Genomic DNA, 54629 nt, shown 5'->3' on the forward strand with positions numbered 1-54629 from the left:
TGTGGGGCTTCCCCATGTGAGAGTAGGTCATCGTCAAGCGCCTAACACCCAGCACCCCCGCTCAGTTCACTCTGGCGGGGGTGTTGTCTTTGGGGCGGAAGAAAGTCGAACGGAGTTCGGGATGCCGTTGCTGAAACTGCTGAGTGATGGAAAATTTCATTCCGGCGTCGAGCTTGGTGAAGCCTTGGGCGTCTCCAGGAGTGCCATCTGGAAGCGGCTGAAGACGCTGGAAGATGACCTGGGCGTCGAGGTGTTCAAGGTTCCGGGACGGGGTTACCGCCTGGAGGAGCCCCTGTCGCTGCTCGATGCCGAGCGGATCGCGCAGGAGGGCGGTTGGCCGGTAACGGTCCTGGCCTCCATAGACTCCACCAATGCCGAGGCGCAACGCCGTCTGCCGCAGCAGCAACCGCCATTCGCCTTGCTGGCCGAGCATCAGCAGGCCGGTCGTGGTCGTCGTGGCCGCGCCTGGGTCAGCCCCTATGGCAAGAATCTCTATCTCACCGCCGTGGTCTCCAGCCCGGGCGGGATCCAGAAACTGCAGGCCCTGAGCCTGACCATGGGCCTGGCGGTGATCCGTACCCTGCAACAGCTGGGCGTCGAGGACGCCTGCCTGAAGTGGCCCAACGACGTCCTGGTCCGCGGGCGCAAGCTGGCCGGCATCCTCATCGAGTTGTCGGGTGATCCCCAGGACGTCTGCCAGGCCATCATCGGCATCGGTATCAACGTCAACATGCGCCTCGCCGACAACATCGATCAGCCGTGGATCTCCATGGCCGAGGCCTTGGGCGGTCTGCAGGACCGCAACCGGGTCGCCAGCCTGCTGCTCCGGGAAATCGACAGTCTGTGGCAGATTCATCGCCGGTCCGGATTCGCCGCCCTGCGCAGCGAGTGGGAGCGTTATCATGGCTGGCAAGGTCGAGCGGTAACCCTGTCTTCGGGGGTTCGCTGTATCCAGGGCACAGTGGCAGGAGTTGCCGAAGATGGGGCTATTCTCATGCATGTAGACGGTCAGACGCAGGCATTCAGCGGTGGCGAATTGAGCCTGAGCCTAGATCATGATTCTTGAACTCGATTGCGGTAACAGCCTCATCAAGTGGCGCCTGCTCGCGGCCGGTGCCGAGGTGGTCGATACCGGCATCGTCGACAGCGACGACGCCCTGATCGCGGCACTTTCCCAGCCGGACAGTCCTGCACTGGCGGCCTGCCGGCTGGTCAGCGTGCGCAGCGACGAAGAGACCCAGCAGCTCAAGGAGCGGCTCACCGCCACCTTTGGCATCGCCTGTCACCAGGCCCTGCCGGTCGAGGTGTGGAATGGCGTGCGCAATGGCTATCGTGACCATCAGCGTCTGGGCATGGATCGCTGGCTGGTGATCCTGGCCGCGGTGCAGTTGGCCGAGGGCAAGGCCTGCGTGGTCCTGGACCTGGGGACGGCGGTCACCGCGGATCTGGTCGATGCCCAGGGCGAGCATCAGGGAGGGTTCATCTGTCCGGGGATTCCGTTGATGCGTCGGGAACTGCAGACCCATACCCGTCGGATCCGCTACGATCCACATTGGGCCAGTGGTGAACGCTACGAGGCGCCGGGACGCACGACCATCGAGGCCGTGGAGCGTGGGTGTCTGTACATGCTCAAGGGTTTCGTCCGTACCCAGTACGAACTGGCTCAGGAAATGTTCGCCGAAGGCTGCGAGATCTTTCTGACCGGGGGTGACGCGGAACTGGTCAAACATGTCGTTCCGGGCGCGCGGATCGTGCCTGATATGGTGTTTGCTGGATTGGCTTTGGCGTGTCCGCTCGAGAACGAATGATGCGTTGGTTGTTTCTGCTATTGGTGGTACTGAACGTTTTCTACTACATATGGCACCAACAGCAGGTGCCGTTGCTGGGTAAGGAAATCGCCCCTCTGGCGCTGTACAAAGGCGAGCGTGAGAACATTCGCCTGTTGAACGAGACGGCATCTGGTGACGCTGCGCGGCGTCAGTGACGGCGGTACCCTTCGATGAGGAGCGAAGATGCTGACGCTAGGTAATCTCTGCCTGTTGCTGGGCGCGGTCGGCATTGGTCTGTGGTTCTGGCATGCCCATGGCATTCGCGAGCGTGCGCTGCTGCTGGCCGAGCAGGAGTGTCGCCGCCGCAAGGTGCTGCTGCTCGATGGCGCCGTGGCTTTCTCGCGCTTTCGCTGGCTGGCCGATGCCCAAGGACGCAAGCGCCTGGCGCGACTGTTTTCCTTCGAATTCACCGTGACGGGAGAGGAGCGGCTCGACGCCTCTCTGGCGCTGTTCGGCAAGACCCTGGCCAAGGTCGAATTCGCCCCCTTCGTGGTACCCGAGGTCGAACGCCCGACGGCCGATTCGGTGGTGGCTTCGGCGCCTGCCTATCAGGCCAAGCCCGAGCATGGCCAGGTGGTCTATCTGGACCAGTGGCGGCAGCGCCAGCGTACCGAGACCAATCGGCGGCAAGAGCCGGAGTAGTCCGGCATACCTGCTTTCGACAGCTTTCCCTTCCCCCATCCCGACGCTTAGCACCGCTGCTCCGCTCCGGCTTTTTCGTTTCTCTTCATGTGATCCCTGATGTTCAGCCCTCTCGTTACCTTTCCTGCGCTCTATTTCGCTACCCTCCTGATGCTGGCCGGTTCCGGTCTCTTCACCACCTATATCGGTCTGCGACTGACCGAGCAGGGGGCAGGGGACCTGTGGACCGGCGCCCTGATGGCGGCCTATTACTTCGGGCTGGTGTGCGGCGGCAAGTTCGGCCATCGACTGATCGCCAGTGTCGGCCATATCCGTTCCTATGTGGCCTGCGCCGGTGCGGCGACGGTCACCGTGCTCATCCATGCCCTGATCGATGACCTGAACGTCTGGATCGCGCTGAGATTCGTCATGGGCGTGGTGATGATGAATCAGTACATGGTGATCGAGAGCTGGCTCAACGAGCAGGCGGAGAATCACCAGCGTGGCAAGGTGTTCGCCGGCTACATGGTGGCGGTGGACCTGGGGCTGGTGATCGGCCAGGCGCTGCTGGCCTGGCATCCGCAACTCGACTACAAGCCGCTGCTGCTGGTGGCCATCTGCTTCGCCTCCTGCCTGATTCCCCTGGCCATGACCCGGCGGGTGCACCCGGCCAAACTGGTGGCGGCACCGCTGGAGATCCGTTTCTTCTGGCAGCGGGTGCCCCAGTCGCTGGTGACCATCTTTACCGCGGGGCTGCTGGTGGGGGGCTTCTATGGCCTGGCACCGGTGTTCGCCAGTCGCAGTGGCCTGGATACGGCGCAATCGAGCTTCTATGTGGGGCTGTGCATCGTCGCGGGGTTCTGCGCCCAGTGGCCGCTGGGCTGGCTGTCGGATCGCCTCGATCGCTGCAAGCTGATCCGCGCCAATGCGGTGTTGCTGTGCCTGGCGGCGGTACCGCTGTGGGGACTGATCACCTTGCCCTATCCCTGGCTGCTGGCCGCGGGCTTCGTCTCGGGCATGCTGCTGTTCACCCTTTATCCCCTGGCGACGGCCTTTGCCAACGACCATGTCGAGCCCGAGCGGCGCGTGGAGTTGTCGGCGATGCTGCTGACCACCTATGGCGTGGGTGCCTGTATCGGGCCGCTGCTGGCCGGTGCGGCCATGGAGCATTTCGGCCCGGGCACCTTCTATGTGCTGACCTCGGCCTATGCGGTGATCCTGATCGTCTTCGTGCAGCCCCGCTTCGTCAGTGGCGAACACCGGCTGGACGAGGCGCCGCTGCATCACGTGGCCATGCCGGATACGGTGAGTCCGATGGCAGCGGCACTGGATCCGCGCATCGACGAGGTGCCGCAGGAGCTGGTGGTGGAGGCGCCGGCCAGTATCGGGCCGGGTAGCGAGAAGAGCCACTGAGCGAGCCCGGCGCAAGGCCGGGCAGGAAGGGACGGCTAGGACTCAGGCCTGGCGGGTCTGGCCGGCCTTGATCAGGCGGTCGAGGGTCTGGGCCGAACCGTTTTCGGCCAGGGCGTCATCCTGCAGGCGACGCTGCTGACGGTCGATCAGCCGACCCATGGGACGCTGGCTGGATTCTTCGGCCACCGTATCGTCACCGAGGCGCTGTTGCTGGTCTTCGATCACCTGGCCCAGGGGGCGCAGGCTGGATTCCTCGGCGATCCGGCGTTCCTGCACCTGGCGTTGCTGCTGCTTGATGACTTCACCCAGGGGACGCAGGCTGGACTCTTCGGCCAGGGTGCGCTGCTGCAGGCGCTGCTGCTGTTGCTTGATCAGCTGGCCCAGCGGGCGCTGGCTGGATTCCTCGGCGACCTGGGTGGCGGCGCTGGGGGTGAAGGCGAAGTCCTGGGCGAAGGTGTTCAGGGCCAGGGCGGTCAGGGCGAAACCGAAGGCGATACGCAGGTTCATGATGGTGTCCTCTGGGGAAACTGTGCTGGAGTGAGTTCAGTATCCCGAGCAGGACCGCTCGAAAAAAATAGACTGGCGAGATAGTGACTATCAGCGCCGTCGATGCCTTTCAGAAAGTCTCTAGCCTCCCGTCGATGATTGCTCCTTTTCCGCTTCGCTCAGGTGGGCGCCGCCGAACAGCTCGCGCAAGGCGGCGGCATAGTCGCGCGTGCCTATCACCATGCTGTTGGAGTGGGTCCCGCCGGGGATCAGCAGCAGGCGCTTGGGCGGCCGGGCCGCGGCGTAGAGGGCTTCGCTGAAGCGGGGAGGGACATAGCGATCGTCGCTGCCGTGGACGATGAGCACCGGGATATGGATGTCCGGAATCTTGTCCAGGGAATCGAATTTCTCCGACATCAGCCAGCGCAGGGGAAAGCGGGTGTCGACCACCGCCGAGGCGGCATCGGCCAGGGTGGTGAAGGTGGATTCGATGATCAGACCGGCCGCGGCGGGGTAGTCGCCGGTAGGATCCCCGTCGCGGGCGATGCGCCAGGCCAGGTCCACCGCCACGGCGCCGCCCAGGGAGTGGCCATAGATGTATCTTTTGCGGGGATCCGGCTGCAGGCTCTGCAGGTGCTTCCAGGCGACCCGGGCATCCTGGTAGACACTGCGTTCGGAGGGCACGTCGCCAGGACTTTCGCCAAAGCCGCGATAGTCGATGGCCAGCACCGAATAGCCGAGTTGCCGCAGGGTGGCGATGCGCCGGACCTGGGCGGTGAGATTCCAGCGAGTGCCGTGCAGATAGAGCAGGGTGGGGGCGTCCGGACGGCGGGCGGGCCACCACCAGGCGTGCAGGTAGTCGGTGCCGGTCAGGCCGTCCGGCACCGGCAGGTTGAACTGGCGGACGCCTTCCGGCACGCCGGTGAACCAGCTGGCATTGCCCGGCTCGATGCTGAACACCCACTGGCGTTCGCGATAGGCCAGTTCCGAGCAGCCATAGGGGACCCCGACCCCGACCAGCAGGGTGACGAAGAGCAGCGGGATCAGGCGACGGCGGAGCAGGGTGGCGAGGGACATGGCTTTCTCTGGATACCGGAAGACGCAGGGTAGGGGCATTCGTCGCCTGGCGCGAACCCCCGTTTCGGTTGGACAGTCATCCTAGAGACAGCGACTGCAGTGATCCCCAACCTGAGGTGAGCCATGAGTGCGACGGCCAAGAAGAGCGATCCCGAACTCTGGGAAAAGGTGAAGAAAGAGATTACCGAGGGCGACAAGGGCGGCAAGCCCGGTCAGTGGTCGGCGCGCAAGGCGCAGCTGGCCTCCCAGGAGTACCAGAAGCGCGGTGGTGAATACCAGGGCGGCAAGGGCAAGGACAATCATCTGCAGCAGTGGACCGACGAGAAGTGGGACACCCGCTCCGGCAAGAAGTCCGAGGAGACCGGCGAGCGCTATCTGCCGGAAAAGGCCCGGGACTCCCTGAGCAAGGAAGAGTACCAGCGCACCACCGCCAAGAAGCGCCGTGACACGCGCCGCGGCAAGCAGCATTCCAAGCAGCCGGCCGATGTGGCGCGCAAGACGGCGGCGGCGCGTGAGTCGGGCCTGGCCGGTCTGACCAAGGACGAGCTGATGAAGCGTGCGGCGCGCCGCGAGGTACGGGGCCGGTCGCGCATGAAGAAAGACGAACTGGTGAAGGCGTTGCAAAAGGCAGGTGAAAAATGAGCACCAAGAAGGCTTCCAACGACGACAAGAAAGACGACAAGAAAGAGGTCCGCAGCGAGTTCAAGCAGGTGGTCAACATGACCCCGAGTCAGCTGCGCAAATGGCTCAGCGGTGACACCAGCAAGGGCGTGGGCATGACCAAGGGTGGCAAGAAGGTCAAGGCCGCCAACGACGGCAAGGCGGTCGGTCATGCCATGGGTGAGCGCATCCTCGAGCTCAAGGGCAAGCGCCAGGCCGAGCTGGAAGACGATGACTACAAGGCCATGCGCAAGGTCATCGGCTATGTGCATCGCCATCTCAAGCAGCGACCGGACGGCGACATCGAAGACTCGCGCTGGCGCAAGTCGCTGATGAACTGGGGCCATGACCCTCTGCGTGACAAGCGCAGCGCCTGATCCCGACGAACCGCAGCCCAGGCTGCGGTTTTCTTTTCATGCAGAGTGACTGGCCGAATTTGTGTGCAACTGTGACGCCGCAGCGCGGACGCAAAGGAGTAGGGTAGCCGCCTAACTATCTGAAAGCGTTCAAGGAGTTGTCGATGGCACCCCGGGATCTGTTGCTGGCACTGGTCGTCATCCTGGCCTGGGGGGTGAACTTCGTCGTCATCAAGCTCGGCCTGCATGGCGTGCCGCCCATGCTGCTGGGCACCCTGAGATTCTGTCTGGCGGCCTTTCCGGCCATCCTCTTCGTGCGGCGTCCCCAGGTGTCCTGGCGACTGCTGCTGGCCTACGGCCTGACCATTTCCCTGGGTCAATTCGCCTTCCTGTTCTCGGCCATGTACGTGGGCATGCCGGCGGGGCTGGCCTCGCTGGTCTTGCAGGCCCAGGCCTTCTTCACCCTGGCATTCGCGGCGACCTTTCTCGGTGAGAAGGTGCGCCGGGCGAGTCTGGCCGGGCTGCTGGTGGCGGCGCTGGGCCTGCTGCTGATCGGTACCGAGCATGGCGTCACCATGACCCTGGCCGGCTTCCTGCTGACCCTGGCGGCGGCGGCCATGTGGGGGTTGGGCAATATCGTCACCAAAAAGATCGGCAAGGTGGACATGCTCGGCCTGGTGGTCTGGGGCAGCCTGATTCCGCCCATTCCCTTTTTCCTGCTGTCGCTGCTACTGGAAGGACCCGAGCAGATCGCCACGGCGCTGACCTCGCTGTCGGCCGGTTCGATCTTTGCCATCGTCTACCTGGCCTTTATCGCCACCCTGGTCGGCTACGGCATCTGGAGTCGGCTGCTGTCACGCTATCCGGCCGGCCAGGTGGCGCCCTTTTCCCTGCTGGTGCCGGTGGTGGGGCTGACCTCGGCCGCCGTGTTGCTCGGTGAGCAGATGACCCTCCAGCAGGAAGTGGGTGGCGTGGCGGTCATGCTCGGCCTGCTGATCAACGTCTTTGGCGGCCGCTGGCTGGATGCCCGAAGCAAGATGTCATCCAGTGCATGATGTTGCACGTTCGTAAATGATTGTGCATGATCTGCTGATCCTCTTGGAGTATCAGCCATGACTGCCATTCACCTTCCCGAAGAACGCCAGGCCGCGATCCTGGCCCTGCTGCGCGAACAGGGCCGGGTCCTGTCGGCCGAGTTGGCCGCGACCTGGGGCATTTCCGAAGACAGCGTGCGTCGCGACCTGCGTGAGCTGGCCCGCCAGGGGCTGTGCCGCCGGGTGTATGGCGGGGCGCTCTCGCTGCTGACGCCACCGGAGGCGCTGCTGGCGCGTATCGGCCAGGACGAGGCGGCCAAGCAGACGCTGGGCCTGGCCGCGGCCAGGCTGGTGCAGCGCGGGCAATTGCTGTTGCTGGATGCCGGCTCGACCAATCTGGCCATCGCCCAGGCGCTGCCCACGGATCTCGACCTGACCGTGGCCACCAATGCCCCGGTGATCGCCGCGGCGCTGCTGCAGCGCCCGGGCATCCGGGTACTGATGATCGGCGGCCTGGCCGCGCCGGAATCGGGTGCCTGCCTGGGTGCCCGGGCGCTGCGCGATCTGCGCGGCGTGCGCGCCGATCTGGCCTTTCTCGGGACCTGCGCCCTGGCGGTGGAAACCGGGGTGACCGGCTTCGACCTGGAAGAAGCCGAATTCAAGGCGGCCGTGGCCGAGCAGAGCGGTCAGGTCGCCGTCGCGGTGACCGCCGAGAAACTCGACAGCGTGGCCTTCTATCACGTGCTCCGGCTCGATCAGCTGAACCACCTGGTGCTGGAACCGGGGCTGAGCGAGGAGCGTCTGCAACCCTATCGTGACGCCGGCCTGCAACTGCATTCGCTGGCCAGCGACCGCTAGCCCGCTCACCCAAGGATCGCCATGACTTCCGCCGTCTTGCGTCGCCAGCGTCGCGCCACCTTTACCGTCTTTCTCGCCAACGGCTGCGGGATCGGCGGCTGGGCGGCGGCCATTCCCGAACTCAAGCGCGATCTGCTGCTGGGCGACGGCCAGCTGAGTCTGGTGCTGCTAGCGGTCGCCCTCGGCGCCCTGCTGACCATGCCCTTCGCCGGGGTGCTGGTGCCGCGCCTGGGAGGGACCGGCCGCCTGACCCGCCTGAGCATCCTGAGCTTCGTGCTGGTGCTGAGCGGGCCCGGGGTGGCGCCTTCGCTGGGCTGGCTGCTGCCCTGCGCGCTGCTGCTCGGTGCCTGCAACGGACTGATCGACGTGGCCATGAACGCCCATGCCAGCGATGTCGAAAGCCGCTGGAACGGTCCGCTGATGTCGTCCTTCCACGCCGCCTTCAGCCTGGGCGGCTTTCTCGGCGCCGGCCTGGGGGCCCTGGTGCTGCACCTGGGCGCTTCGGCGCTGGCGGTACTGCTGGCCGCCGCCCTGGTGGCGCTGGTGCTGGCCCTGCCCGCCGCCCTGGCGCTGGACGAAGGCGATCGCAGTCCGGTCAGTCACGCCCTGCGCCTGCCGGATCGGCGGGTGCTGGCGCTGGGGCTGATCGCGCTGGGCTGCCTGATGCTGGAAGGCGCCATGACCGACTGGAGCGCCGTCTACCTGGGCCAGGTGGGCGGGGCGAGTCCGGTGGTGGCCACCCTGGGCTATGCGGCCTTTTCACTGACCATGCTGGCGGGCCGGCTGTTCGGCGACGGCATCCGCGGCCGCTTCGGCGGTCCTCAGGTGATCGTTGGCGGCGCCCTGCTGGCGACCCTGGGACTGGCCCTGGCGGTCCTCCTGCCGGCGCCCGGGACCGCGATCCTCGGCTTCGCCCTGGTCGGCCTGGGCCTGTCCAATGTGGTACCGGCTGCCTTCAGCGCCGCCGGCCAGGTGGCCGAGACACCGGCTGCCGGCATCGCCATGACCGCCACGGCCGGCTATCTCGGCTTTCTGCTCGGTCCGCCGCTGATCGGCGCCGTGGCGGGGCAGGTGGGCCTGCGCGGCAGCCTGCTGCTGCTGACCCTGATCGGGGTGGCGGTGGCGCTGCTGGCGCTGCGTCAGCGCAAGACATGATGTCTATCCAGGGAACCCCGCTGCGCTGAGCAGACCCAAGAGGGAACGGAAATCCAAGGAGGCGGCCATGACGCGCCCACGCAAGATCCTCGCCTGGCTGCTGGGAATCATCCTGCTGCTGCTCGTAGTGCTGGTGGTGGTACTGGCCACTTTCGACTGGAATCGGCTCAAGCCGACCATTAACGAGCAGGTGTCGAGCGCCTTGCATCGACCCTTCGCCATCGAGGGCAACCTGGGCGTGGTCTGGCACCGCGAGCCGGATCAGGGCGGCTGGCGCGCCTGGATTCCCTGGCCGCACATCGCCGCCGAAGACCTGACCCTGGGCAATCCGGACTGGGCCAAGGAAAAGACCTTCGTTCACCTCGACCGGGTGCAGCTGCGGATCTCGCCGCTGGCGCTCTTGGCCAAGCAGATCTATATCCCGCGCATCGACCTCACGGGGCCGGTGGTCAATGCCCAGCGGCTGGCCGATGGCCGCAACAGCTGGACCTTCGAGACCGCGGAGAAGGACCCCAAGGCCGAACCCTCGGCCTGGACCGTGGACATCGGCACCATCGGCTTCGACGCCGGCCAGGTCGGCTTCGACGATGCCCAGACCGCCACCCGGCTGCGCGCGCGGATCACTTCCCTGGACGCCCCCATCGCCTATGCCGACCTGGTGGGCAAGCAGGGCACCTCGCGCCAGCGCTCCCACGTCAAGCAGACCCAGCCCTTCCAGTTCGCCCTGGCGGTGGAGGGCAGCTACAAGCAGGTGCCGGTCAGTGGCCGTGGCCAGATCGGTGGACTGCTGGCGCTGCAGGACGCCGATGTGCCTTTTCCCATCCAGCTCGATGCCCGCGCCGGCGAGACCCGTGCCCAGGTCTTTGGCACCCTGACCGATCCGCGGCGCCTGGGCGCCCTGGATCTGCACCTGGTGCTGGAAGGCAAGAGCCTGGCGCAGCTCTATCCGCTGACCGGGGTCACCCTGCCGGAGACGGCGCCCTATGCCACCGATGGCCATCTCACGGTCAAGCTCAATGATCCGGCGGGCGCGCGTTTCAGCTACGAAGACTTCAATGGCCGGGTCGGCAAGAGCGACCTGCACGGCGAGGTGCTGTTCACCGGCGGCAAGCCACGGCCCAAGCTCAGTGGCACCCTGCGCTCCGATCAGCTGCTGTTCGAGGACCTGGCGCCGCTGATCGGCGCCGATACCAAGGAACAGCAGGCGGCCAAGGGCGAAACCAGCAAGCAGCCGGCGGACAAGGCCCTGCCGGTCTCCGAATTCCGCACCGAGCGCTGGCGCGCCATGGATGCGGACGTGCGTTTCACCGGCAAGCGCATCGTGCAGAACGCGCAGCTGCCGATCACCGATCTCAACACCCACGTGCGCCTGACCGATGGCGTGTTGCTGCTCGACCCCCTGCGTTTCGGCGTGGCCGGGGGTGATCTCAACACCACGGTGCGCCTGGAAGGCGACAAGACGCCCCTGCAGGGGCGGGTCGATCTGCATGTGCGCCGGGTCAAGCTGAACCAGCTGTTCCCCACCGTGGAGACCATGAAGCGCAGCATGGGCGAACTCAATGGCGATGCCACCCTGAGTGGCACCGGCAACTCGGTGGCGGCGTTGCTCGGCACCAGCAACGGCGAACTCAAGCTGCTGATGAACGACGGCCGCATTAGCCGCAGCCTGATGGAGCTCGCCGGACTCAACGTCGGCAACTATCTGGTCGATCGGCTGTTCGGCGATGACGAGGTCGAGATCAACTGCGCGGTCGCCGATCTCGACTTCAAGAAGGGCCTGGTGCAGCCCCAGGTCTTCGTGCTCGACACCGAGAACGCCCTGATCAACATCACCGGCACCATCAACCTGGCGAGCGAACGACTGGATCTCACCGTCGATCCCCACAGCAAGGGCCTGCGCATCTTCTCGCTGCGCTCGCCGCTCTATGTGCGCGGCACCCTGAAGAATCCATCGCCAGGGGTGAAGGCGCTGCCGCTGGCGGCCCGCGGCGCGGCGGCGGCACTGCTCGCCACCTTTGCGGCGCCGGCCGCTGGCCTGCTGGCACTGGTGGCGCCGAGCAACGAGCAGGGCGCCCAGTGCAGCACCCTGTTGCAGCAGATGCGCGCAGGGCGTTGAACTCTTGCGCTAGAGCGGGTTCGCGGTACTTGACAGACGACCGTTCGGCGGCGTCTGACGGGCGGAAAAGAACCGCTCTGGTTGCCCGGGCTCTATAGAAATAACCCGAGTCGGGCAGCCTTTTCGCGGAGACCTCTCATGCGTGACGACACCGATAGCCAATACGAAATCCACTACAAGTTACTGGGCGAAAGCTATACCGACCGTATCAGCAATCTCGACGTACCCATCACCGACGTGGTCCGCGAACTGGCCTGCCGGCACCTGGATGCGATTAACGACGAGCGCTTCCACCTGGCCGATATCGAGTCCGGTCAGGCGCTGGTGGCGCTGCATGATGTGTCCATCCATCGCGTCTCGCCAGAAGCGCCATGAAGCGCCTGCTAAGCGGTGGATTGCTGGCCCTGAGCCTGCTGGGGCTGACGGCCTGTTCCACCGAGACGGTGGTGACCCTGCAGGACGGTACCCAGTACATCACCGAAGATCGTCCCAACACCAAGACGGCCGACGGCTTCTATGAATTCACCGACGTGGCGGGTCGTCATGTACGGGTGAAGGCAGCCGATGTGGCCACCATCAAGGCGGAAGACTAGCCAGGAGACTGCCATGCCCCGCGGCGACAAGTCCAAGTACAGCGACAAACAGGAACGCAAGGCCGAGCACATCGAGGAGAGCTACGAGAAAAAGGGCATCTCCAAGGAGGAAGCCGAAGCGCGAGCCTGGGCGACGGTGAACAAGCAGTCCGGCGGTGGTGAAAAGGCGGGCTCCGGCAAGAGCAAGAGCGGTACTGCCAAGCGCGCGGATCGCAAGGACTCCGCGCGGCGGGCGGTGGCCACCAAGCAGGGCCAGTCGCCCAACAGCGGGCGGGCCTCGGCACGGCGTTCGCGCAGCGGCAGCACCTCGCTCAGCGACATGACCCGCGACGAACTGATGAAGAAGGCCGCCGAACAGGACATTCGTGGTCGTTCGCGGATGAAGAAGGACGAGTTGATTCGTGCCTTGAGCTGACAGTCGAACACGCAAGAAAAAGCCGGACCTGGTCCGGCTTTCTTTTTGCCTGGCGCCTTAGCTGGGCAGCAGCCGGCAGGTGAGGCTCTTGATGTAGCGGGTCTCCGGGATCGCCGGGTGTACCGGGTGATCCGGGCCCTGGGCACCGCGTTCGAGGATCTGCAGGTTGCGGTCCAGATGGCGGGCGCTGCCGAGCAGGATGTTCTGCAGGTCGTCTTCGGGCAGGTGCATGGAACAGGAGGCACTGACCAGGATGCCGTCCTTGTTCAGCAGCCGCATGGCCTGTTCGTTGAGGCGACGATAGGCGGCCTCGCCGTTCTTCAGGTCCTTGCGCTTCTTGATGAAGGCCGGCGGGTCGGCCACGATGACGTCGAATTTCTCTTCGCCGGCCTTGAGTTCCTTGAGCGCCTCGAAGACATCGCCTTCGACGCAGACCAGCCTTTCCGCCAGGCCGTTGAGGGTGGCATTGCGCTCCACGCCGTCGAGGGCGAAGCCCGAGGCATCCACGCACATGACCTCGCTGGCGCCAAAGGCCGCGGCCTGCACGCCCCAGCCGCCGATGTAGCTGAACAGGTCGAGCACCCGCTTGCCTTCGACATAGGGCGCCAGGCGCGCCCGATTCAGGCGGTGGTCATAGAACCAGCCGGTCTTCTGGCCTTCGCGCACCGGCGCCTCGAAGCGCACGCCGTTCTCTTCCAGCGCCACCCAGTCGGGGACCTCGCCATAGGCCACTTCCACGTAGCTGGAAAGGCCCTCGGCCGCGCGGGCGCTGCCGTCGTTCTTCCACAGCACGCCGTGAGGCTTGAACACCTGCAGCAGGGCGGCCAGGATGGCGTCGCGCTGGCGCTCCATGGTCGCCGAGGCGATCTGCACCACCAGGATGTCGTTGAAGCGATCCACCACCAGACCCGGCAGGAAATCCGAATCGCCATAGACCAGGCGATAGCAGTGGCTGCCGAACAGCCGCTCGCGCAGGCTCAGGGCGACCTTGAAGCGGTGCACCAGCAGCGACTTGTCCAGCAGGTAGCCGGTGTCGCGGGAGAACAGGCGGGCGCAGATCAGGTTGTTGGGCGACAGCGCCACCAGGCCCAGCGGCTTGCCGCTGGTGGTTTCCAGGATGGCCTGATCGCCCGGCTCGAAGGCGGTCAGCGGGGTGGCGACGACGTCCACCTCGTTGCTGTACACCCAGAGGTGCCCGGCGCGCAGACGGCGGTCGGCATTGGCTTTGAGGCGCAGGCGAGGCAGGGTCATGAAGGTCTCCGGCGAAGGGGGCAAAAGCGCGGAATTATAGCGCAAAGCTACCCGCCCGGGCCGGCCGTCAGTCCCGCTGGCTGACCTCGATGTCGCTCAGCCCGGCTTCCTGGGCGCGCCGGGCGATGCTCGGCTGGGCATGGCGCTCCCAGGGCGCGTCGACAACCACCTGGGGTTCCTCGACGTGCTTGATCAGCAACTGCAGTACGGCTTCCTCTTCGGTGACCGGCTCGAAGCTCTCCAGGTCGTGGGTGAGGGGCTCGCCGTTGAGGCGATAGTGGATCTGGTAGCGGTGCAGGGTCTGCATGGGGATACCTCGGCAGCGGGGGATAAGCGATGGACCCCGCGAGGCGGCCGCGGTTGCGTCAGCCGCCGAGGGTATCGAGGATCGGACACTCGGGGCTGGCGTCGCCATGGCAGCAGGAGACCAGCTCGCCGAGGGTGCTGCGCAGGCGGGTCAGTTCGGCGATCTTCAGATCCAGCTCGGCGATGTGCCGCTTGGCCAGCGCCTTGACATCGGCACTGGCGCGTTGCCGGTCCTGCCAGAGGCTGAGCAGCTGGCGGATCTCTTCCAGACTGAAGCCCAGCTCCCGCGAGCGGCGGACGAAGGCCAGCACCCGCAGGTCTTCGGCGCCGTACTGGCGATAGCCGCTGTCGGTCCGTCCGGCGGGGGCCAGCAGGCCGATCCGCTCGTAGTAGCGCAGCATCTTGGCGGTGAGCCCGCTGGCCTTGGCGGCCTGACCGATGTTCATGAGGGGAGGTCTCCGGACGGGCGCCAGCGGCCGAGCAGCAGGGCATTGGCCAGGACACTGACGCTGGAAAAGGCCATGGCGGCACCGGCATAGACCGGGTCGAGCAGACCCAGGGCGGCCAGCGGCAGGCCGATGACATTGTAGACGAAGGCCCAGAACAGATTCTGGCGGATCTTGCGCTGGGTACGGCGGGCGATGTCCAGCGCCGCCACCACCTGGCGCGGATCCTCCTGCAAGAGGGTGATGCCGGCCGCGTGGCGCGCGGCAGCGGTGCCCGAGCCCATGGCGATGCCCAGTTCGGCGGCGGCCAGCGCCGGAGCGTCGTTGAGGCCGTCGCCGACCATGGCCACGCCGCCCCGGGTCGCCTGCAGCCGGGCCACCAGGGCCGCCTTGTCGGCGGGCAGCACCTCGGCCTCCCACTGGGTGATGCCCAGGGCCGCGGCCACCTGGCGGGCGCTGCCACGGTTGTCACCGGTCAGCAGCCAGCTGTCGATGCCGTCGCGGCGTAGCTGGGCGATGGCATCGACAGCACCCGGGCGCAGCGCATCGCCAAAGGCCAGCAGCCCCAGCACCCGCGGCTGGCTGCCGCTTTCCAGCAGCAAGGACAGGGTCAGCCCCTGGTCTTCCCAGGCGCGGGCGGCCTCGACCAGGGGGCCGGCGTCCAGCTGTCGTTCGGCCAGGAGCCGCGCATTGCCCAGCAGCAAGGCGCGACCCTGCCAGCTGCCCTGAAGGCCACGGCCGGGCAGGGCGCGGACGTCTTGGGCGGGTGGGGTGTCCAGGCCGCGGTCACGACAGGCCCGCAGCACCGCCGCGGCCAGGGGATGCTCGCTGCCGCGTTGCAGGCTGCCGGCCAGGCTCAGCAAGTCGGCTTCCTCGATGCCGGGGGCCGTGGCCAGCTGGCAGAGGCGCAGCTGGCCGGCGGTCAGGGTGCCGGTCTTGTCGAAGACCACGGTGGTGATGCCCTGGGCACGCTCCAGGGTCTCGGCGTCCTTGATCAGAATGCCGTGACGCGCCGCCACCCCGGTACCGGCCATGAGGGCGGCGGGGGTGGCCAGTCCCAGGGCACAGGGGCAGGCGATGACCAGCACCGCTACGGCCGCGAGCAGGCTGGGCTCCAAAGGGTGGCCGCTCAGCAGCCAGCCGAGCAGGGTGACCAGGGCCAGGCTCACCACCACCGGCACGAACACCCGGCTGATGCGATCCACCAGCTGCTGGATGGGCGCCTTGGTGGCCTGGGCGTCTTCCACCAGGCGGATGATGCCGGCCAGCACCGTCTCGCCACCCAGGGCGGTGACCTCGATCTGCAGATTGCCCTCGCCGTTGATGGCGCCCCCCACCACCTCGTCACCGGGGCCCTTGGCGACCGGGCGGCTTTCGCCGGTGAGCAGGGCTTCGTCCACCTGGCTTTCGCCCTGCAGGATGCGGCCGTCGGCGGGGATGCGCTCGCCGGGGCGCAGCTGCAGGCGGTCGCCCAGGCGCAGGCGATTCAGGGCGACCTCTTCTTCCTGGCCGGCCGCATCCAGGCGCCGGGCGCTTTCCGGGCGCAGGGCTTCCAGGGCGCGCAGGGCCGCGCCAGTGCGGCGCTTGGCGCGGGTCTCCAGGTATTTGCCCAGACGTACCAGGGCGATGACCATGGCCGCCGTCTCGAAATAGAGATGGGGGCTGTCCTTGACCAGCCAGAGATAGAGACTCAGGCCAAAGGCGGCGCTGGTGCCCAGGGCGACCAACACATCCATGTTGCCGCTGCGGGCGCGCAGGGCATGCCAGGCACCGCGATAGAAGCGCGCGCCGACGATGAACTGCACCGGCGTCGCCAGCAGGAATTGCAGCCAGGCGGGCGGCATCAGGTGCCAGCCGAAGGGCGCCAGCAGCATTGGCAGGATCAGCGGTGCGGTCAGCAGCAGCGCCAGGGTCAATTCGAGATGCTCCCAGGGCATCCCCTGACGCGCCGGGGCTGAACGCTCGTCTTCGGCGCGGCGATCCTGGGCGCCGTAGCCGGCGGCCTCCACCGCGGCGATCAGCGCCTGCGTCTCGACCGCGGCCAGGGTCTTCACCCGGGCTCTTTCGCTGGCCAGGTTGACCTCGGCGGCCAAGACCCCGGGTACCGCACGCAGGGCCTTTTCGATCCGTCCGGCGCAGTTGGCGCAGCTCATGCCGGACAGCGCCATGTCATGCTCGGCCTCGGCTACTCGGTAGCCGGCGGCGGTGACGGCTTCGGCCAGCGCCGGCGCCGCGTCGCCCGGTGCGCTGACGCGGGCCTTTTCGCTGGCCAGGTTGACGCCGGCCGCGCTGACCGCCGGGACCTTCTGCAGGGCGCGCTCGACCCGACCGGCGCAGGCCGCGCAGGTCATGCCGCTGATGGAGAGTTCGAATTCGTGCATGGGCACCTCCTGATAACAGTGTTGACCTTGACCTCGGGTCAAGGTCAACACTGGAACCCGGTCCTGGCGCTGGCGTCAGGAGAAAGAGGTCAAGACAGACAGGAGCAGACCATGCATGTCATCAAGGTGATCGGAATGAGTTGCGCCCACTGCGTGAGCGCCATCGAGGCCGCGGTCCTCAAGGTGGACAATCGCGCCCGGGTGGAGGTGGACCTGCAGGCGGGCGAGGTGCGCATCGACAGCGCCGAGATGGTTGCGCCCTTTCGCGCGGCCATCGAACAGGCGGGCTATACCGTCGGCGACTGAACCCAGTCGCGCACGATGGCGCGGAAGAAGGTGGTGAACACCTGATCGGCGGCCAGTAGCGGGGCGAAGGTCTGTTCGTCGCGCAGCAGGTCCGAGAGGGTGCCGAGAAACAGGCTGTGCAGCATCCGGCTGGCCAGCTGCGGCGTCACGCCCGGCTGCAGGCGATGCGCCTGGGCGGTGAAGAGGGCGTCGGTGATGCGGATGAACTGCCGCAGGAACTGCAGATCGCGTTCTTCGGCCTCGCGCAGCTCCTCGGTGAATTCGCAGCGGTGCAGCATGATGGTCATCACCCGGTGCTCCCGGCCGGGCTGGGTGAATTTCGTCATGCCTTCGATGCAAAGCTTGAACAGCCGTTGCAGGCTGTCTTCCTCGCCGTCGACGCGCAGGCGTTCGGTCAGTTCGTCGGCCGGGATCCTTATCTGGCTAAGCATTTCGTGGAACAGGTGGGCCTTGTTCTGGAAATGCCAGTACACTGCACCCCGGGTGACGCCGCATTCGCGGGCGATCATTTCCAAGCTGGTACGCGCCACGCCATTGGTCAGGAACAGGGCTTCCGCCGCATCGAGAATGGCTTGGCGGGTCTGTTCGGCTTCTTCTTTCGTACGACGCATGGGCGATCTGACTGGCAGTGGGTCTGCCACGCAGTCTAGCGCGCCTCGCCGCTTTTACAAACATGATTGTATGTAACTGCGTGACACTTCCGCTTCCATCGGATCAGGCTTCATGACCTTTCGCTTATTGTTGATTCTCGGGGCCCTCTCGGCCTTCGCTCCCTTCGCCATCGACATGTACCTGCCCAGCTTCCCGTCGCTGGCCCGGTCGTTCGCCACCGATATCGAACACGTACAGTTGAGTCTAGCGGTGTATTTCGCCGGTCTCGCCAGTGGCCAGCTGTTCTATGGTCCCCTGGCGGACCGCTTCGGCCGCCGCCTGCCGCTGCTGATCGGCATCAGCCTGTTCTGCCTGGCGTCGCTGGGCTGCGCCCTGGCGCCCAGCCTGCCCTGGCTGATCGCCGCGCGCTTCGTCCAGGCCTTGGGCGGCTGCGCCGGTATGGTGATCGCGCGGGCCGTGGTACGGGATCTCTGCGAGCCGATGGCCGCGGCGCGGGCCTTTTCGCAGATCATGCTGGTGACCGGTATCGCGCCCATCATCGCGCCCTTCGCCGGCAGTCTGCTGCTCAGCACCTTTGGCTGGCAGGCGATCTTCGTCAGCCTGGCGCTGTTCGCCGCCGCCTGTGGCACCGCGGTGGCGCTGTGGCTGCCCGAATCCCTGCCGGCGCACCATCCGCGGCCGCCGCTGCGGGGAGCCCTGCGCAACTACCTGCGGCTGCTGCGCGATCGCACCTTCATCGGCCACACCCTGACCGGCGGCATCGCCATGGCGGGGATGTTCGCCTACATCTCCGGTTCGCCCTTCGTGCTGATCGAACTCTATGGCGTCGCGCCCGAGCACTACGGCTGGGTATTCGGCCTCAACGCCGCCGGCTTCATCCTGCTCGGGCAGCTCAATGCCCGCCTAGTGGTCCGCCAGGGGCCGGCCTTCTGGCTGCGCCGCGCGGTGGTGGCCTATGCCGCGGCGGGACTGGTGCTGCTGCTGGTGGGCGCCTTCCAGCCCAAGGCGCTGCCGGTGCTGATGATCCCGCTGTTCTGCGCCATCGCCCTGCTCGGCGGCATCGTGCCCAACGCCTCGGCCTGCGCCCTGGCCGGGCAGGGCGCCAACGCCGGCAGTGCCTCGGCGCTGATGGGCAGTCTGCAGTTCATCCTCGCGGCGCTGGCCTCCAGCAGCGTGGGCGCGCTGCACAATGGCACCGTGGTGCCCATGTGCGCGGTGCTGGCGCTCTGCGCGGTGGCGACCGCGCTCATGGCGCGCTGGACCCACAGCCGCACGCCTGCCTGAAGCGGAGTGGATTTTTCCCGGTCGGGCGGGTCAGATAGGCGAACCCTCACACTTCCAGGGACGCCGACATGACCTTCGCCTACTGGTGCATCTTCCTCGTCTACCTCGTGCCCTATGGCGCGGCCTACTACGCCAAGTTCAAGGGCAGCGGCTTCACGCCCGAGGACAACCGGGATCCGCGCAGCTTTCTCGGCAAGCTGGAAGGGGCCCGGGCCCGGGCCAATGCCGCCCAGCAGAACGCCTTCGAGATCAATCCGCTGTTCGCCGCCGCGGTGATCGTCGCCCACGTCACCGGTGGCGCCGAGCAGGGCACCATCAACTTCTGGGCCTTTCTCTTCCTGCTCAGCCGTATCGCCTATACCTGGCTGTATATCCGTGATCATGCCACCCGCCGCTCGCTGGTCTGGGCCGGCGGCATGTTCTGCTGCCTCTGCCTGTTCATCGCCGCGGCCTGAGTGCACCGTCGCTGCCGGTCTTGACCGGCAGCGACGGCTGTAGCTTCATTAGCGCCCTATCTTTCTCGGCTGGACGCCTGCATGACGTCTCCTTCGCCCGCCCAGCAGGTGCTGGGGCATTTCGCCGAGCTCGCCCAGAGCCGTGGCTACACCCTGGATGCCGCGGAACAGGCCGCCATCGACCGTTTCGCCCAGCTCGCCGACGAGCTCCTGCGCCCACGGCTGTTCCGCCGCCAGGCGCCACGCAGTCTCTATCTCTGGGGCCCGGTAGGCCGTGGCAAGAGCTTTCTGCTCGACGGCTTCTTCGCCGCCCTGCCATTCGCCGAGAAGCGCCGGGTGCACTTCCATGCTTTCTTTCGCGAACTGCACGAGCGGATGTTCCGTCAACCGCCGGGTGGCGATGCCCTGGCGGCCAGCCTGGACGAGCTACTGGAAGGTTGCCGACTGCTCTGCTTCGATGAATTCCATGTGCACGACATCGGCGATGCCATGCTCATCACCCGGCTGTTCAAGGCCTTGTTCAGCCGCGGCGTGGTGCTGATCACCACCTCCAACTATCCGCCCGAGGGGTTGCTGCCCAATCCGCTCTACCACGAGCGCTTCCTGCCGGCGATCCGGCTGATCGAGACGCGCATGGATATCCTCTCGGTAGCCGGTCCCCAGGACTATCGCGGCGCCAGTCCCGCCGAGCCCGATCCCTTCGGCGTCGGCGCCTATCTCTGGCCGGGCACCCCGGCGCAGCGCCAGACGCTGGGGTTGCCGCCGCTGGCGCACACTAGAATCGAGGTGCCGGTGGGGCATCGCAGCCTGCCTGCCGTCAGCGCTGCGGATGGCCTGCTGCACTTCAGCTTCGCCGATCTCTGCGAAGGCCCCACCGCGGTCCTCGACTACCTGACCCTGAGCGAAACCTGGCAGCGCTGGCTGCTGGACGCCGTGCCGCCGCTGCGCGACGCCAGCCCTGCCGCTCGGCAGCGGTTCATCAATCTGGTGGATGTGCTTTACGACCGTCGCCTGGCGCTGTTCCTGGTCAGCGCCGCGCCTCTCGACGAAACCCTGGCCGACAGCGACATCGCCGACATGTCGCGGACGCGCAGTCGCCTCTCCCAGCTGCGGCAAATCGGACCGGACTAGCGCTCGGCCTTCAGCTTCGCACCTTCCAGGTGCCAGCGGCGCTGCTCGGCCGAGGCGCCGTCGACGTCGTTGACCCGACGTAGTTGATAGCGGCCGCTGAAGGTCTGGCGGGTGCCGTCGACCAGGCGCGCCCTGACCGTCACCGGGACGCTGACATGGCTCGAACCGGCCGCCCCCTCGACCGGGCCCGGTTGGCCGAGGGTCACCTGCACGCTGCGGGTCCTGGCATAGCCCTGGCGGAATTTCTCGTAGCTGTTGCCGGGCTGGCCGTCCAGGCCCCACTGCTGCCAGGCGGTGCCGTAGTCCCGGGCGTTCAGTGCCTGGTAGTACCGCTGGACCACGGCGGCCGCCGCCTCGGCGCTGCTGGGCAGCGGACCGCAACCCGGCTCCCTGGCCGCTTCGCCATCGCCGAACAGGGCGCAGCTGCGGGCGATCTCGTCCTGCATCAGGGCGCAGCTGTTGGCGGCGTTGCACGGCGGATGGGTGGCGGGGGAGAGCGCCCGGCAGCGGGTGGCCAGGGCCTGGGCTGGCTGTCGCCCGATTTCCTGGGCGCAGCTGCGCGGTGAAGGCTCCGCGGCGGCCAGGGCGCCAGAGGCAAGGGACAGCAGCAGGGCAGGGCAGAGCAGCCAGCGCGGGGGCATCGACGCGATCCTCGGGCAAAGCCCAAGCCTAGCAGGCCGGGTCTCTGTTGAAAAAAAGCCCGCGGCGGTCATCCGTCGTCTGGCCACCTGGCTGACGTAAAAACGTCATGCAGGCGGCGCAGGGTGGGTGGATCCCGTGTCGGAGTTCGCCCCATGCCTTCGTCCAGTCCAGCCGCTTCCCTGTCGTCGCTGTCCCATCCCCTGCACAGTTCACGCAAACCCGGTCCGCTGCGGATCGTGCTGTTCATCGTGCTGCTGCTGACCGGTCTGGCGGTGACCCTCGGCGGTATCCACAACGACGTCAGCGACACCCAGTCCCCGCCCACTACCTGGCTGCCCTTCGCTGGCCTCGCGCTGGCGCTGGTGATCGCCCTCGGCTTCGAGTTCGTCAACGGCTTCCACGACACCGCCAACGCCGTGGCCACGGTGATCTACACCCACTCGTTGCCGCCCAATGCGGCGGTGCTCTGGTCCGGCTTCTGCAACTTCCTCGGGGTACTGTTCTCCAGTGGCGCGGTGGCCTTCAGCGTCATCGCCCTGTTGCCGGTGGACCTGGTGGTGGAGATGGGCGCGGGCAAGGGCTTCGCCATGATCTTCGCCCTGCTGATCGCCGCCATCATCTGGAACCTCGGCACCTGGTGGCTGGGCTTGCCGGCGTCCTCGTCCCATACCCTGATCGGCTCCATCATCGGTGTCGGCCTGATGCACGCCTGGCTGGGCGGCCTGGATGGCAGCAGCGGCGTGGACTGGGGCCAGGTGGCCAAGGTCGGCTATGCGCTGCTGTTCTCACCGCTGATCGGCTTCGTCTGCGCGGCGCTGCTGCTGGTGCTGCTCAAGCGGATCGTGCGCGACCAGACGCTCTACCAGGAGCCGAAAAGCGCCGAGCCGCCGCCGCCGTGGATCCGCGGCCTGCTGATCCTGACCTGCACCGGGGTGTCCTTCGCCCATGGCTCCAACGACGGCCAGAAGGGCATGGGGCTGATCATGCTGATCCTGGTGGGCGCCCTGCCGACCGCCTATGCGCTCAATCGAGCCGTGCCCGCCACCGCGACGCCGGCCTTCGCCGCCGTCGCCGAGGTCACCGCCAGCGGGCTGCGCCAGGCGGCGCCCCAGGCCGCGCCGGCCGATCCCCATGGGGTGCTGCTGGAATTCGTGCGCAAGCGGCAGAGCAATCCCCAGGTGGTACCGGCGCTCGCGGCCATCACCGACGACATCGCCCGCGAGGTACGCCAGTACGGCGCCCTCAACAACGTCCCGGCGCAGAGCATGCCCAACGTGCGCAACGCCATGTATCTGGCTTCGGAATCCATCCGCCTGCTGGAAAAGGAGCACCTGCCGGGGCTGGCGCCCAAGGCGCAGGAGGATCTCCGGGAATTCAAGCGGCAGATCGACCAGGCCACCCGTTTCATCCCGCTGTGGGTCAAGGTGGCGGTGGCCATCGCCCTGGGCCTGGGCACCCTGGTCGGCTGGCGGCGCATCGTCGTCACGGTCGGCGAGCGTATCGGCAAGACCCACCTGACCTATGCCCAGGGCGCCTCGGCGGAGCTGGTGGCCATGGGCACCATCGGCGCGGCGGACGCCTTCGGCCTGCCGGTCTCCACCACCCATGTGCTCTCGTCCGGGGTGGCCGGGACCATGGCGGCCAACGGTTCCGGACTGCAGTGGGCGACGGTGCGCAATCTGCTGCTGGCCTGGGTGCTCACCCTGCCGGTGGCCATGGCGCTGTCCGCTTCATTCTACTGGCTGCTGGTGCAGCTGTTCTGACACGGCTTCGGTCAGGCAGCGGCGAAACAGTGCGACGGCTGGCAGGTCACGCCCCGCGTGGCGGGCGATGACCTGCAATTCACGGTGGAAGGTAAGGGCGCCCAGGGACAGCCGGCGCACCCGCGGATGCTCCAGCCAGAGGCCGGCGCAGGGCACCAGAGCCACGCCCAGGCCGTGCTCGACCATCTTGACGATGGCATCGAGTTCATCGAGTTCGAGCACCTGGCGCACTGCCAGGCGCTGCTCGCGCAGAAAGGCGCTGACCCGCCGGCCGCCAAAGGAGTGGCGGTCGTAGCGGATGAAGGGCTGGGTCTCCAGCAGCAGGCGCGGATCGTCGCCGGGGAGGTCCGGCGGGGCGATGAGCACGAAGGGTTCCTGCAGCAGGGTGGTGGCGTGCAGTTCCTTGGGCAGTTCGAAGGGCGGGCGGATGAGGATGGCCAGATCCAGTTCGCCGGCATCCACCTGGCTGAGCAGGGCCAGCGAGACGCCGGGCACCAGCCGCGGCTCCAGGCGCGGCGCCTGCTGGCGCAGGCGCACCAGGGTGCCGGGCAGCAGGCCGGTCTGGACGCTGGCGATGGCGCCGATGCGCAACTCGCCCTGGATCTCCTCGCCGGCGCCGGCCATGCGCGCATAGGTGGCGAGCATTTCCTCGGCCAGCGGCAGGGCGCGACGCCCGGCGGCATTGAGCAGGGCGCTACGGCCATTGCGGTCGAACAGCTGCACGCCCAGGTGCTGCTCCAGGTTGCGCATCTGGGCGCTCACCGCCGAGGGCGTCAGGCCCACGTGCAGCCCGGCCGCGGCAAAGCTTCCATGGCGGGCCACGGCGAGCAGGGTCTTGAATTCGCGAAGCATGGGAGTGGCCTGCAGTCTGGGGCGGTCACTGTAGCGAGCCTGGCTGCCGAGCAACAAAATTTTTGTCGCTCGGAGGCAGGAAAATGCGCTTCATGCACAGGAAAACCTGGGGTGAGAATGGCTGCATCCCCCTCAACAGGATTTCCCCCATGGCCCTGTCGCCCTTTCACCTCGCCATTCCCGTCTACGACCTGGCCGCCGCCCGGCATTTCTACGGCGACGTCTTCGGCCTCGCCGAGGGTCGCTCCAGCGACCACTGGGTCGACTTCGACTTCTATGGCCACCAGCTGGTGATCCACGAGCACCCCAAGACCGCCTCCCAGGAAGACGCCCATACCAACGCCGTGGACGGCCACAATGTGCCGGTACCGCACTTCGGCATCGTGCTGGGCTGGGACGAATGGGAAGCCCTGGCCGACCGTCTGCGGGCACGTGAGACGCAGTTCGTCATCGAGCCCTATATCCGCTTCCAGGGCCAGGTCGGCGAGCAGGCCACCATGTTTCTCTTCGACCCCTGCGGCAATGCCCTGGAGTTCAAGGCCTTCAAGGACATGAGCCAGCTGTTCGCCAAATAGGGCGACTCGGCAGGTCGGATGTCGCGCAACCTAGGCAAAAGACGCGGCAGCGGCCATCCTTGAAGCCTTGCCCGTCGCCCGGTTGCCGTCATGAATGCCCGCCAGCCCTTTCTCGATCCCTATCACCAGACCATTCGCCAGCTGTCCGATCGCATCGTCGCGGCCCAGGCGCCGATCCGCATCCTCGATGCGGTGAAGTGGGACGACGGGGTGCGCCAGGGCTTCCTGGAGGGCAAGGGCAAGCGCCTGCCGGCGGTGGATCGCGCCTTCTACGAGGGGCGCCCGCTGGGTTTCGACGGCGATGCGCTCAAGGGCGAATTCCAGAGCATCGAGCGCGAGGTCACCCGCCAGCTCGGCCAGTTCAATCCGGTCGGCCAGATCATGAGGCGCATGTGCCGCGAATACCGCATGGTGATCCGCATGCTGCAGGCGCGCGGCACCCCGGACTTCGGCCTGATCTCCCAGGAGCTCTATGGCGCGGCCTCGGATGCCTTCCACGCCGGCGATCCGACCCTGGCCGACCTGGGCATGATGATGTCCAGCTACCTCGACAACATCGCCCATCGCGGCGCCCTGGAAGACGAACCCAAGACCCTGACCGCCAAGGACGCCGTGCCCATCCTGCAGGCGCGGCTCAACCGGGTGTTCGGCGAGACGGAAGGCACCATCCGGGTGTTCGAGTCCGACGGCATCGTCGCCGATGCCGCGGCCGGCGCCGACTACATCAAGGTGCGCGCCGACGCCCTGTTCAACGAGCGTGACGTCCGCGCCCTGGAGGTCCATGAAGGCCTGGTGCACGTCGGCACCACCCTCAATGGCCAGAACCAGCCGATCTGCACCTTTCTGGCCAAGGGCCCGCCGTCGTCCACCGTAACCCAGGAAGGCCTGGCGATCCTCATGGAGGTGATCGCCTTCGCCTCCTATCCGACCCGGCTGCGCAAGCTGACCAATCGCACCCGCGCCATCCACCTGGCCGAGGACGGCGCCGATTTCCTCGAGGTCTTCCGCTTCTTCCAGGAGCAGGGCTACGACCTGGAATCGGGCTACCAGAACGCCAGCCGGGTGTTTCGCGGCTCGACGCCGACGGGGCTGCCCTTCACCAAGGACCTGTCCTATCTGAAGGGCTTCATCCTGATCTACAACTACATCCAGCTGGCGGTGCGCAAGGGCAAGCTGGAGCAGATCCCGCTGCTGTTCTGCGGCAAGACCACCCTGGAAGACATGCGCATCCTGCGTCAGCTGGTGGACGAAGGCGTGGTGGTACCGCCCAAGTACCTGCCGGCGCAATTCCAGGACCTCAACGCCCTGGCGGCCTGGATGTGCTTCTCCAACTTCCTCAACCACCTGAGTCTGGATCGGATCGAGGCGGACTACGCCAATATCCTCTGAGCGCCTATCCAGGCGCTGACATGAAAAGCCCCGGCGGACCGGGGCTTTTTCGTTTCAAGGCGTCGCGGGTATCACTCGCCCTTGAAGGCGGCCGCGATGCTGCGTTCGCCGTCACCCGCGCGCGGGTCGGTCGAACGCTCCGGCACGAAGGCCAGGGCGCGATTGAGGGCGCCGCAGGCTTCCAGGCCGCTGGCGCGGGCGATGGCTTCGGCCACGGCGCTGCCGGGGATGGTCTCGTCGCGCAGCAGCTGGTCGGTGATGTCGTCCAGCGCCGGCTTGAGCTCGGTGATCAGCGCCAGGCAGCGATGATCCAGGCTGTGCAGCAGCTGATCGGCGGCGGCGATGCTGGGCGCGGCGTCGAATTCGATACCGGCATCGCGCAGGGCCTGCAGGCTGAGCAGCGAGCCGCTCGGACCCATGCCCAGCGAGGCGACCATGGACAGCGCCAGCTTGGAGGCTTCCTGCAGATCCTGGGCGGCACCCGAGGAGACCTCGTTGAAATACAGCTGCTCGGCGCAACGACCGGCCAGCAGCATCTGGATGCGGCCTTCGAGTTCCGACTTCAGGTGCAGGCGCTTGTCTTCGGTGGGGGTGATCAGGGTCACGCCCAGGGCCTGGCCACGCGGCAGCAGGGTGACCTTTTCCACCCGACCGACATTGAGCACCGCGGCGACCAGGGCATGACCGGCTTCGTGCACGGCGATGCGGGTTCGCTCGGCCGAACCCAGCGGGGTGACGCCGACCGGTTGCTCGCCGATGCGGCAGGTCTCGATGGCCTCGACGAAGTGGGCCATGGTCACGGCGCTGGCGTTCTCGCGAGCGGCCAGCAGGGCGGCGTGGTTGCTGATGTAGGCGATGGCCGCCGGGGTCAGGCCCACGGTGCCGCGGGAGAGGGCGGCCAGATCCAGTTCGCCCTGGCAGGGCAGTTTGCCGGCATAGAGTTCGAACAGCGCGCGGCGGTCTTCCAGACTCGGCAGCGGCACGGCGATGGTGCGGTCGAAGCGACCTTCGCGGCGCAGCGCCGGATCCAGCGAATCGGCGAAGTTGGTGGCACCCAGCACCAGCACGCCGCTGGTGCCGTCGAAGCCGTCCAGCTCGGTGAGGAACTGGTTGATGATGCGGTTGGCCTCGGCATCGCTGGAGCGCGACTGCTCGGCGCGGCGGCCGATGCCGTCGATCTCGTCGATGAAGATGATGCAGGGCGCCTTCTTGCGCGCGGTGCGGAACAGCGACTTGACCTTCTGGATGCCGACCCCGAAGAACATCGAGGAGAAGTCGCTGCCGGTCACCTGGATGAAGTGGGCGTTGCACTCGGTGGCCAGGGCTTTGGCCAGCTGGGTCTTGCCGGTGCCGGGTTCGCCGGTCAGCAGCACACCCTTGGGCGGACGGGCACCCAGGGCGGCGAAGGCCTTGGGATTGCGCAGGCAGGTGGTGACGTCTTCCAGCGCCCGCTTGGCTTCGGCGGCGCCGACCACGTCCTTGAAGGAGATGCCGGTGCCCTTGCGGTGCAGCTTGAAGGGGCTGGCGAAACGCAGCGCCAGGGGCACGGCGAGCAGCAGCAGGAGCAGATAGCCCGGCAGGTTGATCAGCAGGGCGTCCAGCCAGGGATGGCGCTGCCCGGATTCGCTCCAAGTGGCCACTGGGAACAGCGGCTCGGCCTGGGTGGCGTAGTCGGCCAGCAGGCGATCGGCGATGCGGCCGCCGTTGTCGGCCACGGCGTAGTGTTCGCCGCGGGTGGTGTCTATGTAGAGGGTGTGATCCCCGATCACAGCGCCGCTGATGGCCTGGGCGCGCAGATCGGCCAGCAGCACGGAGAGGTCACGTGGCTGCCCGGTCCAGTGTTCGGGCGCCTGCTGCACGCTGGCGAGCATGGCGGTGGCGGTCGGGGCCGGCGTGGCGGGCTTGAGCCACAGCCAGCTGGCCAGGCCGAGGACGGTGACGAGGGCCAGAGCGCCGGCGATGAGCAGGCGCGGATACTTGGAAACGACGGACTTCTTCATTCACATACCGTTAGGGTCGGAGCGACATCGGACGCGGACTCCCGGATCATCGGCCTGTGGCGAAAAGGGTGAACCTCAGTTCCCCGGAAAACGATGAGTGGACTCACCATCCGTCGAGTAGCGTCACACTTCTGGCCTTTTTCGCGGTCCGCAAGACCCTGTTGTTTTGCCGCAGATGTCAGGAGTGAACGCATCCATGCCCGATCCCATCGATTGTCGAAGCGGTCTCGCCGCATTGCCGGCGGTGTTGCTCGACCGCCTGCGCCAGGCCGACGAGGTGCTGGTCCTGACCGGTGCCGGCGTGTCGGCGGAAAGCGGCATCGCCACCTTTCGCGAAGCCCTGACCGGGCTCTGGGCGCGCTTCGACCCGGCGCAACTGGCCACCGCCAAGGCCTTTATCGAGGATCCGGTGCGGGTCTGGAGCTGGTACGAGGGGCGCCGCGCCCAGGTGCTGGCGGCCCAGCCCAACCCGGCCCACCGCGCCCTGGCGCAGTGGGGCGACAGGCACGGCCGCTTGCACCTGGTTACCCAGAATGTCGACGACCTGCATGAGCGCGCGGGCAGTCGCGCGGTGATCCATCTGCACGGCAGCCTGCACGCGCCGCGCTGCTTCGAGTGCGCGCGACCGCTGACGGCGCCGGCGTTGCCGGAAGCGGCGGAGCAGCTCGTGGCGCCGCCGCGCTGTCCCGCCTGCGGCGGCCTGGCCCGGCCGGGCGTGGTCTGGTTCGGCGAGTCGCTACCGGAAGAGGCCCTGGCCAGCGCCTGGGCCCTGGCCGAGCGTTGCGACCTCTGCCTGGTGGTCGGCACCTCCGGCCTGGTGCAGCCGGCGGCCAGTCTGCCAGGGGTGGCGCGCCAGCAGGGCGCCACGGTGGTCCGCATCGATCCGCAGCCGGCGGTGGACTTCAGCCATGACTGGCAACTGCTGGGCGCGGCCGGGGTGATCCTGCCGGCGCTGCTGGAGCGCCTCTAGACCCTCAGTGCAGCGCCTGGCCACCGGTCCCCAGGGCATCCAGGGTGCGCTTGAGGGCGGTGTAGGCCTGGCGCTGGTCATCGTCTTCGGTCAGCAGGCCGTCGAACAGGGTGGCGACCAGCGCCGGATCCTGGGCGACGAAGCGATCGATGAGAACGTCGTTCTCCTGGCGCCCGGCGGTGATCAGCAGCACGGCGAGCTGGGCGACATAGCGCGCCGCCAGTGGATAGGCCTTGAGAAAGACCTTGAAGGGGGCATCGGCCAGCCCGGGGGCGAAGCCCTTGGCCAGGCCTTGCTGGGCGGCGGCGATGGCCTGGCGGACGGCGTCCTGCCAGTTGCCGGCGGTCACGGCACCCGCCGGCAGGGCGCGGCGCATCTGGCCGAGCAGGCTGTTGAGAAAGATACGGCGATTGGCCTGGTAGTCGTCATCGGTGTCGAGCAATTCGCGGCGAATGCGGGTCAGCACGCGGTCGTCCTCGGCATCGGCGGTCACCGCCTGCTTGAAGGCCAGGGTCAGTTCGCGATCCAGCAGACCGGGCTTGCGGCCTTCCAGTTCGGCCTGCAGCAGCGGACCGCTGGAATCGGCGAAGAAGAAGCGCTCGGCGTGGGGCGCCAGGCGTTCGCGCAGGCGCGGCCAGAGCTCCGCCGCGAACAGTTGCTCGGCCGTGCCGCCGGAAACGATGACGCGGTGCTGCGGCGCCTCGGCCAGATAGTCGAACAGCGCGGGGGTATCGAGCGCGGTGCGATCGACGATGAGGTAACGGTGCTTCACGGCAACTCCTGAACGCGGCGGCCGCACCTGTCGAGGTACGGCGGGGATGGCCATTAGTCTATAGGAAGGTGGGAACGCTTGGCCCGGCCTTTGGCCTAACCAGCAGGGTGCAGCCCGCGACACCCTTCCTTTCGCGGCCGGAGGACACCAAGATGCGCAAGACCCCGCTGATCCTTGCCCTGAGCGCTGCCCTGGCCCTGGTGGCCGGTCCCAGCCTGGCCGCCAGCAACAACAACGACGCCGGGGTGACCGGCAACGGCATCGGCGCGCCGGGCAGCTCCAACACCAGCAACAGGGACAGCGCGGACGACACCTCCAGCGCCACGCCCTCGACCCAGAAGAAGGTCGACAAGACCCCGGCCACCAAGGCCCAGGGCAGTCAGCAGAAGCGCGTGCTCAACGATTGAGGGTCAAGCAAAAGGCGCCTCTCGGGGCGCCTTTGGGCTGGTTGGCATTTGACCGCAGGAAGCGGCTTCAGGATGCGCGGGTGTAGCGTACCTGCCAGTCGAGTCGCTCATGGGTCGCCCGCTCGATGCGGGCGCGACTGTCGCAGATGAAGGCTTCCAGCAGGGAGTTGTCCAGCAGATCGACCCGGGCGATGCGGCGTTGCAGGAGCGCCGTGCCGTTGGGCGCATAGACCTCGACGTTGAAGGTCGCCGGATCCTGGGCGGTCATGGCGCACAGCATCGGTTGAAAAGCGCCCTTGATAATGGTGTTCGCATCCGTGAACTTCAGCGGCTCGGCCATCGCAATCACTCCTGTCAGCTATAACGCTTCGACCGATTCTTGCGGTACCCGTTCGACTTTTGCCATGACCGGCTGGCAGATTTGTGATCCAGGCGGTGGCGCTGGCCCGGCAAGGGACGGCCGGTCAGTTGATCAGGGTACCAAAGGCCTTGTCCGCCTCTATGACCTCGGGCAGCTCGCTCAGCAGCAGCTCCAGATCCACGCCTTCCAGCAGGGGATTGGCCAGGGCCGCCTTGGCCTGGTCGTTGATGCCGCCATGACGACGCAGGACAAAGGAAACCAGTCGGGCCTGGGCGACCATGCGCGCCTGGGTGGAATCCTCCGGCGCATCCTGGGGGTGCAACTGGTAGGCGATGGCATGCTGGATCACCACCGGCAGCTGCCAGCGACGGGCCAGCTCGGCGCCCACCTCCGGATAGCCGAAGCCGATGGCCTGGTCGGTGGGCACCGGGGCGCGCTGCTCGGCGTCGATGCGCACGGCGATATCGGGCGCCGCCGTCCTGATCAGCAGCTCGCCGATGCTGTGCAGCATGCCGCAGGTGAAGGCGGTCTCGGCATCGGCACCGGCCTGGCGGGCGAGGACGCGGCAGATGCTGGCCACGTCGAAGCTGTGCTGCCAGAAATCCCGCGGATCGAAGCTGGGGTTGTGGCGGAAGGCGGCGGTCACCGCCGAAGCCAGGACCAGGGTGCGCAGGGCATCGAAGCCCAGGCGGATGGCCGCGCCTTCGATGCTGGTCGAGGGGCGCACGCCGCGAAAGCGCACCGAGTTGGCCAGGCGCAGGACCTTGGCGGAAAGCACCGGATCCAGCGCCAGATTGCGGGCGACGTCTTCGATGCTGCTGTCGGGATCGTCGAACTGCTGGATCAGCTCCTGAGCCACCTTGGGAATGCTGGGAAGGGTATGCAGGTGATCGAACAGAGCATCGATTTCCATGATGGCGCCTGGTTGGTTCTTTACCGATGGTGGGAGCTGATGAGTCGTCGAAAGCATGAACGACGGCCTGGGCACTGCCAAGCCTAGTCGAAGATCCACGAGCGAAGAGCTTAGCGGGCCGGGCGAGGCGGTTTGCAGGGCGAGCTGACCGGTGGCGTCATTTCGCCGCCGTCCGTTTGCCTGGTTCGCGTGCGACCGTGGTCCTATGCGGTCTTGTCCAAGGCGAAGCGATGATCAGACGTCTATTGTCTTTCTTGAGTCCGCTTTCCGCCGACGACGGGCCACGAATGGGATAGCATCAAGTGATATCAGTTGGCCACTAAACTTGGCGTTCGAGTTGTGCAATGACTTACCAGACTCACATTCGCCAGATGCTGCAACTACCCAATGTGCTGGCGCAGAGCACCGGCATCCTGGGCTGGTTGATCAGCGTGCTGATCAATCCCTTCCTGACCGCCGGGGTGCCGGCCTGGGGCTGGCTGGCCTTCGCCGGCATGATCGGCTCCTGCCTGGCCATGACCACCGCCCGGCGCTTTGCCGTCTGGCGCCTGTTCGCCCTGGTGTTCGTGCTGTTCGAGGCCCTGGCCTTCCGCTTCCAGATCCTGGGCATGGGCGAGGCCGGCTATGCCTGGATGATCCCCATGGCCATCGTCATCATCCTCGGCTCGACCATTCTGTTTTCCCATGTGCTCGACTACGGCATCGCGGCCGGCGCGGTCTGGCTGCTGCTGTTCTATGGCGAACTGGACAACATCACCGCAGCGGCCCTGCCGCTGTTCTGGGTGATGCTGGGGGCCAGCCTGGCACTGGGGCTGCTGCTCAATGCCACCTTCGTACGCATCGTCGCCAGCACCCTGGAACTCAAGGAACGCTATCGGCTGCAGGCGGAAACCGATGCCCTCACCGGGATCAGCAACCGCAGGGCGCTGATGCTGGACATGGAGCAGGTCTGCCGGGATGGCTCGCCATCCTGGTATTTCGTCATGCTCGACATCGATGACTTCAAGCGGATCAATGACAGATTCGGCCACGACGTGGGGGACCAGGTACTCAAGGAGATGGCTGGTATCCTGATAAAGCACTTTCCGGATGGACGCTTCGGGCGCCTGGGCGGCGAGGAGTTCGGTGTGCTGCTCAAGCCCGAGGACGAGCGCCAGCTGGCGCAGCGGCTGCAGGCGCTGCTGGACGATATCCGCAGCAACACCCGCACCGGCAGCTGTTTTTCCTTCAGTGCCGGGGTGGCGCGCCTCGCCCCGGGCTATCAGCCCTCGGATCTGCTCAAGCAGGCCGATGGCGAGCTCTATCAGGCCAAGCGCGCCGGCTAGGACCGGGTGCACCACCGCGGCGGCATGATCTGCGGTTGAAGGGGGCTAGCCGGCACCCAGTGGGCTCTAGCTGACGTCCGCCTCCGGCGGCGGATGGGAGCGATTGCGGCCCAGGTGCTTCGCCCGGTAGAGCGCGGCATCGGCGCTGGCCAGCAGGTCGGCGGGCTGGGGTGGCGGGGTCTGCCCGGGCGGCTGCACGGCGATGCCGAGACTGACGGTGATGCGGCCGAAGGGACTGGTGGCATGGGTCACTTCCAGCACCTGCAGGCGTTCCTGCACCGTGGCGGCCACGCGCTGGGCGCCGTGCTCGTCGCAGTTGGGCAGCAGCAGGACCATCTCCTCGCCGCCATAGCGCGCCGCCATAGCGCGCCGCCAGGTCGCCCGGGCGCCGCGCCGCCGAGGCCACCACGCCGGCCACCGCCTGCAGGCAGCGATCCCCCGCCGGATGGCCATAGTGGTCGTTGTAGGCCTTGAAATGATCGATGTCGATCATCAGCAGGCTGAGCGGCTGGCCATTGCGCTGCGCGCGCGCCAGCTCCACCGGCAGCAGGTTGTCGAACTGGCGGCGATTGCCCAGCCCGGTGAGGCTGTCCTTGAGGGTCAGCAGGTGCAGCTCGTCGTGGGCCTGGCGCAGGGCTGCCGCGCTGCGCTCCCCGGCGCGGATCTCGCGGAGTAGCCGAAAGCCGAAGACCAGCATGCCGAGGATGATCAGGCCGACCACCGTCACCGATCTCAGCATGTCCTGGCGCCAGCCGGCGAGGATGTCGCGCCGGGAGATACCGGCCAGGGCCACCAGCGGATAGCCCTCCAGGTGCTGGAAGGCATAGAGGCGCTCCTGGCCATCGAGCATGGCGCGCACCAGGGCGGTACCGTTGGGCGCCTGGTTCACGTACTGGCGAAACAGGTCGCCAGTGGCCAGCGGGGTGCCGACGTGCTCGGGCACATAGGGACGGCGGACCATCAGGGTGCCGTCGTCCAGCGCCAGGGTGATGGCGCCCCGGGCATCCAGCTTGAAGCGCTCGTAGTAGTCGACGAAATACTGCAGGCGGATGGTGGCGAGCAGGACGCCGGCAAAGCGCCCGTCGCGGTCTTCCAGGCGCCGCGACACCGGGATGATCAGCTCGTGGGTGCTGCGGCTCTCGATCACCGCGCCGACGTGCAGCACATCGGCCGGATGCTGCCGGTGAAACTGGAAATATTCGCGATCGGCATTGTTGGCCCGCGGCGGCTCGCTGCTCTTGTCGGTCACCCGCCATTCGCCGTCGCGATCGTAGACGAACAACCCGTGCAGTTGCGGCAGGAGGGCGGCCTGGCGCGCCAGCAGGCGATGCACCCGCAGGCGGTCCAGTTGCTCGAAGGGTTGATCCTCCAGGCGATCGCGAATGCTGACCAGCAGCGAATCGGCTTCCTTGATGGCGTCATCGGCGTGCTGGGCGGCGGCCACAGCGATGTTGCCGACGTCACTGCGGGCACTGGCGAAGGCATTCTGGTAGTTGCGCCACACCTGCCAGGATTCCAGTGCCAGGATCACCGCAACGGCGCAGACCAGCAGCCACAACGCCCGGCGCTGGGTGGCCGGATTGCGCGGTGGAGGGGGGGTGTCGTCGGCGTCGACCATGGCGGGGCTGTTTCCTCGTCCTCGGTGTGCAGGAGACCGCGAGTCGACCGATTCACGCCACCGCACAGGGATAAAAGTCAGACAAGTCTACAGTTTCGTCGGAATCTTGCAGAGCGCGCGAATCCCTGCGCCATCGCCGTGGTCACTAGCGATACAGCCGTCTCCGGGACGGCGCCCCGTTACTGCCCCGACCAGGAGGTCACAGATGTCGCAGATCGCCGAACAGATCGTCGAAGACGCCATGCAGCGCATCGAGGAAAACGAGTCGCAGCATGCCGCCGATCCCGTGCGCAATTTCTCCCTGACCCTGACCGATCCCGCGGAGATCCGGGTCGGCGCTGAGATCTACTTTCTCTTCGAACAGCGCCTCAAGGGGTTCTACCCGGATGCCCGGGTCGTGGTGCGCGGCCATGCCGCCGAAGGCTACAACATCACCGCCCAGGTCGAGCGCCGCCGCTCGGCCTGAGTGCCAGGCCCGCACCTCGGGTCAGGTGCGGGCCAGCTTGACCAGCTGCCGGGCCAGTAGCGGCCCGGTCAGCACCACCCCGATCAGCCGCAAGGCCTGCATGGCCAGTACCAGGCCGACATCGGCGTGGGCATCCACCGCGATGATGGCCATGGAATCCAGTCCGCCCGGACTGGTCGCCAGGTAGGCGGTGAGAAAGTCCACGTGCATCAGCCGCGCCATCAGCAGCGCCGACAGGGCGCAGAGCGCAATCAGCAGCAGCGAGGCGAAGATCATCTTGGGCAGGGCGCGCCAGACATAGGCGACCGTGGCCCGATCGAATCTCAGGCCCACATAGCAGCCCATGGCGCCATAGGCCGCCGCCAGCAGCAGATGGGGCAGGGTGATGTCCAGCCAGCCATTGATTTGCAGCAGGGTACCCAGGGCGATGGGCAGCAGCAGGGCGCCGGCGGGAAACAGCCGACCGCCCAGCCAGCTGCCGGCCAGGGCCACCGCCAGGGTCAGCGCCAGATTGACGGCGAAGTGGCCGTCCAGGCTGAACACGGTGGCCTGATGGCCGGTGCCGCTGCCTTCGGCGCCCAGTAACCGGCCGACCAGCGCACTGATCAGCACCACGCAGACGACCCGCACATATTGCATAGTTGCGACGATGCGTGGATCTGCGCCGTATTCCTCGGCCATGGCCACCATGGCGGCCGCCGCGCCAGGCGTGGTGCCCCAGGCAGCGGTGCTGCCCGGCAGGCCACCGAAGCGCACCAGCAGGGCACCGGTGAGCAGGCTTAGCAACACGGTCAGGGCGGTGGCCAGCAGCATCACCGGCCAGTGCTCGGCGACGGTGAGCAGCACCGCGGCGGTCATGGCATGGGCGATCAGGCAGCCCACCACGCCCTGGCCGGTCTGGAACAGCCGGCGCGGCAGGCGGATGGTGGCGCCGCCGACGCCAAAGGCGATGGCCACCAGCATGGGACCGAGAAAGAGGGCCGCGGGCACCTGCAGCCAGCTGAGTCCGCCGCCGACCAGGGCGGAGCAGAGGATCAGGGCTAGCCATTGCACCAGGGGCGGATAGGGCGAGGGGACAGAGGGGGTGGACAAAGCGGTCTCCGGACGGCGGGGAGCCGGCGCGGCGTACCGACCCCGGGGCCGGCTCAAGGCCGGCCCTGGAGGCGATTATACGACCTTTGCAGCTTTCAATGGCCTTTCAGTCGCTGAAAAAACCGCCCTGTCAGCGCACCAGATGCAGGAACTGCAGGTGGCGCTCGTACTGGTCGAGCATGTCGTTGAGGATCTGCTCGCGGTTGTAGCCCACCAGGTCATAGTCCTGGCTGCCCTCGGTCAGGTGCACCTCGGCGCGGTAGTAGCGCCGATTCTTCAGGTGCAGGCCGCCGATGCCGGCGCGGGCGAAGGAGGGCGTGAAATAGCCCTGCATGATCACCTGGTAGATGAAGGGGTGCTCTTCGCCGTGGCCGATGGTCAACTGCAGATTGGCGTTGGTGGAATCGAACTGGGTCTCCACCACCAGGCCCTTCTCCCGCGAGACCTCGACCATTTCTTCCATGGCCGGGCGCACGGTGCTGTCCATGAAGCGATAGACCTCGTCCCGCGAGGGGAAGTACACCGCTTGGGACAGCCGCTGGCGCCAGCCGCCATGCCGGGCCTTGCCGTTGGTCGCCACCGGCGCGAGGGAGTGCAGCCGCGCCCGCTGGCGCTGGGACTCCAGGTGCAGCGCCTTGTGCAGGCCCCACATCATCAGCAAAACCACCACCGAGAAGGGCAGCGAGGTCAGCACCACCGCCGACTTCAGGGCATCCATGCTGCCGGCGAACAGCAGGCCGCCGGTGACCACGGCCACGGCCGCGCCCCAGAACACCCGCAGCCACTTGGGACCGTCTTCGTCGGCCTCGCCGCCCTTGGACGACAGGGTCGAGAGCACCACGGTGCCGGAGTCGGCCGAGGTAACGAAGAAGACGAAGCTCACCAGCACGGCGACGCTGATCACCACGCGGCTGGCCGGATAGGTCTCCAGCACCTGGTAGAAGGCCATGGCCGGATCGGTGAGGGCGGTCTGCGCCAGGCCGGTCATGCCCTGGCCAAGGACCAGTTCCAGGGCGCTGTTGCCGAAGATCGACAGCCAGGCCAGGGTGAAGCCCAGCGGGATGAACAGCACGCCAAAGACGAATTCACGGATGGTGCGGCCGCGCGAGATGCGCGCGATGAACAGCCCGACGAAGGGCGCCCAGGCGATCCACCAGGCCCAGTAGAACACCGTCCAGCCGCCCAGCCAGTCGGAGGGCTCGTCATAGGCATAGAGGTCGAAGCTCTTGCCCGGCAAGGCCGAGAGGTAGTCGCCGATGTTCTGGATCAGGGTATTGAGCAGGTGCTGGGTCGGCCCGGCGAACAGCACGAACAGCAGCAGGGCGACGGCCAGCACCATGTTGATGTCGGACATGATGCGCACGCCCTTGTCGACGCCGGACACGGCGACGGCGATGGCCGCGCCCATCATCAGCACGATGAGGATCAGTTGCACCCAGTGGCTGTGGCTGATGCCGAACAGGTAGTCTAGCCCGGCATTGAGGTGCAGCACGCCGAAACCGAGGTCGGCGCCCAGGCCGAAGATGGTGGCGATGATGCCGAAGGCGTCCACGGCGTGGCCGATGGGCCCGTTGATGCGCTTGCCGATCAGCGGATAGAGCGCCGAGCGCAGGGCCAGCGGCAGATTGTGGCGGTAGGCGAAGTAGGCCAGGGCCATGGCCACCAGGGCGAACACCCCCCAGCCGTGCAGGCCCCAGTGCAGGAAGAGGATCTGCATGGCCTGGCGCGCGGCTGCCGGATTGCCCCCTTCGCCGGCCGGCGGCTGGGCGAAGTGGGTCAGGGGTTCGGAGACGCAAAAGAAGAACAGGGTGATGCTGATGCCGGCGGCGAACAGCATGCCGGCCCAGGACAGGTAGCTGAATTCGGGTTGGTCGTGGTCGGCACCGAGCTTGATCTTGCCGTAGCCGGACAGCGCGGTGACCACCACGAACACCAGATAGAGCGACATGGCCAGCAGGTAGTACCAGCCGACCGTATTGGCGGCCCAGGTCTGCGCCTGCAGCAACCAGGCGCCGGCCTGCTCTGGACGGCCGATGACGGCCAGGGAAAACAGCAGAATCACCGCGGCCGCGCAGTAGAAGGCGGGGGGATTCAGTTTTACGGTGCCGGATGAGGGCGTCGCACTCATGAGGACTCCTTGCGCACTGTCAAAGGGAAGAATGCTTTTTTAATTGATCGTTCGATTAAAAAAGAATACCACAGGCGACCCCTGAGGTGAACGCTTCGAGTCAGCGCAGCCTTGAAAGTTGCCGTCCAGACGTCTTGCCTATGCCGGTGGTCGACTTTGGTCGAGACCAGGCCGAGCGGTCAGAACCGCGATCTCTTGGCAAAGTCTGTTGGTTATGACTCAGGCATCTTCTCCCTTCGGCTCCTATCGTCCGCTACTGCTTTTGGTAGAGGACGAGCCGTTGCTGCGGGAACTGGCCACCGAGGCGCTGGAGTCGCTGGTGGACCTGCAGGTGGTGGCCGTGCCGACCGCCGATGCGGCCCTGAGCTATCTGGAGCAGAACGGCGCCCGCATCGATGTGCTCTTCACCGACGTGCGCATGCCGGGGCGCCTCGACGGCGAGGCCCTCGCCCAGCTGGTCTCCCAACGCTGGCCCCATATCCCGGTGATCCTCACCTCCGGCGATCGCCTCACCGTGCCCCGCGGCGCCGGCCGCACCCGCTTCATGCCCAAACCCTGGCATATCGACGACATGGCCAATTGCGTCAACGAGGCGCTGGGGCAGAGTCGGGTGGCCTAGAGTTTCCGTAGCTGCTGGTCTTATGACCTCTGATCTCCCTCGCCATAGCCATCGTCCAGCCCTAAGGCTAGCCTTTATCCTTTGCACAAGGATGCGGCATGAAAAGTTTGACGATAGGCTTACTGGGGTTCGCCGCTGGCTTCCTTCTGAACAGTGGCGCCAGTGCAAGTGTTTCGGTCACTCCACAGCAGCTCGATGTACCTGAGCAGAAGATGGCGATGCCTTTTTCCAGCCGGATCGATGAGACCCGAGGCTGGCAGGAAGCCCGTGGTCGTTCGGGCGGGGGACGTCGCTCTTCCGGTGGCAGTTATTCAGGATACGGCGCGTCCACCGCCGATTGTCCCTGTAGCGGGGGGGACGTCTGTATCGGTCCTCGTGGGGGGCGTTACTGCATTACCTCTGGCGGCAACAAGCGATACGGACGCTGATGTGCTGCCTGCGACCTGCAGTCCAGCACCGTAGCGTGGAAAACGGCGCAGCCTTTTCCACAGTAGCTTCGTACCACGCTGTGCCCTCACCCCAACCCTCTCCCAAGGGGAGAGGGTGCTATCCGAGCGGGTTTCTGGCTTTATCCGCTCCGGCAGGATCGCGATCAGCTATTGGGCTGGTACCCGCAGGAGTGGCCGCATCGGCGGACCACTATGGCCGTATCGACCCACCCTAAGGCTGCCACTGCGGATCCTTGCCGCTCAGCTTGCGATCCAGGAAGAAGGCGGTACTGATCAGCGCCAGGTGCGACAGGGCCTGGGGCAGGTTGCCGAGGGGGTAGCCGCGCTTGTCCAGTTCCTCGGCATAGAGACCCAGTGGATTGGCGTAGCCCAGCAGCTTTTCGAACTCCAGGTGGGCTTCGTCGACGCGACCGGCGCGGGCCAGGCATTCGACGTACCAGAAGGAGCAGGCGACGAAGGCGCCTTCTTCGCCCTTGAGGTTGTCCGCTGGCGTGTCCGCCGGGTTGTAGCGGCGGATCATGCCGTCGTAGGCCAGGTTGGTCTTGATGGCGTCCAGGGTGGACAGCCACATGGGATCGGTGGCGCTGACGAAGCGCACCAGCGGCATCAGCAACAGGGCGGCATCCAGGCTCTTGCCGTGGCGGGTCGAGGTGAAATGACCCAGTTCGGCGTTCCAGAAGTTGTCCCAGATGTCTTCTTGGATGGCAGCGCGAGCGGCGTACCAGCGTTCGTAGGGCATCGGCAACGAGCGCTTGACCGACAGCCGCATCGCGCGGTCGATGGCCACCCAGCACATCAGCCGCGAATGCAGGAAGTGCTCGGGATCGCCGCGCATCTCCCAGATCCCGGCGTCGGGCTGGTTCCAGTGCTCGCAGACGTGGTCGATCATCCGCACCACCTCCTTCCAGCCCTGGTGGGAGATGGCTTCGCCATACTTGTTGGACAGGTAGATGGCGTCCATCAGCTCGCCATAGATGTCCAGCTGGATCTGCTTGTAGGCCTCATTGCCGATGCGCACCGGACTCGAGTCGGCATAGCCGGCCAGGTGGTCGAGGGTTTCCTCGGGCAGGTCCAGGCCACCGTCCAGGCGATACATGATCTGCAGCTTTTCCGGGGCGCTGTGGCTGTTTTCCACGCACTGGCCCACCCAGTGGGTGAAGTCCTTGGCTTCCTGGGTGTAGCCCAGGCGCATGAAGGCATAGACGGTAAAGGAGGCGTCGCGGATCCAGGAGGCGCGATAGTCCCAGTTGCGTTCACCGCCCAGGGCTTCGGGTAGGCTGAAGGTGGCGGCCGTGGCGATGGAGCCGTGCTTGCAGGAGGTCAGCAGCTTCAGCGCCAGGGCCGAGCGGGTGACCATCTCGCGCCAGCGCCCCTGGTAGTGGCTCTTGGCGGCCCAGGAGGTCCAGTAGGTCAGGGTGTCCTCGAAGCAGAGATCGCTCTGGCCGGCGACGACCTTGTCGTCCTTCTCGCAGCCAAAGACGAAATCCAGCTGCTCACCCTGTTCCAGTTCGAATTCGGCCAGGGCGGCGTTGCCTTCCACCTGCAGGGTGACGCTCGACGCCAGGCGCAGGGTCGGCTGGCCCGCGGCTTCGAACAGGGCGCCGCCGTCCGCCAGGCGGGCGCGGGTCTCGGCGCGGGCATAGTCGTGGGCCGGGGCGCAGACCAGGCGGAAGCGGCAGCGTCCGGCCACCACCTGCACGCGGCGGACGATGCGCGGCTGGGTGTCCTCGCTGCTGCACACCGGCATCAGATCGGTGATCTCGGCGACGCCTTCCGCCGACAGCCAGCGGGTCTGCAGGATATTGGTGTCCGGCAGATAGAGCTGCTGCTCGCGGGCGTCTTCCCAGACCGGCGCCAGGCTGAAGTAGCCGGCCTTTTCCGAGTCGAGCAGGGCGGCGAATACCGAGGGGCTGTCCAGATTCGGCCAGCAGAAGTGGTCGATGGTGCCGTCGGTGGCGACCAGGGCGCAGGTGCGCAGGTCGCCGATGACACCGTGGGCGCCGATACTGCGGCGGGCGTGCACGGAGGTGGAATCAGCCATTGTCTTCGAATCCCGGATAGAGGCACATGCCGCCGTCGACGAACAGGGTGGTGCCGACGATGTAGTCGGCCAGGTCGCTGGCGAGAAAGACCGCCACATTGCCCACGTCGTCGACGTGGCCGACGCGCTTGTAGGGGATCAGCTTGAGCAGTTCGCGGGCCTTGGCCTCGTCACCGGTCACCTCTTCGTTGATGGCGGTGGCGATGGCGCCCGGGGCGATGCTGTTGACGCGGATGCCCTCGGCGGCGACTTCCTGGGCCAGGCTGCGCATCAGCAGATTGACCCCGCCCTTGGAGGCGGCGTAGTTGACGTGGCCGGCCCAGGGAATGACCTCGTGGACCGAGCTCATGTGGATGATCTTGCCCAGGGCGCGGGAGATGCTTTCGTCGCGACCTTGCTTGCGGAACTGCCGGATCGCCGCCCGGGCGCAAAGGAACTGCCCGGTGAGGTTGGTGTTGATCACCGTGTTCCAGTCCTTGAGCGACATGTCGGCCACGGCCGCATCCTTTTGCAGGCCGGAGTTGGCGACCAGGATGTCCAGGCGGCCGAAGGCTTCCAGGGTGCGGTCGAACAGCGCCTGGACCGCGGCCTCGTCACCGACGTCACCGCCGACGGCGATGGCGCGACCGCCGGCGTCCTGGATGCGCTTGGCCAGTTCCTTGGCCGGTTCGGCGCTGGAGTGGTAGTTGATGGCGACGGCGGCACCGGCCTTGGCCAGGGCCTCGGCGACGGCGGCGCCGATCCCGGAGCTGCCGCCGGTGACCAGGGCGACCTGGCCGTTGAGGGAAAGCTGCATGTCCAGACTCCTGCACGGGAAAAGGTGTCTGACTGCTGACCGTCACGCGCGCGTCTAGGTTCAGCCCGCGAGCGTTGCCGGATATTCAGGCCGAGGCCGTGCGGAACAGGCTCATGCGGCGCTCCAAGTCCTCGGCCAATTCGGCCAGCTGGCGACTGGCGCCGGCGATCTGCTGCGAACCGCTGGCGGTTTCCAGGGTGGCCGCGTGGATGCGGTTGATGTTCTCGTTGACCTCTTCGGCCACGGCGGTCTGCTGGGCCGCAGCGGTGGCGATCTGGGCATTCATGGCGTTCACCGAGCCGACGTCCGCCTGGATGGCCGCCAGGGCCGCGACGGCGCGCTGGGTCAGTTCGGCGGTCTCGTGGGCCTGGCCGCGACTCTCCTCCATCTGCGCCGCGGCACGCCCTGCACCTTCCTGGAGGGTGGCGATCATAGCGCGGATCTCGCGGGTCGATTCCTGGGTGCGGGTGGCCAGGTTGCGGACCTCGTCGGCGACCACGGCGAAGCCGCGACCCTGCTCGCCGGCCCGGGCCGCCTCGATGGCGGCGTTCAGCGCCAGCAGGTTGGTCTGCTCGGCGATGCCGTTGATGACGGCGACGATGTTCTCGATGCTGGCGCTGTCGCTGGAGACCTGCTGCACGGTGACGCTGGCCTGTTCCAGGGCCTGCACCAGCTGGCCGATGGCCTGGCCGGAACTGGCGACCAGCCGGTTGCCGGTGTCCACCTGGGCGCTGGCATTGCCGGTGGCCTGGGCAGCCTGGGCCGCGTAGCCGGCGACCTCGCCGATGGTGGCGGCCAGCTCGGTGACCGCGGCGGCCATGTGCTGGGCCTGGTTGGATTGCACATCGGTGTGGCGCTGGTTGGTCTGGGCGGTGCCTTGCAGCTGGGCTGCCGCCGCGGCGACCGAGCTGGCGGTATGGCGTACCTGGACGATGGTCTCGCCGAGGTGCGCGGTGGCGCTGCCCAAGGTGCCCATGACGCTGTCCGGATGGCGGGTGGCGGGGCGCTCGTCCAGGCGGCCCTCGGCCAGCCGGCGGATGGCGGCGGCCACGGCGTGGGGTTCGCCGCCCAGGGTGGCACCCATCTGGCGAATGATCAGGATGGAGACGGTGACGCTCAGCAGCAGGGCGAGGGCGCAGGTGACCAGCATCAGCCAGCGGAAGCCGCCGGCGATGCCGCGGACCTCGCCCAGGTGGCCGCTGGCGATGGCTTCTTCGTGATCGATGAGCGCATTGATGCGCTTGAGCCACTCGACATAGGCCGGCGAGACGCGCTCCAGCAGGAACACCCGGGCGCCTTCCAGATCGCCGGCCTGGCGCAGCTGCAGCAGGCGCTCGGTCAGCGGCAGGGCGGTGCCTTCGATGTCCTTGATGGCCGCCAGCAGGCGCTGTTCCTCGGCCGTGGCGCCCTGGCTGGCGAACAGCTGATCCATGGGCTCGGCGGACTGGCGATAGAAGGCCTTGAGCCGGTCGATGTCGGCCAGGCGACTGGCCAGGGGCGCGGCGTCGTGGATCAGCACCGTATCGCGAATGGCGATGGCGCGGTCGTGCACACTGCCGCGGAAGTTGATGGCGTAGCGCTGCTTGACGCTGGCGCCCTGGCTGACGGCGGTCAGGGTGTCATCGATGACGCCGACGCGCTGGACGCCGACGAGGGTGATCAGCAGCATCAGCACCAGGATCAGGCCGAAGCCCAGGCCCAGGCGGGCGGCCATGGAAAGAGGGGTACGCATGAAAACCTCAACGCTTCAAAGTGTGTGACATAGATCACATTTTGCGTTAAAGGTTTGCGCGATAAGTTTACTTCGGGCCGAGCGGTCATCCCCCAGGTATGAATGGCCCGTTGGCGGCAGGCCTGGATTCAACTGTCCTGGCGCGGCTCCGTCAGCCGGTCACGCCTGGCCAGACCGGGGAACAGCTTCATCCAGACCCCGGTGATCACCAGGGTACCGACACCCCCCAGCACCACCGCCGGCACCGTGCCGAAGAAGTGCGCGGTAACCCCCGACTCGAACTCGCCGAGCTGGTTGGAGGCGCCGATAAACAGGCCGTTGACCGCACTGACCCGGCCGCGCATGGCATCGGGGGTTTCCAGCTGGACGAAGGAACTGCGGATCACCACGCTGACCATGTCGGCGGCGCCCAGCACCACCAGGGTAGCCAGCGAGAACCATAGCGAGGTGGACAGCCCGAAGGCGATGGTGGCGACGCCGAACAGCGCGACCGAACCGAACATGATGCGCCCCACGTGGCGATTGAGACTGACGTAGGCGAGCAGAAAGGACATGCCCAGGGCGCCCACGGCCGGCGCCGAGCGCAACAGGCCCAGGCCCCAGGGACCGGTGAGCAGGATGTCGGCGGCGAACACCGGGAGCAGGGCGGTGGCACCGCCCAGGAGCACGGCGAAGAGATCCAGGGAGATGGCGCCGAGCACGTCCGGGCGACTCTTGATGAAGCGGATGCCGGCCAGCAGGTTGTCCAGGGTCGGTTTTTCCTTCTGGCTGGGCGTCTGCCGCGCCGGCAGGCTGGAGACCAGCAGGATGGCGATGCCGTAGAGCACCAGCGCCGGGCCATAGACCCAGGCGGCGCCCAGGGCATAGAGCAGGCCGCCCAGGGCGGGGGCGATGATGGTGGCGCCCTGCATGGCCGAGGCCGCGGCGGCGATGGCGCGGGGAAAGATCGCCGGCGGCACGATGTTGGGCAGCAGCGCCTGAGTGGTGGGCTGTTCGAAGGCGCGCGCGGTACCCAGGCAGAAGGCCAGGATGAAGATCAGTTCGCGGGTCACCGCCTGATTGAGGCTGCCCACCAGCAGCACCAGGGCGATCAGGCCCTGGCCGGTCTGGCAGAGGGCGGCGACCCGGCGGCGGTCGTAGCGATCGGCGACATGGCCGGTGTGCAGCATGAACAGTACCCGCGGCAGGAATTCCACCAGCCCCACCAGGCCGAGATCGAGCACGTTGCCGGTGAGGGAATAGAGGTGCCAGCCGATGGCGACGGTGAGCATCTGGAAACTGCCGGCGGTGCAGATGCGGGCGAACCAGAAGGCGACGAAGGGACGGTGGTGACGCAGCTGCAGGGTATCGCCGGACATGACTGGGGCTCGCAGGGACAGAGGCGGCATCTTAAGCCACCCGGGGACTGATCGTCATACAACTGCGGGGTGCGACAGCCTGCCCGATGCGACATCCAACCACGTAAGCAAATGTATCGAGGAGGTCTATCCTAAAGCCTGACGTTGATCCACGTCAGCTTCCGACCTGGTCCAATGGGCTAGCGGCGGTGGCGCCTTTTTAGCGTCCCGCTAGAACCCCAGGCGACGCCGGAGGTTCGAACCTCGGTCAGCGTCAACTCGACCGGCTACCCTCGATGGCCGGCGTGCCTGAGAGGAAAAGCTATGTTCGGCCTCGAAGCCCTGGATCTCGCCCGGATCCAGTTCGCCTTCACCGTGTCCTTCCACATCGTCTTCCCGGCGCTGTCCATCGGTACCGCGAGCTTTCTCGCCGTGCTCGAAGGGCTGTGGCTGAAGACCGACAACCACGTCTACAAGGATCTGTATCACTTCTGGCTGAAAATCTTCGCGATCTTCTTTGGCATGGGCGTGGTGTCCGGTCTGGTGATGGCCTATGAGTTCGGCACCAACTGGAGCGGCTTCGCCGACTATGCCGGCGCCGTGACCGGTCCGCTGCTGACCTACGAGGTGCTGACCGCCTTCTTCATCGAAGCCGGCTTCCTCGGCGTCATGCTGTTCGGCTGGAATCGCGTGGGTCGCGGCCTGCACTTTTTCTCGACGGTGATGGTGGCCATCGGCACCCTGATGTCGACCTTCTGGATCCTGTCCTCCAACAGCTGGATGCACACCCCGAGCGGCTACGAGATCGTCGATGGGCGCATCGTCCCGGTGGACTGGCTGGCGGTGATCTTCAACCCGTCCTTCCCCTTCCGCTGGGCGCACATGACCATCGCCGCCTACCTGTCGGTGGCCTTCCTGGTCGGCGCCTCGGCGGCCTGGCACCTGCTGCGCGGCAACGACAACCCGGCGGTGCGCAAGATGTTTTCCATGGCCATGTGGATGGCCCTGCTGGTGGCCCCGGTACAGGCCTTCGTTGGCGACGCCCACGGCCTCAACACCCTGGAGCACCAGCCGGCCAAGATCGCCGCGATGGAAGGCCACTGGGAGAACCCCCCGGGCGAAGCGACCCCGCTGATCCTGTTCGGCTGGCCGGACATGGAGCGCGAGGAAACCCGCTTCAAGGTGGAAATCCCGGTACTGGGCAGCCTGATCCTCAAGCACAGCCTCACCGAGCCGATCCCGGCGCTCAAGGACTTCCCCAAGGAAGACCGGCCGCCGGCCTATGTGGTGTTCTGGTCGTTCCGCATCATGGTCGCCCTGGGCATGCTGATGATCGCCGCCGGCCTGTGGAGCGCCTGGCTGCGCTGGCGCGGCAAGCTGTTCGAGACCCGCGCCTTCCTGCGCCTGGTCACCTGCATGGGACCGGTCGGTCTCATCGCCCTGCTGGCCGGCTGGTTCACCACCGAGGTGGGCCGCCAGCCGTGGATCGTCTACGGCCTGTTGCGCACCAAGGACGGGGTATCCAACCACAGCGTCACCCAGCTCAGCATCACCCTGGTGGCCTTCGTGGTGGTCTATTTCGCCGTGTTCGGCATCGGCACCCTCTATGCGCTGCGCATGATCGGCAAGGGTCCGCACACCGGTGAAGGCGACCTGCCCACCTCCGGCGGTCCGGGCACCGATCGCCATCCCAAGCGTCCGCTGTCCGGCGCCGATGGCGGCCTGGAAGAAGACAACCCCACCGACCAGCTGACCGGAGACCGCACATGAACGGCATCCCTGGCATCGACCTCCCGCTGATCTGGGCGATCATCATCATCTTCGGCCTCATGATGTACGTGGTCATGGACGGCTTCGACCTGGGCATCGGCATCCTCTTTCCCTTCGTCAAGGGCAAGGAAGACCGCGACGTCATGATGAACACCGTGGCGCCCATCTGGGACGGCAACGAGACCTGGCTGGTACTCGGCGGGGCGGGGCTCTATGGCGCCTTCCCGCTGGCCTACTCGATCATCCTGCCGGCGCTGTACCTGCCGCTGATCTTCATGCTGATCGGCCTGATCTTCCGCGGCGTGGCCTTCGAATTCCGCTTCAAGGTCCAGGAAGGCAAGGAAGCCCTGTGGGACAAGTCCTTCATCTTCGGCTCGCTGCTGGCCAGCTTCTGCCAGGGCGTGGCCCTGGGCGCCTTCATCGAAGGCTTCCCGGTGGAGAATCGCCAATACGTCGGCGGTCCGCTGGACTGGCTGACGCCCTTCTCGGTGTTCTGCGGCCTGGGCGTGATCGCCGCCTATGCGCTGCTGGGCAGCACCTGGCTGATCATGAAGACCGAGGGTCCGCTGCAGGCGACCATGCGCCGCCTGACCAAGCCGCTGCTGTTCCTGTTGCTGGCCTTTACCGCGGTGGTGAGCATCTGGACCCCGCTGAGCCAGGCGGCCATTTCCGCCCGCTGGTTCAGCATGCCCAACCTGGTCTGGTTCCTGCCGGTGCCGATCCTGGTCGGCGTGGTGACCCTGGCCCTGCTGCGCGCCATCCTGCGCGAGGATTCGCACCATGCGCCCTTCCTGCTGACCCTGGCGCTGATCTTCCTCGGCTACAGCGGTCTGGGCATCAGCCTCTGGCCGAACATCATCCCGCCGGCGGTTTCTATCTGGGAGGCCTCGTCGCCGCCGCAGAGCCAGCTGTTCCTGCTCATCGGCACCCTGTTCATCATCCCCATCACCCTGATGTACACCTTCTGGGGCTACTACGTGTTCCGCGGCAAGGTACGCGCGGGGGAGGGCTACCACTGATGCCCGGCCGCTCGCGCGAACCCAATCCCGCGGACAACAAGCCGCTCTGGCAGCGGCTGGCCTGGATGGCCGGCATCTGGGCCTGCAGCCTGGTGGCGCTGGGCGTGGTGGCCTGGGTGCTGCGCCTGGTGCTGACGGCGGCGGGGCTCAAGTCGCACTGACCCCTCGGGTGTTTCGGTGGATGAGGCTGCGCCGTCATCCACCCTACGCGGGGTTTGCCCTTTCGTAGGAGGCTTATCCCTCACACCGGATTACCCCCTATCCCGCTTGCGGGGGAGGGTTGGGGTGGGGGAGAGCACTTAGGTTAGCTCGGGTCGCCAAGCTGATTTACTGCGTGTTTGGATAGCTCTCGTTCCGCCCCGCCGGGCGGGTTACTTTTTTCAGTCGCGGCTGCGCGCCCCGAAAAAAAGTAACCAAAAATGCTTGCCCTGATCATCTGGCCCTACGCTGCGCTCCGGGTCCCCTCACTCCGCCGCCCTTCCGCGGCATCCCTGCCGCTCACCCACATCCATGACGGCTACGTTCGGCCTCCTGAACAGGGCGCTGGGTGCCGGCTGGAAGTGTCTTTTTAAAAGCTGGTTAGCCTGGCTTGTTACGTAATGTCCTTGTGCTTTTTCCTCAATAGGCATGGCAAGTAGTAAGCGTTAGCCAAAGTCCTAAAACCGCCTGAATAACCCTCAACTTTCCGCCGGCACCCCAATGCCCCGTCTGGCCGGCCGAACGGCAGCGTTGAGTAAGCGGGTGAGCGGCATGGATGCCGCGAAAGGGGCCGAGGGCCAGGACGGCCCTTCGGCCCCGGCCCGCTGGAGCGGCGCTGACGTGAGGGCATCCTGCGCAAGGCGCAGGACCGGCCAGTCGGGGCGAGCGTTTTTGGTTACTTTTTTGGCAATTGAAAAAAGTGACCCGCCCGGCGGGGCGGAACAAAGAGTGTCCGAATACATTACGAATCAGCTTGGCGACTAGATAAGCCCCCACCCCAACCCTCCCCCGCAAGCGGGAGAGGGGGCTGTCCGGCGCGAAGGGATCGAACGCCGCGAATCAGCCCGGCTGCCGATCAAAACTGCAACGCGGCCCAACCCCAAACCTACAACTTTTCCCAGTTATCCCCCTCCCACCCGCCCGCTAGCCTGACTCCGTTCCCATCGAGACGAGGAAGGCATCCATGCAGGTTCAAGAAGGCTACGCCGATTTCCACGGCCATCAGACCTGGTACCGGGTCACCGGTGAGCTGGCCAGCGGGCGGTTGCCGCTGGTGGTGGCCCATGGCGGTCCCGGTTGCACCCATGACTATGTGGACAGCTTCAAGGACCTGGCCGAGCGCGGCTGGCCGGTGGTGCATTACGACCAATTGGGCAACGGCCGCTCCACCCACCTGCGCGGAATAGACCCCGGCTTCTGGACGGTGGCGCTGTTTCTCGACGAGCTAGACAACCTGCTGCGCCACCTGGGTATCCGCCAGTACGTGCTGCTCGGCCAATCCTGGGGCGGGATGCTGGCCGCCGAGCACGGGGTGCGCCAGCCTGAAGGACTGCGGGGGCTGGTCATCGCTAATTCGCCGGCGTCCATGGCGCTCTGGCGCGAGGCCGCGGCCGGGCTGCGGACCGAGTTGCCGGCCGAGGTGCAGGCCACCCTGGAGCGCCACGAGGCCGCCGGCACCACCGATTCGCCCGAGTACCGCGCTGCCAGTGAGGTTTTCTATGCCCGTCATGTCTGCCGCGTGCAGCCCCTGCCGGCCGAGGTGGCGCGGACCTTCGCCGCCATCGACGCCGATCCCACCGTCTATCACGCCATGAACGGCCCCACCGAATTCCATGTGATCGGCAGCCTCAGGGACTGGAGCGTGATCGAGCGGCTCGAGCGGATCCAGGTGCCGACCCTGCTGATCTCCGGGCGTCACGACGAGGCCACCCCGGCCTGCGTGGAGCCCTTCGATAGACTCATCCCGGATGCCCGCTGGCGCATCTTCGAGCATTCCAGCCACATGCCCCACGTGGAAGAACGCGAAGCCTGCATGGCCACGGTGGCGGTCTTTCTCGCCGAGCTGGAGCGCCGCTAGGCGTCCGCATCCAGGGCGGCGGCGATCTCGTCGATGCGGGTCTGGCGGTCGTCGGCCTGCAGGCGCGGGCGCGGATTGAGCGCCGACCATTCCGGATGGGCCCGGGCCACCTGCACGGCGGCGGGCAGCTTGCCCTCGCGCCAGCGCTGCTCGTCGGGGGCGGCCACCTCGATGGCGCCCTGGGCGGCATGGCCGCGGGTTTCCAGCGCCGCCAGCAATTGTCGCTGCCGGACGGCCAGCAGCCGCAGCACGGCATCGTCGATGGACAGTTCCCGTCCGCCGCGCAGCTTGCCGAACAGCCGCCGACCATAGTGGCCGCCGGTCTGCGCCAGGCCGCCGGCCAGGGCGCCCAGCACCGTGGCGGCGCCCAGGGTCAGACCGCCGGCGAGCAGGTCCAGGCCGACCCCGGCCGCGGCGCCGGCCGCCACGCCGCCGCCAAGGCGGATGCCCAGCAGGCGCAGGGTTTCTGGATTGAAGAGATCGTCGCCCCAGCGCCCGTCCAGCAGCGGCAGGTCGCTGGCGTGGGCATCGCCCGGGCGAAAGCCGAACAGCCGCAGCAGGTCTTCCACGCAGCGCTGTTCGCGGGTGCGCAGGGCGTCGCGCAACTCGGCGGTCGCGGTATTCACCTCGGCTTCGCCAGGCGCCACGCTGCGCCGCGCGGCGGCGGCGTCCACCAGCAGTTCGGCGATCAGTCGCACCCCCTGCTGATGGCGGCGGCGGGCCTGCTCGGCGTGATCGGCGATCAGTCGTTGCAGCGCCGGGCGGCCGCTTTCCAGCAGCGTTGCCAGGCTTTCGTAGAGGCGCGCCTCGCCGTCCGCCGGCGGGGCGACGCTGTCGAAGCGCACCAGGGCGTGCAGGCCGAGGCGGGCCAGGGTGGCGCGCCAATCGTCGGCGCGGTGGCCGTCGGCGGCGACGAAATTGAGCACCGGCACCAGCGGACGACCGCAACCGGCCAGCACCGCCAGTTCGTCGCGGTACTTGGCCAGCACCGGCTCACGGGCGTCGATCACATAGAGACCGGCATCGGAGGCGCGCAGCTGGCGAATCACCTTGGCCTCCTGCTCGAATCGCTGGCGGGCTTCCACGCTGTCGAGAAAGCGGTCGAGCAGGGTGGCGGCGTCCAGGCGTTCGCCGGGGCGCTCCAGTTGCTCGAGGTAATCGCGCAGGGCGATGGCATCTTCCAGGCCGGGAGTGTCGTAGAGCTCCAGCAGGGCTTCGCCATCCACCGACAGCCGCGCGCCCTCGACATGGCGGGTGGTGCTGGGACGATGGGAGACCTCGCCGAAGTCGACGTCGCGGGTCAGGGTGCGCAGCAGCGAGGTCTTGCCGACATTGGTGTGACCGACCAGCGCCAGGCGCAGGGGGCCGCTCATGGATTCGTCTCCAGCCAGGCCAGTTCTTCGAGATCGCCGGTGCAGTGTGCCAGGCGCAGGGCATCCAGCGCCTGGCGCCAGTCGTCCAGGCGCACCGGATCAAGCTTGCCGCCCAGGGGCGCGGGCAACAGCCAGACGCGGGTGGCCGTGGCGCAGCGCGACAATTCGGCCAGCAGGGTCAGGGTACCGCGATCCGGCGAGCGGCGGGGATCGCAGGCGATCAGCAGGCGCCGGGCCGGATAGCGGGTCAGCTGTTCCAGCAGATGGCGCCGGCCCTGGCCGTCGTCGAGCACGCCGGCGTCACGCACGCCTTCGGGCAGCGGCGGCGGCCAGGTATGGTCGGTGAGTTCGATGCCCACCAGCAGCGCCTCGTCGCCGGTCCGGGCCAGGCCCCCGGCATCCTGCTGGGGCAGCTGCGCGGGGGCGGCGTCGTTCACCCCGAGGCGCTCACTGGTAGGTAGCAGACGCTCGCGCAGGTGCAGGTAGCCGGGACGCTCGACGTCCAGCCGCAGCCGCTGGCGACCGCGTCGCCAGCGCCACAGGCAGAGCAGGGTGAGCAGCAGCCGGGGCAGCAGGCCATAGACCAGCACCACGCCGAGCAGCCAGCCGGCCCAGGCCTGGCGGGCCGCGGCCAGAGGGCTGGCGGCATCGCCACTGGCGGCGATGCTGGCCGGGTCGGGCAGCGGAAAGCCCAGCAGCTGGGGCAGGGCGCCGAGCGCCTGGGTCAGCAGCACGAAGGTATCGCTGCCGAGCAGGGTGGTCTCCCAGACGAACAGATAGCTGCGTCCGGAAAGCAGCGCCAGCAGGGTCGCCAGGGCACTGCCGAGGATCAGCAGCCAGAGGCCGTGGACCAGACCGCCCAGCGCCCAGGGCAGCAGGCGGGCGCGACCGAGCAGCCCGACCAGCGCCGGACCCAGGTGCAGGGCCCGGGCGTCCCGCGCCAGGCGGCCGGAGAGCCACAGCCAGAGGCGCGCCAGCGGCGAGGCCAATTGGCGGCCACCCCCCAGCAGGCCAAGGGCCCAGACCAGCAGGCTGAGCAGGTTGAGGCCGAGCAGACTGCCCAGCGCCCAGAACACATTGACCGGACGACTACCGTCGCCCAGCGCCCCGGCGGCGAGACCCGCGCCGCAGAACAGCGCCACGATGCCCAACAGCCAGGCGGCCAGCAGCGCGCCCTGGCGCCAGCGGCGCCGTGCCGCCAGCAGCCCGTCGCGCTGACCGAGCAGGCGGGCGCGCGTCACCAGTCGCGCCTCGAAGGGACCGCCGGCTGCACGTGCCTGGCGATTGGCCTCGGCGTCTTCCAGCGGGCCGCTGTCTTCTTCGGTCAGGCGCAGGGCTTCGGTGAGCCAGAGATCCTCGAAGGCGGGAGAGGGGGTTGCGGTCACGCGTCGGCGCCCTTGCGGCAAAAACGCCGAGCATAGTCCCTGGCGCCCTGGCTGTTAACGCCTCTGTTATGCTCTGTCACCATGAAAACCTCTCTCCCCCTGAGCCTGATCGTCGCCGTGGCCGACAACGGCGTCATCGGCATCGACAATCGTCTCCCCTGGCACCTGCCGGCGGAGCTCAAATATTTCAAGGCCGTGACCCTCGGCAAGCCGCTGGTCATGGGTCGCAAGACCTGGGACTCCCTGGGCCGCCCGCTGCCGGGTCGGCTGAATCTGGTGGTCTCCCGTCAGACTGATCTCGCGGCCGAAGGTGCCGAGGTGCGGACGTCGCTGGCCGCTGCCGTGGAGCGTGCCGAGGCCTGGGCCCGGGAACGCGAGGCCAGCGAGATCATGCTGATCGGCGGCGCCCAACTGTTCGCCGACGCCCTGCCGCTGGCCCAGCGGCTCTACCTGACCCGCGTCGCCCTGGCGCCGGACGGGGACGTGTTCTTTCCCGCCTGGAACGAGGCCGACTGGGAACTCGTCTCGCGGCAGCAGCATGCCGCCGAAGACGACCGTCCCGCCTATGCCTGCGAGGTCTGGGAGCGCCGGACCTAGGGTCGGTCGTGACACCTGCGTGCTCTTGCCGATGTCTTCCGGTGCTAAGCAAAGCCTAAGGTTGCCCTGGCATAAAGGAGGCTGAGGCGAGCCGCCCGGGCGGCCGGAGGGTGCAGACGTGATGGCGATCGACAGCCAGATGCAGGCGACAACGGCAGGCACCCAACCTGCCCGTCCAGGCGCGACGGGCAATCCGACTAACTCGGCGGCCGACAGTGGCCAGACTGGTGCTGCGTCCAGTGGCAGCGCCGTCGCCGTGGACCTGTCGCCCGCGGCCCAGCTGATCGCCGGTCTGCTGCCGGGGCAATCGAGCGGCAATGCCGATCTCGACGGCTTCATGCAGATCCTCCAGCAGCAGATCCGCAGCCAGGGCACCGACGCCGCCGTGCTCGGCGAGATGCCCGAGGGGGCCAGTCCCGACCGTATCCAGTTGGCGAAGCAGGCGGCCAATCACCTGCTGGTGAGCTATTACCATGACGACAGTCGCTATGCCGATGCCTCCACGCAGGATCCCTTCGCCAACCTGGACAGCAACAGCCTGGCGCGTATCGCCAGCGACGATTCCGGCACCTTCACCTCGGCTGAACGTCAGCTCGCCTATTTCGAGGGCGCGCAACGTGGCACCGATGCGGCCAACGTGGCCTTCTCCGGGCTCTCCCCGCAGAATCAGGGTGCCGCGTCCTGGAACTGGGCACCCGCCGCCACGGAAGATGCCGGCATCCTCGGTACGCTGAATCCCGGCATGCCGAATTGGCAACCCAATCAGTTGAGCAGCCAGCTCATCGATAGCTTGAGCCCCGGCGGCGTGGCGACCGCTGCCGCTCAGGAAACCGCCCAGCTATCGGCGCCGACCTTTGGCGTCAGCACCGGGGCGGATGGCGCACCCCAATGGACGACGCAGCCGGCGGACGGGCAGGGCGCCGGCGCGAGCACCGCGCTGGATGGCAGTATCCTCACCCAGATGACCGGCACGACAGCCGCGCCGGCGCTGTCGCTCTATCGCCAGATCGCCACGTTCGGTTGAGTAGGGTCGTTGGGCTCAGGTCTGCCTGTTGGGCTTCGACGATGAAGCTGTCTCAGTCCAACCTCCGGGGCGGTAGGTTGGGCTGAGCGCCAGCGAAGCCCAACATCGTGGCGTCGCTCAGATCGCCCGCAGCTTCTTGGCCGGCAGGTAGTCGCGGTGGACGCGTTCTTCCACCAAGTACAGCCAGCAGGGACCTTCCACCTGGGGAAAGAGGCGCACTTCCTGGATGCTGCTGGGCTTGGGTTCGCCATTGCCGACCTGCACGGCCACGCTCTGGCCGAGGCGGAAGCGCGGCACCACGCCGGCGTCCACCACGCTCTGCTCGGCCTTGGTGGCCGGGCGGCCCAGGTACTCGCCCAGGTCCACCGGACCG

At 67.1% G+C, this 54629-nt stretch carries 55 protein-coding genes and 1 pseudogene (1 of these 56 running past the window's edge); 32 read left to right on the top strand and 24 right to left on the bottom strand.

What is annotated here, in order from left to right:
• Window positions 1-121: 121 nt before the first annotated feature.
• The 5 genes from birA to EC839_RS21055 all read left to right on the top strand — a co-directional run bounded on the left by birA (window position 122) and on the right by EC839_RS21055 (window position 3863).
• Complete coding sequence (gene birA, locus EC839_RS21035; protein WP_007162612.1) at window positions 122-1066, top strand: bifunctional biotin--[acetyl-CoA-carboxylase] ligase/biotin operon repressor BirA; 945 nt, start codon at window positions 122-124, stop codon at window positions 1064-1066.
• Window positions 1056-1808: a type III pantothenate kinase gene (locus EC839_RS21040; protein ID WP_007162611.1), complete on the top strand. Its 753-nt coding sequence runs from the start codon at window positions 1056-1058 to the stop codon at window positions 1806-1808. The genes birA and EC839_RS21040 overlap by 11 nt, the downstream gene beginning before the upstream one ends.
• Window positions 1805-1984 carry a hypothetical protein gene (locus EC839_RS21045; protein WP_037006863.1) on the top strand — a complete coding sequence of 60 codons (180 nt, stop codon included), beginning with the start codon at window positions 1805-1807 and terminating at the stop codon, window positions 1982-1984. Before EC839_RS21040 ends, EC839_RS21045 begins: the two co-directional genes overlap by 4 nt.
• A 28-nt stretch (window positions 1985-2012) precedes the next feature.
• Window positions 2013-2471, top strand: coding sequence for a DUF3301 domain-containing protein (locus EC839_RS21050; RefSeq protein WP_007162609.1), 459 nt, complete (start codon window positions 2013-2015; stop codon window positions 2469-2471).
• 99 nt (window positions 2472-2570) lie between these two features.
• Window positions 2571-3863, top strand: a complete 1293-nt coding sequence (locus tag EC839_RS21055) for an MFS transporter (RefSeq protein ID WP_007162608.1) — start codon at window positions 2571-2573, stop codon at window positions 3861-3863.
• A 42-nt stretch (window positions 3864-3905) separates the two neighbouring features.
• On the opposite strand, the gene EC839_RS21060 is transcribed toward EC839_RS21055, so the two are convergent.
• Window positions 3906-4370, bottom strand: a complete 465-nt coding sequence (locus tag EC839_RS21060; protein WP_007162607.1) for a hypothetical protein — start codon at window positions 4368-4370, stop codon at window positions 3906-3908.
• A 120-nt stretch (window positions 4371-4490) separates the two neighbouring features.
• Window positions 4491-5426, bottom strand: coding sequence for an alpha/beta hydrolase (locus EC839_RS21065; RefSeq protein ID WP_007162606.1), 936 nt, complete (start codon window positions 5424-5426; stop codon window positions 4491-4493).
• Between the two features lie 123 nt (window positions 5427-5549).
• Between EC839_RS21065 and EC839_RS21070 the strand changes: the two genes are divergently transcribed.
• The 9 genes from EC839_RS21070 (at window position 5550) to EC839_RS21110 (ending at window position 12613) form a co-directional block, all read left to right on the top strand.
• A complete protein-coding gene (locus EC839_RS21070) occupies window positions 5550-6068 on the top strand; it encodes a hypothetical protein (protein WP_007162605.1) in 519 nt (172 codons plus the stop codon).
• The gene (locus tag EC839_RS21075) at window positions 6065-6463 is read left to right on the top strand and encodes a DUF3140 domain-containing protein (protein WP_007162604.1); all 399 of its coding nucleotides are present in this window, start codon (window positions 6065-6067) and stop codon (window positions 6461-6463) included. The genes EC839_RS21070 and EC839_RS21075 overlap by 4 nt, the downstream gene beginning before the upstream one ends.
• Before the next feature lie 143 nt (window positions 6464-6606).
• Window positions 6607-7497, top strand: a complete 891-nt coding sequence (locus tag EC839_RS21080; RefSeq protein ID WP_007162603.1) for an O-acetylserine/cysteine exporter — start codon at window positions 6607-6609, stop codon at window positions 7495-7497.
• A gap of 57 nt (window positions 7498-7554) precedes the next feature.
• A complete protein-coding gene (locus EC839_RS21085; protein WP_007162602.1) occupies window positions 7555-8334 on the top strand; it encodes a DeoR/GlpR family DNA-binding transcription regulator in 780 nt (259 codons plus the stop codon).
• Between the two features lie 21 nt (window positions 8335-8355).
• Complete coding sequence (locus EC839_RS21090) at window positions 8356-9489, top strand: MFS transporter (protein WP_007162601.1); 1134 nt, start codon at window positions 8356-8358, stop codon at window positions 9487-9489.
• 67 nt (window positions 9490-9556) lie between these two features.
• Window positions 9557-11605, top strand: a complete 2049-nt coding sequence (locus EC839_RS21095) for an AsmA family protein (RefSeq protein ID WP_007162600.1) — start codon at window positions 9557-9559, stop codon at window positions 11603-11605.
• Window positions 11606-11743: 138 nt separating this feature from the next.
• A complete protein-coding gene (locus tag EC839_RS21100; protein ID WP_007162599.1) occupies window positions 11744-11980 on the top strand; it encodes a hypothetical protein in 237 nt (78 codons plus the stop codon).
• Window positions 11977-12198, top strand: a complete 222-nt coding sequence (locus EC839_RS21105; RefSeq protein WP_007162598.1) for a YgdI/YgdR family lipoprotein — start codon at window positions 11977-11979, stop codon at window positions 12196-12198. The genes EC839_RS21100 and EC839_RS21105 overlap by 4 nt, the downstream gene beginning before the upstream one ends.
• A 13-nt stretch (window positions 12199-12211) precedes the next feature.
• Window positions 12212-12613, top strand: a complete 402-nt coding sequence (locus EC839_RS21110; RefSeq protein WP_007162597.1) for a Rho termination factor N-terminal domain-containing protein — start codon at window positions 12212-12214, stop codon at window positions 12611-12613.
• Window positions 12614-12670: 57 nt separating this feature from the next.
• Here EC839_RS21110 and EC839_RS21115 read toward each other — a convergent pair whose 3' ends face one another.
• The 4 genes from EC839_RS21115 to EC839_RS21130 form a co-directional block, all read right to left on the bottom strand.
• Window positions 12671-13864, bottom strand: coding sequence for a class I SAM-dependent rRNA methyltransferase (locus EC839_RS21115; protein WP_007162596.1), 1194 nt, complete (start codon window positions 13862-13864; stop codon window positions 12671-12673).
• Window positions 13865-13931: 67 nt separating this feature from the next.
• Window positions 13932-14171, bottom strand: a complete 240-nt coding sequence (locus EC839_RS21120) for a hypothetical protein (protein WP_007162595.1) — start codon at window positions 14169-14171, stop codon at window positions 13932-13934.
• Window positions 14172-14229: 58 nt separating this feature from the next.
• On the bottom strand, window positions 14230-14616 hold the full coding sequence (cueR, locus tag EC839_RS21125; RefSeq protein ID WP_007162594.1) for a Cu(I)-responsive transcriptional regulator: 387 nt from the start codon (window positions 14614-14616) through the stop codon (window positions 14230-14232).
• On the bottom strand, window positions 14613-16997 hold the full coding sequence (locus tag EC839_RS21130; protein ID WP_007162593.1) for a heavy metal translocating P-type ATPase: 2385 nt from the start codon (window positions 16995-16997) through the stop codon (window positions 14613-14615). Before EC839_RS21130 ends, cueR begins: the two co-directional genes overlap by 4 nt.
• Before the next feature lie 111 nt (window positions 16998-17108).
• Between EC839_RS21130 and EC839_RS21135 the strand changes: the two genes are divergently transcribed.
• On the top strand, window positions 17109-17303 hold the full coding sequence (locus EC839_RS21135; protein ID WP_007162592.1) for a heavy-metal-associated domain-containing protein: 195 nt from the start codon (window positions 17109-17111) through the stop codon (window positions 17301-17303).
• Here the strand turns inward: EC839_RS21135 and EC839_RS21140 are convergent.
• On the bottom strand, window positions 17285-17914 hold the full coding sequence (locus tag EC839_RS21140; protein WP_007162591.1) for a TetR family transcriptional regulator: 630 nt from the start codon (window positions 17912-17914) through the stop codon (window positions 17285-17287). The genes EC839_RS21135 and EC839_RS21140 overlap by 19 nt on opposite strands.
• 112 nt (window positions 17915-18026) lie before the next feature.
• Here EC839_RS21140 and EC839_RS21145 point away from each other — a divergent pair, with 112 nt between their 5' ends.
• The 3 genes from EC839_RS21145 to zapE all read left to right on the top strand — a co-directional run bounded on the left by EC839_RS21145 (window position 18027) and on the right by zapE (window position 20785).
• Window positions 18027-19199, top strand: coding sequence for a multidrug effflux MFS transporter (locus EC839_RS21145; protein WP_007162590.1), 1173 nt, complete (start codon window positions 18027-18029; stop codon window positions 19197-19199).
• Between the two features lie 68 nt (window positions 19200-19267).
• A complete protein-coding gene (locus EC839_RS21150) occupies window positions 19268-19654 on the top strand; it encodes an MAPEG family protein (protein WP_007162589.1) in 387 nt (128 codons plus the stop codon).
• An 81-nt stretch (window positions 19655-19735) separates the two neighbouring features.
• Entirely contained in the window at window positions 19736-20785 is a 1050-nt protein-coding gene (gene zapE, locus EC839_RS21155) for a cell division protein ZapE (RefSeq protein ID WP_132833151.1), read from the top strand.
• Here the strand turns inward: zapE and EC839_RS21160 are convergent.
• Complete coding sequence (locus EC839_RS21160) at window positions 20782-21426, bottom strand: hypothetical protein (protein ID WP_007162587.1); 645 nt, start codon at window positions 21424-21426, stop codon at window positions 20782-20784. The two genes, zapE and EC839_RS21160, sit on opposite strands and share 4 nt — an antisense overlap.
• A 153-nt stretch (window positions 21427-21579) precedes the next feature.
• Here EC839_RS21160 and EC839_RS21165 point away from each other — a divergent pair, with 153 nt between their 5' ends.
• Window positions 21580-23190, top strand: coding sequence for an inorganic phosphate transporter (locus tag EC839_RS21165; RefSeq protein WP_007162586.1), 1611 nt, complete (start codon window positions 21580-21582; stop codon window positions 23188-23190).
• Here the strand turns inward: EC839_RS21165 and EC839_RS21170 are convergent.
• Window positions 23158-24042 carry a LysR family transcriptional regulator gene (locus EC839_RS21170; RefSeq protein WP_007162585.1) on the bottom strand — a complete coding sequence of 295 codons (885 nt, stop codon included), beginning with the start codon at window positions 24040-24042 and terminating at the stop codon, window positions 23158-23160. The genes EC839_RS21165 and EC839_RS21170 overlap by 33 nt on opposite strands.
• A 149-nt stretch (window positions 24043-24191) precedes the next feature.
• On the opposite strand from EC839_RS21170, the gene EC839_RS21175 reads away from it, so the two are divergent.
• Together EC839_RS21175 and EC839_RS21180 are read left to right on the top strand one after the other, a co-directional pair.
• Window positions 24192-24617: a VOC family protein gene (locus tag EC839_RS21175; RefSeq protein WP_007162584.1), complete on the top strand. Its 426-nt coding sequence runs from the start codon at window positions 24192-24194 to the stop codon at window positions 24615-24617.
• 90 nt (window positions 24618-24707) lie between these two features.
• Window positions 24708-26006: a flavohemoglobin expression-modulating QEGLA motif protein gene (locus EC839_RS21180; RefSeq protein ID WP_007162583.1), complete on the top strand. Its 1299-nt coding sequence runs from the start codon at window positions 24708-24710 to the stop codon at window positions 26004-26006.
• A gap of 71 nt (window positions 26007-26077) precedes the next feature.
• Here the strand turns inward: EC839_RS21180 and EC839_RS21185 are convergent, their stop codons facing one another.
• Window positions 26078-28006 (bottom strand): AAA family ATPase, encoded by a 1929-nt coding sequence (locus EC839_RS21185; RefSeq protein WP_007162582.1) that lies wholly within the window; start codon window positions 28004-28006, stop codon window positions 26078-26080.
• Window positions 28007-28202: 196 nt separating this feature from the next.
• Here EC839_RS21185 and EC839_RS21190 point away from each other — a divergent pair, with 196 nt between their 5' ends.
• Window positions 28203-28976, top strand: coding sequence for an NAD-dependent deacylase (locus EC839_RS21190; RefSeq protein ID WP_007162581.1), 774 nt, complete (start codon window positions 28203-28205; stop codon window positions 28974-28976).
• Window positions 28977-28980: 4 nt separating this feature from the next.
• Here the strand turns inward: EC839_RS21190 and EC839_RS21195 are convergent, their stop codons facing one another.
• Window positions 28981-29748 (bottom strand): hypothetical protein, encoded by a 768-nt coding sequence (locus EC839_RS21195; protein ID WP_007162580.1) that lies wholly within the window; start codon window positions 29746-29748, stop codon window positions 28981-28983.
• Window positions 29749-29900: 152 nt separating this feature from the next.
• On the opposite strand from EC839_RS21195, the gene EC839_RS21200 reads away from it, so the two are divergent.
• A complete protein-coding gene (locus tag EC839_RS21200) occupies window positions 29901-30155 on the top strand; it encodes a hypothetical protein (protein ID WP_007162579.1) in 255 nt (84 codons plus the stop codon).
• Between the two features lie 67 nt (window positions 30156-30222).
• Here the strand turns inward: EC839_RS21200 and EC839_RS21205 are convergent, their stop codons facing one another.
• Entirely contained in the window at window positions 30223-30495 is a 273-nt protein-coding gene (locus EC839_RS21205) for a hypothetical protein (protein ID WP_007162578.1), read from the bottom strand.
• Window positions 30496-30619: 124 nt separating this feature from the next.
• Window positions 30620-31432, bottom strand: coding sequence for an HDOD domain-containing protein (locus EC839_RS21210; protein ID WP_202798650.1), 813 nt, complete (start codon window positions 31430-31432; stop codon window positions 30620-30622).
• A 341-nt stretch (window positions 31433-31773) separates the two neighbouring features.
• Between EC839_RS21210 and EC839_RS21215 the strand changes: the two genes are divergently transcribed.
• On the top strand, window positions 31774-32754 hold the full coding sequence (locus EC839_RS21215) for a GGDEF domain-containing protein (protein WP_132833152.1): 981 nt from the start codon (window positions 31774-31776) through the stop codon (window positions 32752-32754).
• 66 nt (window positions 32755-32820) lie between these two features.
• On the opposite strand, the gene EC839_RS24660 is transcribed toward EC839_RS21215, so the two are convergent.
• On the bottom strand, window positions 32821-33207 hold the full coding sequence (locus EC839_RS24660; protein WP_305955939.1) for a diguanylate cyclase: 387 nt from the start codon (window positions 33205-33207) through the stop codon (window positions 32821-32823).
• A pseudogene (locus EC839_RS24800) lies at window positions 33170-34372 on the bottom strand (diguanylate cyclase domain-containing protein); the annotation flags it as partial. The gene EC839_RS24660 and the pseudogene EC839_RS24800, both read right to left, overlap by 38 nt.
• 205 nt (window positions 34373-34577) lie before the next feature.
• Between EC839_RS24800 and EC839_RS21225 the strand changes: the two are divergent.
• The gene (locus EC839_RS21225; protein ID WP_007162574.1) at window positions 34578-34838 is read left to right on the top strand and encodes a hypothetical protein; all 261 of its coding nucleotides are present in this window, start codon (window positions 34578-34580) and stop codon (window positions 34836-34838) included.
• A 21-nt stretch (window positions 34839-34859) separates the two neighbouring features.
• Here EC839_RS21225 and EC839_RS21230 read toward each other — a convergent pair whose 3' ends face one another.
• Both EC839_RS21230 and betT read right to left on the bottom strand, forming a co-directional pair.
• On the bottom strand, window positions 34860-35930 hold the full coding sequence (locus EC839_RS21230; protein WP_007162573.1) for an AbrB family transcriptional regulator: 1071 nt from the start codon (window positions 35928-35930) through the stop codon (window positions 34860-34862).
• Window positions 35931-36060: 130 nt separating this feature from the next.
• Entirely contained in the window at window positions 36061-38025 is a 1965-nt protein-coding gene (gene betT, locus EC839_RS21235; protein WP_085982657.1) for a choline BCCT transporter BetT, read from the bottom strand.
• A gap of 247 nt (window positions 38026-38272) precedes the next feature.
• On the opposite strand from betT, the gene EC839_RS21240 reads away from it, so the two are divergent.
• Window positions 38273-38677, top strand: a complete 405-nt coding sequence (locus tag EC839_RS21240; protein ID WP_223855407.1) for a response regulator — start codon at window positions 38273-38275, stop codon at window positions 38675-38677.
• A 660-nt stretch (window positions 38678-39337) separates the two neighbouring features.
• Here EC839_RS21240 and EC839_RS21250 read toward each other — a convergent pair.
• From EC839_RS21250 to EC839_RS21265, 4 genes are all read right to left on the bottom strand, one after another.
• The gene (locus EC839_RS21250; RefSeq protein ID WP_132833153.1) at window positions 39338-41167 is read right to left on the bottom strand and encodes a glycoside hydrolase family 15 protein; all 1830 of its coding nucleotides are present in this window, start codon (window positions 41165-41167) and stop codon (window positions 39338-39340) included.
• Window positions 41160-41963 carry a glucose 1-dehydrogenase gene (locus EC839_RS21255; protein WP_007162569.1) on the bottom strand — a complete coding sequence of 268 codons (804 nt, stop codon included), beginning with the start codon at window positions 41961-41963 and terminating at the stop codon, window positions 41160-41162. The genes EC839_RS21250 and EC839_RS21255 overlap by 8 nt, the downstream gene beginning before the upstream one ends.
• 85 nt (window positions 41964-42048) lie before the next feature.
• Window positions 42049-43695, bottom strand: coding sequence for a methyl-accepting chemotaxis protein (locus EC839_RS21260; RefSeq protein ID WP_223855408.1), 1647 nt, complete (start codon window positions 43693-43695; stop codon window positions 42049-42051).
• A 128-nt stretch (window positions 43696-43823) separates the two neighbouring features.
• Complete coding sequence (locus tag EC839_RS21265) at window positions 43824-45053, bottom strand: MFS transporter (RefSeq protein WP_007162567.1); 1230 nt, start codon at window positions 45051-45053, stop codon at window positions 43824-43826.
• A 303-nt stretch (window positions 45054-45356) separates the two neighbouring features.
• Between EC839_RS21265 and EC839_RS21270 the strand changes: the two genes are divergently transcribed.
• From EC839_RS21270 to EC839_RS21285, 4 genes are all read left to right on the top strand, one after another.
• Window positions 45357-46802, top strand: a complete 1446-nt coding sequence (locus EC839_RS21270) for a cytochrome ubiquinol oxidase subunit I (RefSeq protein WP_007162566.1) — start codon at window positions 45357-45359, stop codon at window positions 46800-46802.
• Window positions 46799-47821 (top strand): cytochrome d ubiquinol oxidase subunit II, encoded by a 1023-nt coding sequence (gene cydB / locus EC839_RS21275; RefSeq protein ID WP_007162565.1) that lies wholly within the window; start codon window positions 46799-46801, stop codon window positions 47819-47821. The genes EC839_RS21270 and cydB overlap by 4 nt, the downstream gene beginning before the upstream one ends.
• Complete coding sequence (locus EC839_RS21280) at window positions 47821-47982, top strand: DUF2474 domain-containing protein (RefSeq protein WP_007162564.1); 162 nt, start codon at window positions 47821-47823, stop codon at window positions 47980-47982. The genes cydB and EC839_RS21280 overlap by 1 nt, the downstream gene beginning before the upstream one ends.
• A 1001-nt stretch (window positions 47983-48983) precedes the next feature.
• Entirely contained in the window at window positions 48984-49877 is an 894-nt protein-coding gene (locus tag EC839_RS21285; RefSeq protein WP_007162563.1) for a proline iminopeptidase-family hydrolase, read from the top strand.
• Here the strand turns inward: EC839_RS21285 and EC839_RS21290 are convergent.
• Window positions 49874-51250, bottom strand: a complete 1377-nt coding sequence (locus EC839_RS21290) for a GTPase/DUF3482 domain-containing protein (RefSeq protein ID WP_007162562.1) — start codon at window positions 51248-51250, stop codon at window positions 49874-49876. The two genes, EC839_RS21285 and EC839_RS21290, sit on opposite strands and share 4 nt — an antisense overlap.
• On the bottom strand, window positions 51247-52635 hold the full coding sequence (locus tag EC839_RS21295) for a DUF2868 domain-containing protein (RefSeq protein ID WP_007162561.1): 1389 nt from the start codon (window positions 52633-52635) through the stop codon (window positions 51247-51249). Before EC839_RS21295 ends, EC839_RS21290 begins: the two co-directional genes overlap by 4 nt.
• A gap of 81 nt (window positions 52636-52716) precedes the next feature.
• On the opposite strand from EC839_RS21295, the gene EC839_RS21300 reads away from it, so the two are divergent.
• On the top strand, window positions 52717-53232 hold the full coding sequence (locus tag EC839_RS21300; protein WP_007162560.1) for a dihydrofolate reductase: 516 nt from the start codon (window positions 52717-52719) through the stop codon (window positions 53230-53232).
• Window positions 53233-53353: 121 nt separating this feature from the next.
• Window positions 53354-54256, top strand: a complete 903-nt coding sequence (locus EC839_RS21305; RefSeq protein ID WP_007162559.1) for a hypothetical protein — start codon at window positions 53354-53356, stop codon at window positions 54254-54256.
• A gap of 117 nt (window positions 54257-54373) precedes the next feature.
• On the opposite strand, the gene EC839_RS21310 is transcribed toward EC839_RS21305, so the two are convergent.
• Window positions 54374-54629 carry the 3' portion of a hypothetical protein gene (locus EC839_RS21310; RefSeq protein ID WP_007162558.1) on the bottom strand. It continues 182 nt past the right edge of the window, so only the last 256 of its 438 coding nucleotides appear in the window; its start codon lies beyond the right edge, outside the window; its stop codon occupies window positions 54374-54376.

The organism is Pseudomonas sp. JUb52, assembly GCF_004341115.1.
Lineage (GTDB): Bacteria > Pseudomonadota > Gammaproteobacteria > Pseudomonadales > Pseudomonadaceae > Chryseomonas > Chryseomonas oryzihabitans.

Bases quoted from the DNA above. Each gene is read 5' to 3' on its own strand.
- birA (WP_007162612.1), top strand. From the start codon at position 122: ATGCCGTTGCTGAAACTGCTGAGTGATGGAAAATTTCATTCCGGCGTC.
- EC839_RS21040 (WP_007162611.1), top strand. From the start codon at position 1,056: ATGATTCTTGAACTCGATTGCGGTAACAGCCTCATCAAGTGGCGCCTG.
- EC839_RS21045 (WP_037006863.1), top strand. From the start codon at position 1,805: ATGATGCGTTGGTTGTTTCTGCTATTGGTGGTACTGAACGTTTTCTAC.
- EC839_RS21050 (WP_007162609.1), top strand. From the start codon at position 2,013: ATGCTGACGCTAGGTAATCTCTGCCTGTTGCTGGGCGCGGTCGGCATT.
- EC839_RS21055 (WP_007162608.1), top strand. From the start codon at position 2,571: ATGTTCAGCCCTCTCGTTACCTTTCCTGCGCTCTATTTCGCTACCCTC.
- EC839_RS21060 (WP_007162607.1), bottom strand. From the start codon at position 4,370: ATGAACCTGCGTATCGCCTTCGGTTTCGCCCTGACCGCCCTGGCCCTG.
- EC839_RS21065 (WP_007162606.1), bottom strand. From the start codon at position 5,426: ATGTCCCTCGCCACCCTGCTCCGCCGTCGCCTGATCCCGCTGCTCTTC.
- EC839_RS21070 (WP_007162605.1), top strand. From the start codon at position 5,550: ATGAGTGCGACGGCCAAGAAGAGCGATCCCGAACTCTGGGAAAAGGTG.
- EC839_RS21075 (WP_007162604.1), top strand. From the start codon at position 6,065: ATGAGCACCAAGAAGGCTTCCAACGACGACAAGAAAGACGACAAGAAA.
- EC839_RS21080 (WP_007162603.1), top strand. From the start codon at position 6,607: ATGGCACCCCGGGATCTGTTGCTGGCACTGGTCGTCATCCTGGCCTGG.
- EC839_RS21085 (WP_007162602.1), top strand. From the start codon at position 7,555: ATGACTGCCATTCACCTTCCCGAAGAACGCCAGGCCGCGATCCTGGCC.
- EC839_RS21090 (WP_007162601.1), top strand. From the start codon at position 8,356: ATGACTTCCGCCGTCTTGCGTCGCCAGCGTCGCGCCACCTTTACCGTC.
- EC839_RS21095 (WP_007162600.1), top strand. From the start codon at position 9,557: ATGACGCGCCCACGCAAGATCCTCGCCTGGCTGCTGGGAATCATCCTG.
- EC839_RS21100 (WP_007162599.1), top strand. From the start codon at position 11,744: ATGCGTGACGACACCGATAGCCAATACGAAATCCACTACAAGTTACTG.
- EC839_RS21105 (WP_007162598.1), top strand. From the start codon at position 11,977: ATGAAGCGCCTGCTAAGCGGTGGATTGCTGGCCCTGAGCCTGCTGGGG.
- EC839_RS21110 (WP_007162597.1), top strand. From the start codon at position 12,212: ATGCCCCGCGGCGACAAGTCCAAGTACAGCGACAAACAGGAACGCAAG.
- EC839_RS21115 (WP_007162596.1), bottom strand. From the start codon at position 13,864: ATGACCCTGCCTCGCCTGCGCCTCAAAGCCAATGCCGACCGCCGTCTG.
- EC839_RS21120 (WP_007162595.1), bottom strand. From the start codon at position 14,171: ATGCAGACCCTGCACCGCTACCAGATCCACTATCGCCTCAACGGCGAG.
- cueR (WP_007162594.1), bottom strand. From the start codon at position 14,616: ATGAACATCGGTCAGGCCGCCAAGGCCAGCGGGCTCACCGCCAAGATG.
- EC839_RS21130 (WP_007162593.1), bottom strand. From the start codon at position 16,997: ATGCACGAATTCGAACTCTCCATCAGCGGCATGACCTGCGCGGCCTGC.
- EC839_RS21135 (WP_007162592.1), top strand. From the start codon at position 17,109: ATGCATGTCATCAAGGTGATCGGAATGAGTTGCGCCCACTGCGTGAGC.
- EC839_RS21140 (WP_007162591.1), bottom strand. From the start codon at position 17,914: ATGCGTCGTACGAAAGAAGAAGCCGAACAGACCCGCCAAGCCATTCTC.
- EC839_RS21145 (WP_007162590.1), top strand. From the start codon at position 18,027: ATGACCTTTCGCTTATTGTTGATTCTCGGGGCCCTCTCGGCCTTCGCT.
- EC839_RS21150 (WP_007162589.1), top strand. From the start codon at position 19,268: ATGACCTTCGCCTACTGGTGCATCTTCCTCGTCTACCTCGTGCCCTAT.
- zapE (WP_132833151.1), top strand. From the start codon at position 19,736: ATGACGTCTCCTTCGCCCGCCCAGCAGGTGCTGGGGCATTTCGCCGAG.
- EC839_RS21160 (WP_007162587.1), bottom strand. From the start codon at position 21,426: ATGCCCCCGCGCTGGCTGCTCTGCCCTGCCCTGCTGCTGTCCCTTGCC.
- EC839_RS21165 (WP_007162586.1), top strand. From the start codon at position 21,580: ATGCCTTCGTCCAGTCCAGCCGCTTCCCTGTCGTCGCTGTCCCATCCC.
- EC839_RS21170 (WP_007162585.1), bottom strand. From the start codon at position 24,042: ATGCTTCGCGAATTCAAGACCCTGCTCGCCGTGGCCCGCCATGGAAGC.
- EC839_RS21175 (WP_007162584.1), top strand. From the start codon at position 24,192: ATGGCCCTGTCGCCCTTTCACCTCGCCATTCCCGTCTACGACCTGGCC.
- EC839_RS21180 (WP_007162583.1), top strand. From the start codon at position 24,708: ATGAATGCCCGCCAGCCCTTTCTCGATCCCTATCACCAGACCATTCGC.
- EC839_RS21185 (WP_007162582.1), bottom strand. From the start codon at position 28,006: ATGAAGAAGTCCGTCGTTTCCAAGTATCCGCGCCTGCTCATCGCCGGC.
- EC839_RS21190 (WP_007162581.1), top strand. From the start codon at position 28,203: ATGCCCGATCCCATCGATTGTCGAAGCGGTCTCGCCGCATTGCCGGCG.
- EC839_RS21200 (WP_007162579.1), top strand. From the start codon at position 29,901: ATGCGCAAGACCCCGCTGATCCTTGCCCTGAGCGCTGCCCTGGCCCTG.
- EC839_RS21205 (WP_007162578.1), bottom strand. From the start codon at position 30,495: ATGGCCGAGCCGCTGAAGTTCACGGATGCGAACACCATTATCAAGGGC.
- EC839_RS21215 (WP_132833152.1), top strand. From the start codon at position 31,774: ATGACTTACCAGACTCACATTCGCCAGATGCTGCAACTACCCAATGTG.
- EC839_RS24660 (WP_305955939.1), bottom strand. From the start codon at position 33,207: ATGGCCATCCGGCGGGGGATCGCTGCCTGCAGGCGGTGGCCGGCGTGG.
- EC839_RS21225 (WP_007162574.1), top strand. From the start codon at position 34,578: ATGTCGCAGATCGCCGAACAGATCGTCGAAGACGCCATGCAGCGCATC.
- EC839_RS21240 (WP_223855407.1), top strand. From the start codon at position 38,273: ATGACTCAGGCATCTTCTCCCTTCGGCTCCTATCGTCCGCTACTGCTT.
- EC839_RS21250 (WP_132833153.1), bottom strand. From the start codon at position 41,167: ATGGCTGATTCCACCTCCGTGCACGCCCGCCGCAGTATCGGCGCCCAC.
- EC839_RS21255 (WP_007162569.1), bottom strand. From the start codon at position 41,963: ATGCAGCTTTCCCTCAACGGCCAGGTCGCCCTGGTCACCGGCGGCAGC.
- EC839_RS21260 (WP_223855408.1), bottom strand. From the start codon at position 43,695: ATGCGTACCCCTCTTTCCATGGCCGCCCGCCTGGGCCTGGGCTTCGGC.
- EC839_RS21265 (WP_007162567.1), bottom strand. From the start codon at position 45,053: ATGTCCGGCGATACCCTGCAGCTGCGTCACCACCGTCCCTTCGTCGCC.
- EC839_RS21270 (WP_007162566.1), top strand. From the start codon at position 45,357: ATGTTCGGCCTCGAAGCCCTGGATCTCGCCCGGATCCAGTTCGCCTTC.
- cydB (WP_007162565.1), top strand. From the start codon at position 46,799: ATGAACGGCATCCCTGGCATCGACCTCCCGCTGATCTGGGCGATCATC.
- EC839_RS21280 (WP_007162564.1), top strand. From the start codon at position 47,821: ATGCCCGGCCGCTCGCGCGAACCCAATCCCGCGGACAACAAGCCGCTC.
- EC839_RS21285 (WP_007162563.1), top strand. From the start codon at position 48,984: ATGCAGGTTCAAGAAGGCTACGCCGATTTCCACGGCCATCAGACCTGG.
- EC839_RS21290 (WP_007162562.1), bottom strand. From the start codon at position 51,250: ATGAGCGGCCCCCTGCGCCTGGCGCTGGTCGGTCACACCAATGTCGGC.
- EC839_RS21300 (WP_007162560.1), top strand. From the start codon at position 52,717: ATGAAAACCTCTCTCCCCCTGAGCCTGATCGTCGCCGTGGCCGACAAC.
- EC839_RS21305 (WP_007162559.1), top strand. From the start codon at position 53,354: ATGGCGATCGACAGCCAGATGCAGGCGACAACGGCAGGCACCCAACCT.